Annotated in this window: 50 protein-coding genes and 2 pseudogenes (2 of these 52 cut by a window edge); 25 read left to right on the top strand and 27 right to left on the bottom strand. The window is 62.4% G+C overall.

All coding sequences use genetic code 11. From position 1 onward, the window contains the following. Window positions 1-214, top strand: the 3' end of a protein-coding gene (locus PCO31010_RS17915) for a hypothetical protein (protein WP_150665447.1). The gene continues 377 nt to the left of window position 1, outside the view; 214 of the gene's 591 nt are visible here — the last part of the coding sequence; the start codon falls outside the window, past its left edge; it ends in the stop codon at window positions 212-214. 88 nt (window positions 215-302) lie between these two features. On the opposite strand, the gene PCO31010_RS17910 is transcribed toward PCO31010_RS17915, so the two are convergent. From PCO31010_RS17910 to PCO31010_RS17885, 6 genes are read right to left on the bottom strand one after another with little or no spacing between them, the layout of a single operon-like run. Then, the gene (locus PCO31010_RS17910) at window positions 303-716 is read right to left on the bottom strand and encodes a RidA family protein (RefSeq protein WP_150575514.1); all 414 of its coding nucleotides are present in this window, start codon (window positions 714-716) and stop codon (window positions 303-305) included. Between the two features lie 36 nt (window positions 717-752). Beyond that, window positions 753-1,481, bottom strand: coding sequence for an amino acid ABC transporter ATP-binding protein (locus PCO31010_RS17905; protein ID WP_150575826.1), 729 nt, complete (start codon window positions 1,479-1,481; stop codon window positions 753-755). A gap of 14 nt (window positions 1,482-1,495) precedes the next feature. Continuing rightward, entirely contained in the window at window positions 1,496-2,455 is a 960-nt protein-coding gene (locus PCO31010_RS17900) for an agmatinase (RefSeq protein ID WP_150665446.1), read from the bottom strand. Next, entirely contained in the window at window positions 2,452-3,165 is a 714-nt protein-coding gene (locus PCO31010_RS17895; protein ID WP_150665445.1) for an amino acid ABC transporter permease, read from the bottom strand. Before PCO31010_RS17895 ends, PCO31010_RS17900 begins: the two co-directional genes overlap by 4 nt. After that, entirely contained in the window at window positions 3,155-3,847 is a 693-nt protein-coding gene (locus tag PCO31010_RS17890; RefSeq protein WP_052252487.1) for an amino acid ABC transporter permease, read from the bottom strand. The genes PCO31010_RS17895 and PCO31010_RS17890 overlap by 11 nt, the downstream gene beginning before the upstream one ends. Before the next feature lie 11 nt (window positions 3,848-3,858). Continuing rightward, window positions 3,859-4,719: a transporter substrate-binding domain-containing protein gene (locus tag PCO31010_RS17885; protein ID WP_150665444.1), complete on the bottom strand. Its 861-nt coding sequence runs from the start codon at window positions 4,717-4,719 to the stop codon at window positions 3,859-3,861. 199 nt (window positions 4,720-4,918) lie between these two features. On the opposite strand from PCO31010_RS17885, the gene PCO31010_RS17880 reads away from it, so the two are divergent. Continuing rightward, window positions 4,919-5,791 carry a LysR family transcriptional regulator gene (locus PCO31010_RS17880; RefSeq protein ID WP_150665443.1) on the top strand — a complete coding sequence of 291 codons (873 nt, stop codon included), beginning with the start codon at window positions 4,919-4,921 and terminating at the stop codon, window positions 5,789-5,791. 13 nt (window positions 5,792-5,804) lie between these two features. Here PCO31010_RS17880 and PCO31010_RS17875 read toward each other — a convergent pair whose 3' ends face one another. The 4 genes from PCO31010_RS17875 to PCO31010_RS17860 form a co-directional block, all read right to left on the bottom strand. Then, window positions 5,805-6,230: a hypothetical protein gene (locus PCO31010_RS17875; RefSeq protein WP_150665442.1), complete on the bottom strand. Its 426-nt coding sequence runs from the start codon at window positions 6,228-6,230 to the stop codon at window positions 5,805-5,807. 20 nt (window positions 6,231-6,250) lie between these two features. Then, window positions 6,251-6,691, bottom strand: coding sequence for a hypothetical protein (locus tag PCO31010_RS17870; RefSeq protein WP_150665441.1), 441 nt, complete (start codon window positions 6,689-6,691; stop codon window positions 6,251-6,253). A gap of 1,090 nt (window positions 6,692-7,781) precedes the next feature. Then, window positions 7,782-8,042, bottom strand: a complete 261-nt coding sequence (locus tag PCO31010_RS17865; protein ID WP_150665440.1) for a hypothetical protein — start codon at window positions 8,040-8,042, stop codon at window positions 7,782-7,784. Continuing rightward, complete coding sequence (locus PCO31010_RS17860) at window positions 8,039-16,090, bottom strand: hemagglutinin repeat-containing protein (RefSeq protein WP_150665439.1); 8,052 nt, start codon at window positions 16,088-16,090, stop codon at window positions 8,039-8,041. The genes PCO31010_RS17865 and PCO31010_RS17860 overlap by 4 nt, the downstream gene beginning before the upstream one ends. A gap of 232 nt (window positions 16,091-16,322) precedes the next feature. Between PCO31010_RS17860 and PCO31010_RS17855 the strand changes: the two genes are divergently transcribed. Then, complete coding sequence (locus PCO31010_RS17855) at window positions 16,323-18,116, top strand: ShlB/FhaC/HecB family hemolysin secretion/activation protein (protein ID WP_150665438.1); 1,794 nt, start codon at window positions 16,323-16,325, stop codon at window positions 18,114-18,116. Window positions 18,117-18,133: 17 nt separating this feature from the next. Here the strand turns inward: PCO31010_RS17855 and PCO31010_RS17850 are convergent, their stop codons facing one another. Continuing rightward, on the bottom strand, window positions 18,134-19,042 hold the full coding sequence (locus tag PCO31010_RS17850; protein WP_150665437.1) for a LysR family transcriptional regulator: 909 nt from the start codon (window positions 19,040-19,042) through the stop codon (window positions 18,134-18,136). Between the two features lie 226 nt (window positions 19,043-19,268). Here PCO31010_RS17850 and PCO31010_RS17845 point away from each other — a divergent pair, with 226 nt between their 5' ends. Together PCO31010_RS17845 and PCO31010_RS17840 are read left to right on the top strand one after the other, a co-directional pair. Then, window positions 19,269-19,826, top strand: coding sequence for a GlcG/HbpS family heme-binding protein (locus PCO31010_RS17845; protein WP_246184662.1), 558 nt, complete (start codon window positions 19,269-19,271; stop codon window positions 19,824-19,826). Beyond that, window positions 19,804-21,411 (top strand): MFS transporter, encoded by a 1,608-nt coding sequence (locus tag PCO31010_RS17840; RefSeq protein WP_150665436.1) that lies wholly within the window; start codon window positions 19,804-19,806, stop codon window positions 21,409-21,411. Before PCO31010_RS17845 ends, PCO31010_RS17840 begins: the two co-directional genes overlap by 23 nt. Window positions 21,412-21,422: 11 nt before the next feature. Here PCO31010_RS17840 and PCO31010_RS17835 read toward each other — a convergent pair whose 3' ends face one another. Continuing rightward, on the bottom strand, window positions 21,423-22,301 hold the full coding sequence (locus tag PCO31010_RS17835; RefSeq protein ID WP_150665435.1) for a LysR family transcriptional regulator: 879 nt from the start codon (window positions 22,299-22,301) through the stop codon (window positions 21,423-21,425). A 110-nt stretch (window positions 22,302-22,411) separates the two neighbouring features. Between PCO31010_RS17835 and PCO31010_RS17830 the strand changes: the two genes are divergently transcribed. Both PCO31010_RS17830 and PCO31010_RS17825 read left to right on the top strand, forming a co-directional pair. Further along, window positions 22,412-23,131, top strand: coding sequence for a haloacid dehalogenase type II (locus tag PCO31010_RS17830; protein ID WP_150665434.1), 720 nt, complete (start codon window positions 22,412-22,414; stop codon window positions 23,129-23,131). A gap of 53 nt (window positions 23,132-23,184) precedes the next feature. Next, a complete protein-coding gene (locus PCO31010_RS17825; protein WP_150665433.1) occupies window positions 23,185-23,979 on the top strand; it encodes an aldolase in 795 nt (264 codons plus the stop codon). A 27-nt stretch (window positions 23,980-24,006) separates the two neighbouring features. On the opposite strand, the gene PCO31010_RS17820 is transcribed toward PCO31010_RS17825, so the two are convergent. Then, entirely contained in the window at window positions 24,007-24,441 is a 435-nt protein-coding gene (locus PCO31010_RS17820) for a cupin domain-containing protein (RefSeq protein WP_150665432.1), read from the bottom strand. Window positions 24,442-24,556: 115 nt separating this feature from the next. Here PCO31010_RS17820 and PCO31010_RS17815 point away from each other — a divergent pair, with 115 nt between their 5' ends. The 4 genes from PCO31010_RS17815 (at window position 24,557) to PCO31010_RS17800 (ending at window position 29,469) form a co-directional block, all read left to right on the top strand. Further along, a complete protein-coding gene (locus PCO31010_RS17815; protein WP_174984897.1) occupies window positions 24,557-25,498 on the top strand; it encodes a LysR family transcriptional regulator in 942 nt (313 codons plus the stop codon). 26 nt (window positions 25,499-25,524) lie between these two features. Further along, window positions 25,525-26,385 (top strand): VOC family protein, encoded by an 861-nt coding sequence (locus PCO31010_RS17810; RefSeq protein ID WP_150665430.1) that lies wholly within the window; start codon window positions 25,525-25,527, stop codon window positions 26,383-26,385. A 481-nt stretch (window positions 26,386-26,866) separates the two neighbouring features. Beyond that, a complete protein-coding gene (locus PCO31010_RS17805; RefSeq protein WP_150665429.1) occupies window positions 26,867-28,186 on the top strand; it encodes an MFS family transporter in 1,320 nt (439 codons plus the stop codon). A gap of 218 nt (window positions 28,187-28,404) precedes the next feature. After that, the gene (locus tag PCO31010_RS17800; RefSeq protein WP_150665428.1) at window positions 28,405-29,469 is read left to right on the top strand and encodes a MerR family transcriptional regulator; all 1,065 of its coding nucleotides are present in this window, start codon (window positions 28,405-28,407) and stop codon (window positions 29,467-29,469) included. 9 nt (window positions 29,470-29,478) lie between these two features. On the opposite strand, the gene PCO31010_RS17795 is transcribed toward PCO31010_RS17800, so the two are convergent. Together PCO31010_RS17795 and ruvA are read right to left on the bottom strand one after the other, a co-directional pair. After that, window positions 29,479-30,387 carry a LysR family transcriptional regulator gene (locus tag PCO31010_RS17795; RefSeq protein WP_150575489.1) on the bottom strand — a complete coding sequence of 303 codons (909 nt, stop codon included), beginning with the start codon at window positions 30,385-30,387 and terminating at the stop codon, window positions 29,479-29,481. A gap of 95 nt (window positions 30,388-30,482) precedes the next feature. Then, window positions 30,483-31,064: a Holliday junction branch migration protein RuvA gene (gene ruvA, locus PCO31010_RS17790; RefSeq protein ID WP_150665427.1), complete on the bottom strand. Its 582-nt coding sequence runs from the start codon at window positions 31,062-31,064 to the stop codon at window positions 30,483-30,485. 342 nt (window positions 31,065-31,406) lie between these two features. On the opposite strand from ruvA, the gene PCO31010_RS17785 reads away from it, so the two are divergent. Together PCO31010_RS17785 and PCO31010_RS27210 are read left to right on the top strand one after the other, a co-directional pair. Beyond that, window positions 31,407-32,324 carry a ParA family protein gene (locus PCO31010_RS17785; protein WP_174984893.1) on the top strand — a complete coding sequence of 306 codons (918 nt, stop codon included), beginning with the start codon at window positions 31,407-31,409 and terminating at the stop codon, window positions 32,322-32,324. 225 nt (window positions 32,325-32,549) lie between these two features. Then, window positions 32,550-32,714 (top strand): annotated as a pseudogene (locus tag PCO31010_RS27210) (hypothetical protein); the annotation flags it as partial. Window positions 32,715-32,748: 34 nt separating this feature from the next. Here PCO31010_RS27210 and PCO31010_RS17780 read toward each other — a convergent pair. Beyond that, complete coding sequence (locus PCO31010_RS17780) at window positions 32,749-33,699, bottom strand: LysR family transcriptional regulator (RefSeq protein ID WP_150665425.1); 951 nt, start codon at window positions 33,697-33,699, stop codon at window positions 32,749-32,751. A gap of 205 nt (window positions 33,700-33,904) precedes the next feature. Here PCO31010_RS17780 and gtdA point away from each other — a divergent pair, with 205 nt between their 5' ends. From gtdA to PCO31010_RS17750, 6 genes are all read left to right on the top strand, one after another. Continuing rightward, window positions 33,905-34,942 carry a gentisate 1,2-dioxygenase gene (gene gtdA / locus PCO31010_RS17775; protein WP_039395745.1) on the top strand — a complete coding sequence of 346 codons (1,038 nt, stop codon included), beginning with the start codon at window positions 33,905-33,907 and terminating at the stop codon, window positions 34,940-34,942. Window positions 34,943-34,988: 46 nt separating this feature from the next. Beyond that, complete coding sequence (locus tag PCO31010_RS17770) at window positions 34,989-35,687, top strand: fumarylacetoacetate hydrolase family protein (RefSeq protein WP_150665424.1); 699 nt, start codon at window positions 34,989-34,991, stop codon at window positions 35,685-35,687. Window positions 35,688-35,697: 10 nt separating this feature from the next. Beyond that, window positions 35,698-36,339: a maleylacetoacetate isomerase gene (gene maiA / locus PCO31010_RS17765; protein WP_150665423.1), complete on the top strand. Its 642-nt coding sequence runs from the start codon at window positions 35,698-35,700 to the stop codon at window positions 36,337-36,339. Window positions 36,340-36,433: 94 nt separating this feature from the next. After that, window positions 36,434-37,651 carry a 3-hydroxybenzoate 6-monooxygenase gene (locus PCO31010_RS17760; protein ID WP_150665422.1) on the top strand — a complete coding sequence of 406 codons (1,218 nt, stop codon included), beginning with the start codon at window positions 36,434-36,436 and terminating at the stop codon, window positions 37,649-37,651. A 111-nt stretch (window positions 37,652-37,762) separates the two neighbouring features. Further along, window positions 37,763-39,106: an MFS transporter gene (locus tag PCO31010_RS17755; RefSeq protein ID WP_150665421.1), complete on the top strand. Its 1,344-nt coding sequence runs from the start codon at window positions 37,763-37,765 to the stop codon at window positions 39,104-39,106. Between the two features lie 119 nt (window positions 39,107-39,225). Further along, a complete protein-coding gene (locus PCO31010_RS17750; RefSeq protein WP_150665420.1) occupies window positions 39,226-40,167 on the top strand; it encodes a 2-hydroxyacid dehydrogenase in 942 nt (313 codons plus the stop codon). A gap of 32 nt (window positions 40,168-40,199) precedes the next feature. On the opposite strand, the gene PCO31010_RS17745 is transcribed toward PCO31010_RS17750, so the two are convergent. Continuing rightward, window positions 40,200-40,451 carry an MJ0042-type zinc finger domain-containing protein gene (locus PCO31010_RS17745; RefSeq protein WP_150665419.1) on the bottom strand — a complete coding sequence of 84 codons (252 nt, stop codon included), beginning with the start codon at window positions 40,449-40,451 and terminating at the stop codon, window positions 40,200-40,202. Between the two features lie 40 nt (window positions 40,452-40,491). Then, window positions 40,492-41,169, bottom strand: coding sequence for a hypothetical protein (locus PCO31010_RS17740; RefSeq protein WP_246184661.1), 678 nt, complete (start codon window positions 41,167-41,169; stop codon window positions 40,492-40,494). Between the two features lie 172 nt (window positions 41,170-41,341). Here PCO31010_RS17740 and ku point away from each other — a divergent pair, with 172 nt between their 5' ends. Continuing rightward, a complete protein-coding gene (gene ku / locus PCO31010_RS17735) occupies window positions 41,342-42,307 on the top strand; it encodes a non-homologous end joining protein Ku (RefSeq protein WP_150665418.1) in 966 nt (321 codons plus the stop codon). An 8-nt stretch (window positions 42,308-42,315) separates the two neighbouring features. Further along, window positions 42,316-44,817: a DNA ligase D gene (gene ligD / locus PCO31010_RS17730; protein WP_150665417.1), complete on the top strand. Its 2,502-nt coding sequence runs from the start codon at window positions 42,316-42,318 to the stop codon at window positions 44,815-44,817. On the opposite strand, the pseudogene PCO31010_RS17725 reads toward ligD, so the two are convergent. After that, a pseudogene (locus tag PCO31010_RS17725) lies at window positions 44,772-45,689 on the bottom strand (AraC family transcriptional regulator); the annotation flags it as partial. The gene ligD and the pseudogene PCO31010_RS17725 sit on opposite strands and share 46 nt — an antisense overlap. Window positions 45,690-46,093: 404 nt before the next feature. Between PCO31010_RS17725 and PCO31010_RS17720 the strand changes: the two are divergent. Beyond that, window positions 46,094-47,143: an aldo/keto reductase gene (locus PCO31010_RS17720; RefSeq protein WP_150665416.1), complete on the top strand. Its 1,050-nt coding sequence runs from the start codon at window positions 46,094-46,096 to the stop codon at window positions 47,141-47,143. A gap of 88 nt (window positions 47,144-47,231) precedes the next feature. Here PCO31010_RS17720 and PCO31010_RS17715 read toward each other — a convergent pair whose 3' ends face one another. From PCO31010_RS17715 to PCO31010_RS17690, 6 genes are all read right to left on the bottom strand, one after another. After that, entirely contained in the window at window positions 47,232-48,359 is a 1,128-nt protein-coding gene (locus PCO31010_RS17715) for a porin (RefSeq protein WP_150665590.1), read from the bottom strand. Window positions 48,360-48,527: 168 nt separating this feature from the next. Further along, the gene (locus tag PCO31010_RS17710) at window positions 48,528-49,868 is read right to left on the bottom strand and encodes an MFS transporter (protein WP_150665415.1); all 1,341 of its coding nucleotides are present in this window, start codon (window positions 49,866-49,868) and stop codon (window positions 48,528-48,530) included. 100 nt (window positions 49,869-49,968) lie between these two features. Then, entirely contained in the window at window positions 49,969-50,724 is a 756-nt protein-coding gene (locus tag PCO31010_RS17705; protein ID WP_150665414.1) for a class II aldolase/adducin family protein, read from the bottom strand. 19 nt (window positions 50,725-50,743) lie between these two features. Then, the gene (locus PCO31010_RS17700; RefSeq protein WP_150665413.1) at window positions 50,744-51,607 is read right to left on the bottom strand and encodes a VOC family protein; all 864 of its coding nucleotides are present in this window, start codon (window positions 51,605-51,607) and stop codon (window positions 50,744-50,746) included. A 210-nt stretch (window positions 51,608-51,817) separates the two neighbouring features. Further along, a complete protein-coding gene (locus PCO31010_RS17695; protein ID WP_039395710.1) occupies window positions 51,818-52,738 on the bottom strand; it encodes a LysR family transcriptional regulator in 921 nt (306 codons plus the stop codon). 105 nt (window positions 52,739-52,843) lie between these two features. Next, the gene (locus tag PCO31010_RS17690) at window positions 52,844-53,743 is read right to left on the bottom strand and encodes a LysR substrate-binding domain-containing protein (protein ID WP_150665412.1); all 900 of its coding nucleotides are present in this window, start codon (window positions 53,741-53,743) and stop codon (window positions 52,844-52,846) included. Between the two features lie 192 nt (window positions 53,744-53,935). Here PCO31010_RS17690 and yfcF point away from each other — a divergent pair, with 192 nt between their 5' ends. Next, on the top strand, window positions 53,936-54,607 hold the full coding sequence (yfcF, locus tag PCO31010_RS17685) for a glutathione transferase (protein WP_150665411.1): 672 nt from the start codon (window positions 53,936-53,938) through the stop codon (window positions 54,605-54,607). Window positions 54,608-54,662: 55 nt separating this feature from the next. Here the strand turns inward: yfcF and PCO31010_RS17680 are convergent, their stop codons facing one another. Then, window positions 54,663-55,034 carry a hypothetical protein gene (locus PCO31010_RS17680; protein ID WP_150665410.1) on the bottom strand — a complete coding sequence of 124 codons (372 nt, stop codon included), beginning with the start codon at window positions 55,032-55,034 and terminating at the stop codon, window positions 54,663-54,665. 421 nt (window positions 55,035-55,455) lie between these two features. Here PCO31010_RS17680 and PCO31010_RS17675 point away from each other — a divergent pair, with 421 nt between their 5' ends. After that, window positions 55,456-56,553 carry a branched-chain amino acid aminotransferase gene (locus PCO31010_RS17675; RefSeq protein ID WP_150665409.1) on the top strand — a complete coding sequence of 366 codons (1,098 nt, stop codon included), beginning with the start codon at window positions 55,456-55,458 and terminating at the stop codon, window positions 56,551-56,553. A 139-nt stretch (window positions 56,554-56,692) separates the two neighbouring features. After that, complete coding sequence (locus PCO31010_RS17670) at window positions 56,693-57,340, top strand: YitT family protein (RefSeq protein ID WP_174984890.1); 648 nt, start codon at window positions 56,693-56,695, stop codon at window positions 57,338-57,340. Between the two features lie 19 nt (window positions 57,341-57,359). On the opposite strand, the gene PCO31010_RS17665 is transcribed toward PCO31010_RS17670, so the two are convergent. After that, window positions 57,360-57,671: the end of a LysR family transcriptional regulator gene (locus PCO31010_RS17665; RefSeq protein WP_039395699.1), read on the bottom strand. It continues 612 nt past the right edge of the window; only the last 312 of its 924 coding nucleotides appear in the window; the start codon falls outside the window, past its right edge — the gene reads right to left on this strand; its stop codon occupies window positions 57,360-57,362.

Below are 57,671 nucleotides of genomic sequence, written 5' to 3'. Positions count from 1 at the left end.
AAGAGCGACGCAAAGCTACCTGAGCATCGGGCCGAACCGCTCGCCGCAGCTGTCCCTCGTCCAGTGGAACAATACCGACGACAAGCTGGGCTCAGATCCTAAGCGTGGGCTTTCGCTGAAGACTGAAGACTGGACCGTTTCGGCGAGCGCGAAAATCCCGATTCTCCGTCAGAAAGATCTCGGTGCGACGGTGTACGTCAAGCGCCGCTTCTGACCCGCCAACGGTTTCGTCACGGCCGTTGTATCGAGACCTCGATACAACGGCCGTGACGTTTTGCGTCCCTCGATTCGACTACACGAGGTCAAGCGGTCGACTTCACCGCCGTCACATCGATTTCCACCAACCACTCGGGACGCGCCAGCGCCTGCACCACGATGCCCGTCGACACCGGGAACACGCCCTTGAGCCAGCGCCCCATGACGTTGTAGACAGCCTCGCGATAACGCGGATCGACGATATACACCGTCACCTTGCAGATATCCGCGAGCTGGCTGCCGCATTCGTCCAGCAGCATCTTCACGTTGGCCATGGCGCGTTCGGTCTGTGCCGTCACGTCGCCAATGCCGACGGACTCACGCGTGTCGAGGTCCTGACCGATCTGCCCGCGCAGATAGATCGTGTTCCCCGCGATCACCGCCTGGCACAGATCGTTGTCGAGCTTTTGTTCCGGATAGGTTTCGCGGGTGTTGAACTTGCGGATGCGGGTGTGCGTCATGTTGTCTCGTCTTTCTGTCTGGGGTCGGCGGCGCAATCAGTGCGCCAGTATCTTGGAGAGGAAACGCTTTGCGGCAGGACTGGCCGCTTCGTTGAAGAACACGTCGGTCGGACTGTCTTCGATGATCGCGCCGTCCTCCATGAACACCACGCGATGCGCCACGCGTCGCGCGAAGCCCATCTCGTGCGTGACGACCATCATCGTCATGCCCTCGCGGGCGAGCTCGACCATCACGTCAAGCACTTCGTTGACCATTTCGGGATCGAGCGCCGATGTCGGTTCGTCGAACAGCATGGCCATCGGGTCCATCGACAACGCGCGTGCGATGGCCACGCGTTGTTGCTGACCGCCCGACAATTGCCCCGGATACTTGTGCGCGTGGGCCGACAGCCCCACGCGATCGAGCAACGCGCGCGCCTTGGTGCGTGCCGAATCGGCGTCGCGCCCGAGCACGATCTGTTGCGCGAGCGTGAGATTGCGCGTCAGATCCAGATGCGGGAACAGCTCGAAATGCTGGAAGACCATACCGACCTTGCTGCGCAGTTTCGGCAGATTGGTCGACTTCGCGGTGAGCGACGTGCCCGCGACGACAACGTCGCCCTTCTGGAACGGCTCCAATGCGTTGACGGTCTTGATCAGCGTCGACTTGCCCGAGCCGGACGGCCCGCACACCACCACGATCTCGCCCTTGCCGACATGCGTCGAGCATTGCTTGAGCACGTGGTGCGCGCCGTACCACTTGTCGACGTCGCGAATCTCGATGATGGGTTGTGCGGTGCTCATTTGTCGTAGTGTCCTGCGCGAATCGACGCGCCGATCAGGTTGAGGATCAGACGACCAGCCGTCACACACGAAATCAGGTTCGCGTCATCCTTCTCCGGCTGAATCTCGACGATGTCCATGCCGACCACACGCCCCTTGCGCACCAGACCGTGAATCAGCTTGCGCGCCTGCACGAAGGTCACACCACCCGGGGCCGGACCGGCCACGGCAGGCATGGTCGACGGATCGAGCCCGTCGGCGTCGATGGTGAGGTAGTAGTTGCCGCCGTCGGGAATGCGATCGAGTACGGCGTCCATGCCGATGTCGTGCAGCTCGTACGCCGTCACCAGCTCTGCACCGTACTCGCGTGCCGCAGCCAGATCCGCCGGACGGCCGCTGCCCTGTGCACGCAAGCCGATCTGGATGATGCGATCCACGTGCGCCATTTCCGACGCGCGACGAATCGGGCTCGACAAGCCTTCGCGCACACCGTTGACTTCGTCGCGCCAGTCCAGATGCGCATCGATGTGCACGAGCGTGATCGGTCCCTTCTGATCGAGACCGCGCAGCACGGGCGTGGTGATGCCGTGGTCGCCGCCAAGCACAATCGGCATTGCACCAGCCGCTGCAATGCGGCGCACTGCCGCTTCGGCGCGGGCATAGTGTTCACCCGGCTTCGACAGATCGGGCACGATGTCGCCGCAGTCGACGAAGCGGATGTCCTTGCGCCCTTGCAGCAGCGGGCCGTCGATATCGAAGTCGTAATGCTCGGGACGGCGCACCACACGGTCCGTCGCCTGACGAATCGCGGACGGCGCATTCGTCTGATCGTTGCTGAAGTCGGACGCCGCATACGGTGCGCCGTACGGCATGCCGAGCACGGCGATATCGGCCTTCAGGTTGTCGATGTCGAGATCAAGCTCCGAGTACAGCAGAGTCGGATGGCCTGTGCGCGGGGCAACGGTGTAAGTCGTCATGAGAGTTGTCCTTTTCCTTTGGCGGGGAGTGTCGAGAAAGCGACGGCGTCGGGTGTGCGGGTACGTCGCCCGACCACGGTTTCCAGACGCCGCCCCACACCGGCCAGCAAGACGCTGCTGAGCCAGTAGATCAATGCCGTCGTGCCGAGCACTTCGACGTAAGCGAACGTGTTTGCGGTGAGCAGATTGCTCTGATAGGTCATCTCCGGCAGGCTCATCACCGAGAAGATGGCCGAGTCCTTGAACATCATGATCACAAGGCTTGTCGTCGGCGGAATCAGAAAGCCGAACAACTGCGGCGCGATGATGTGACGCTGCGTCTGCCAGTAAGTCATGCCGAGCGAGAGCGCCGCATGCGTCTGACCGCGCGCCACGCTGCGCAGAGCCGCACGCAGGATTTCGCAGAAGTAGCCACCGGTGTAGAACGCCGTGCATCCGACCGCGACGGTCATGGCCGACGCGCTCACGCCAAGCTTCGGCAAGCCGAAGAACGACAGGTAGACGAGGATCAGATACGGGATGTTGCGCACCAGCTCGACGTAACCAAGCGCAATCGGACGCAGCAACGTGCGCGACTGCGCGGCGTAGGCGGCGGCGATGCCGATCACGATGCCGATGGGGATACCGGCGAGGCTCACGAGTGCAGTAACGCGCAGGCCTTCGAGCAGGACGGGAATCGCTTCGCGGACGATGGAGAAATCAATGGCCATGGGGCAACATCCTCGATACGCGGCGCTCGCACACACGCGACGCGGCCGAAATGCAGAACAGCAACACGAAGTACACCGCGGCCGTAATGGCGAAGACCTGCAACGGCAGATCCGTCTGCAAAGTGGCGTTGCGTGCGACCGTCGCAAGCTCCGGCACTGCGATGATCGACATCAGCGACGACGCCTTGAGCAGAATCGTGAACTCGCTGGTCAGCGGCGGAATGGAGCGGTAGATGACCTGCGGCAGCAGCACGTGTCGCCACACCTGCGTCGCGCGCATGCCCATCGCGTAACCGGCGGCGCGTTGTCCGTGAGAGATCGTGCCGAGTGCGCCGCGCAGAATCTCGACGATGTAAGCGCTCGTGTTGCAGGCGAGTGCGGCCACACCGGCGGTGACAGGCGAGATCGAGAGATCGAACATCGCGGGCACCATGTAGTACGCAATCAGCATGTGGATCAGTGCCGGTGTGCCGCGAATCAGACTCACCCACAGCACCACCAGCGAGCGCAACGGCGCGAACGGCGAGATGCGCATGAGCAGCAGCACGATCCCGAGCGCCAGTCCGATCACGAAGGCACCGGCCGACGCAGCCAGCGTGATCGCCGTTCCCGAAACCACGCCTTCGAGAAACGGTTGGATCACTCCGGCCATGCCGCCCATGCTGCCGAGGCCGTCGACCATGGCTGCGGAGGTCAAATCGCCCCCTGCGGCAGGTAGTTCTCGCGCGGCGTGTCCATCGGGCCACCGAACCACTTCTTCTGGAGCGCGGCGAGCTTGCCGTTGGCTCGGAATTCGTCGAGCGAGTCGTTGATGAACTTGCGGATCTCGAGATCGTTCGGGTTCGCCACCCATGCCAGCAGCTTCGGCTGACCGATGGTGCCCGCGATGCGGAACACGTTCGGTTGCTTGCGCATCTGCACGGCGGCGATGTTGGACGGCATCAGCGCCACATCGATGGTCTTGTTGGCGAGCGCATTGGAGACGTCCGGATACGCCTGGAACAGACGCGTGCCCGCGTAGCCCTTGCCCGTTTTGTCCTTGAGTTCCTTCTCGAACTCGTCCGCTACCGGTTGGGACGACGAGCCCATCTGCGTGCCGATGGTCTTGCCCGCGATGTCCATGCCGCTCTTGATGGCGGTCTCGTCGACACGCACCATCAGCACCGAGCGCACGACACCGACCGGCTGGCTGAACGCGAAGCGCTTGGCGCGCTCCGGCGTGATGCCGACGCTCGTCGCCACAAAGTCGAACTTGTGCGACATCAGGCCCGGCAGCAAGCCCTGGAACGGCAGATTCATCTGTTCGAGCTTGACGCCGAGTTTCGCTGCCATCAGTTCGAGGACATCGTGCCCATACCCGACCACCTGTCCGTTTTCGACATATTCGAATGGCTCGTAGGCCGCTTCGGTGCCGACCGTCAGCTTGCCGCGCTTCTTGATGTCGGCGAGCGTGCCGCCTTCGGCGAACGCCAGCGTCGGCACGACTGGGAGCGCCAATGCGGCGCTCGATGCAAGCGTCGCCTTTACAAAGGATCGTCTGGACCAGGTCTTCATAGCTTGCCTCGCGTCATGTGGGTTGGGTCTTGATCCGGCGCGTCCGGTCTGTCGGTGTGGTTGCGTCTGTGTCCGGGGGAATTCGCGCCTCTGCAATTCAATGTATGCGGGCAAAAAGATCATGAAAAATGATTTTTTTATTGGTATGGTTTCAGAAAATGAAACCTTTTGAGGGCGTTGCGCCCTTCAGGTACAGGCGATGGCAAATCGGGAATTCAGCGAGCGTGATCTGCGCTCGTTACGCATCTTCTGCGCGGTGGCGCAGGCAAGCGGCTTTGCTGCGGCCGAGAAGCAGTTGAATATGTCGAAGGCGTCGATCAGTCGACATATTCGCGAAGTCGAGGAGACGTTGGGCACGCGGTTGTGCGAGCGCGGACCGTCGGGCTTTGTGCTGACGCATGCGGGCAAGGTGGCGCTGGAGTTAGCGCGTGATGCGCTGAAGTCGCTAGAGCGCATCCGTCCCGAAATCGACGCCGTGCGCGGCGTGCTCTCTGGGACGCTCTCTATCGGGATGGTCGAGCACATTCTGTCGGACGTCGGCTGTCACATTCCCGAGGCGCTCGATGCGCTCAAGACGCAAGCGCCCGACGTCAAGGTCGAATTGACGGTGATGACATTCAACGAGTTGGATCTGGCGTTACGCGAGCGTCGCGTGCAGATCGCGATACGGGGGATGTACCGGCGTGAAGCGGGGTTTCATTACCAGCCGCTGTTTATCGAACGTCATCAGTTGTATGTGGCGCGGCATCGGATGAAGGACGCGTCGACATTACCGCTGGTGTATCGAACGCAACCGTTCGTGCATGAAGCGCTGAACTCACTGGGCTTGACGCGTGGACCGACGGCATCCGGACTGGAAGCCGTGGCGATGCTGGTGCTCTCGGGACACTACGTGGGGCTGTTGCCGCAGTATTACGCGGCGTCGTTTGCGAAGCGTCACGCACTGGTAAGAGTGCCGTCCGGCCCCGAGTACGAAAACTCCATTAGCGCGATCACGGAAGCCTCACGCCCGAGGACTCGGGCGCTGGATCTGTTTTTGGAGTTGTTGGCGAGGTTTCATCCCGGCACCTAAGGAGAGTGGGATATCAGCCGTGCAAGACGCCCGAAGTATTGCTCTTCGACCTCCCGAAAACCGCGTTTCGCTCATACAGCAATGATGCGATACCGGCAACCGAAACGATAGTGCTCAAGATCGGCATGATGGTTAGTTGCGCAAGCATCGCCAGCACATTGACGATCACAGCCACGATGAGGACGAATAACGCTATCCGCCAGACGACTTTCGTACACCGCTCCAGGCTCATAGCCATGACTACAAACCCGAGCGTCATCAGGAACACGTTAGCGATGGTGTTCGCCAAAACCGATATTTTTTGGAGCAACGATGCGCCGTTCAACGAATAGTCCGTTCCGATCAAGGCCATTACAAGAATAAATGCGTTGAGTACTGCAAAATAACAAAACGCAACTTGCGCAATCAGAAAATTGTCTTTGGGGGATTTCTTTTCCATCGAACATTCACTCGCATCAATCAAACTCCGGGCCTCACTGCGGCAACATTCCGGTCATGCATCGACTTCCGCCCCCGAACGACCGAAATTATCCCTCCCAAGGAGAGGATGCCCAGCAGCATCGGAAGCGGCCCGGGTTTGAAAGTCATTAACTGCGCATTCCAGATCAGATTTAGCAAGAAGACGCCTAGCGTCACTCGCCAAAGCAACATGGTGCAGGTGGAGAGGCGCCTTGCTATGGCGTAGTAACAGGCGGCCGAAGAAATTTGGAAAATCAAGATGATCGCGAGGATAAACGACCGTTGCCCGGAAGGGAATCGATCGTCCAGAGCGTGCGGACTGACACCTGCCAACAAGATGAGCACGTCCAAAATACTCAGCATCGCCAGCAAGTAACACGCTACCTCCGCAAACGCGAAACTATCGTCGCCCACAAAATTATCAAAATTCTTGTCAAGCATCACTTCTTTGCGAACTGCAATGAGAGGCCTTTTTTCGATTCATGTACCACAACATGAATTTCGCCTCAGGGTTGGAAAAGCGGCGCCAGACAGATCACGGCCTCCCCGATGAGCGGAGAGAAAATATACAGAAACCATTTGTTCAATTGACAACAACCATCTGCACGCTCCACCGACATTCAAATTCGACATCAAACATCTAGACAAATCAACTCACACCCGGATTGTGAGCAGCAGATCTCACATCAAAACCTCCGAAACCCATCAATACCTCCAATCAAACTTGGAAAGCCTTTCCCCATGCAACCACTGTCAAAACCGAAGAAGTCAGAAAGGTTAATTTCAAAACATAGATCACGTCATCCCATTGGGGAGAATATTGCTTCCCATACAAAAATTCGTACCCATAGGTTGCGATGATCCATGAAATGAGAAATGCAACAAACGAAATAAATGAAACACACACGAAGCACAGAATCAATTTTCCAATCAAATTTCACTCCGCAACTTTATCTATTTTTTGATACCCCCCGACACAACAATATCTCGCCCAATTGTTTTTAATTATCAATTACTGTCCACACGTAATTTCAAATACGCGAAATTTTCCTCAATTTCTGCGCTTCCACCTGGTTTAGCGTTCGTTGCGAATCCGCTCACACTCATCCCCATCTCGACATCGCTTTTGCAGACGATATCGGACCTTTAAATATTGAAGCTGTATCACGACCCAGAAGAACAGAGCCAGAATCGAACCACGAATTACCACAAACCGCGTGTCCTCCACGCTCCATTGATACGCCCCTCCATAAATTGCGACTGCCAGCAGGATGGCCATAACTTTGATCATGGCAAAGCTCAGCAGTGAAAGCACATATGCCAACAAGAGCAAACACACAAGGCGCATCACTTTTCCCCACCTTCATTTGAGCTCTGAGCGCTCTTACCGCTGCAGTGGTAACTTCGAAGCTTAAAAATCCACCACCGATGCCAAAGCTGTTCGCGCTGTATTCCGAGTGATTATCGATGTCGGAGGACGTCAGCGTGCCCGCCCTAGTTTACGAAGCCCTCACAAGTCTGTTCCTTAGGACTAGTGCTCTTCCCGCTGCGTATCGTAGGTTTTTTTAGCTTTCTTGTATTCGTTATCAAAAGGACGAATACCTAACAAGCCGGCGCGACTACAAGTGCCGGCGATAGCCATCAAAGCAAACCCCAGAAGCAACAAAAAAAGACTTCCAAATGAATTGGAAACATACTCCAAGGCAACATAAAACATCACCATCCCAACCGCAATTAAAACGGTACAAACCCAACCGGAAAGATTTCCATTTTCAATAAATCTCAATTTCATTTTTTCACCGCCATATTTTCAACATCACCCCACACACGATTTATCTTGTCCTCCACGGGCTTAAAGAAACCTTGTGAATTTAAGTAATTCGATGTCTCATTAAATATAGGACTCGCCACTGGGAGTTTCCACGAAAGCCGATCGACAACTATCGAAGCAGTCCCGCTCACCAAATACTGCCCGACGTCTGGCCTTGCAAATTGCACCATCGCGTTTGCAGCAAGTTCCGTCCCAGTCGCCACGTAAGCAACTAAGGCAAATGGACGTGTGATCGGCGAGGGGAACGTCGCTATGGCCGTGGCAAGCGCAGCCGTTCGCCCCGCATTGGTGGCAATGCCATCTCCAACATAGGCAACGCCTCCGCGAAGGTCCATCTTTACAGGCGTTGGCTCATAGTCAAAACTGCTCGGCACCTGGCCCGGCAGCGCTGTTCCGTAATTCGCCATGATGTATGCCTGAAGCGCGTAATTTGGCTGCGGAAGTGATTGAACGACGAGCTCGGTTCCGTTTTCGTTCATGATCCCGGTGTTGGTCCACCTCGCCCCCGGGTCTCTTGGTCTGCGTCCGTTCAGCTCTTCAGCTAGGCCAACTGGCACATATCCCTCACCGTCCTTGGAAACGCCCATCAGCCGCAGCTGATCCTCGACTTCCGACTGCGTGTAACGGCCGTTACTTTTTTCCGCAAGGTGCTTGGCCAGAACTCGCTCATCGGCACCGTATTCCGTGTACAACTGCCGATTAAACCGATCCGTATTAAACCCAGTAAACGCCCCCGAGCTTCCACCCACCGCTGCGCCCACTGCCGTTCCAATACCTGTCGCGACAATCTGCGCCAGTGCTTCATCGACATCTGCGTTGCCCGTCGGGCGTGAGTTCTGGATTTCCGCGCTCAGCTTGTTCAGCGTATCGCCAAGCTTCGACGTCGCGCCTGCGCCGAGCGCACCACCCAAGGCATTGCCTCCGCCCAAGCCCGCTACGATTGCGCCACCGGCTGCATGCATCAGCGCCCGGTAGTCGCCGCCCTCCTTCCAGTTCTCCGCTTCTTGCTCGTATTGCGCTTTCAGTTCCGGATCGGTGGTCTTTTCCGCTAGCTTCCGTGCCTCATCCTCTTTCTTCGACGCATACGTCCCGATATCCCTCGCAACCGCTTCCCCCGCCGCCGTCGCGGCCGACATCAGGCGCGATTGGTCGTTCAGCAACTCCTGCAAATCCGGTGTGCGGCTGACAGTGCCGTTCAGATCCGTCGTGTCGCGCTTAAGGCTCGCCAGATCCTGCTTCTGGTTCGCTCCGTCCGTCAGCGTGATCGTGCCTTCGCTCACGCCGCTGTAAGTCGTCGCACGTTCATTGCCGCTCTCAGACTGCGGCAGCATCGGAGAAATGCCGCCCTTGTTCGTGCCCGACTTCGGGCCTGTCTTCTTTGTCTCCGTGCCGCCGTTCGCGATGGAAAATCCACCGCCGAAGCCAAAGCTGTTCGCGCTGTACTCCGAGTGATTCTCGATGTCGGAGAACGTCAGCGTGCCCGTCGTCAACTGGTTCTTCGACGCCTCCGCCGTACTCGCGATGTACGCCCCCTTCAGGTCGGTGTTGCCCGCCACATCGACGTCAAACCCGCCAGCCCCCGCCTGAATGCCCGACTGCTCCACCACACCCGCATAGTTTGCGCTGGCATTACCCCGCGAGTAACTGAAGCTCCCAGACGCACCGCCCTGACTCAGGTTCAAGCCGCCGCTCATGCTCTGTTGATGCGCTGAACTCTCACTCGCGTCCTGCACGCTCGCGATGTTCAGATCACCACCTACACGCGCAATCACCTTATCGGCGTTCACGTTCGCGCCGACGACGTTCGTGTCGCCACCACTCACAATCACCGCCGTATGACTCGCGTTGATGTGCGTGTTGTTCTGGAAGATTGAATCCGAGTTCGCATCGCCGTTTCCTCGCGACGCCGAGGCCGATACCCCCACACCGCCCGTACCGACCGACACACCCACGCTCCCGCTCTTCGATTCGTTCTCGCTACGCGTCGATTCCGTATCGGTGCTGTGACGCAGGTTCACCTGATTCGTCGCTTGCAGCAGTACGTCCTTCGCATCGATGGTCGAGCCAATGACGTTGACGTTGCCCTTGCCGCTCGCGGCGTCGCCCGTCGCAATGAACGCCGCCGTGCCGCCCGCTTTGATCTGACTCGCCACGTTCTGCGTGCTGTCGAGCGACGACGTCGACTTGCTGCTCGACGATCCCCAGCTAAGCTCCACCTTCGCTTCTGGCGTCTTGCCTGCATCAAGTGTGTCTAGCAACTTACCGGCCTCACCCACCGCACCATAGGCGCCGCTCGCAGCCGCATAACCCCGCAACGCCGACACGCGCGCGTCGCCACCGGAATCCACCGCTGCATTCACCTGACTAGTCACGTTCTGCACCGCATCGATGACCGGCGACTTCAGCGCCAGCGTGAAGCCCGAACTCTTGTACTCGTGCGCCTCGTCGTGATGCACGCGATTGACGACCGATTCGATGGAGACGTTTTGCCCGATACCGGTCACGTCACCCCCCGCCATCACATCGCTACCGCGCACCGACAGATCCCTGCCCGCCACCAGACTGACGTTGCCGTCCAGACTTCCGACAAGACTGCCCGTGTGCGTCACGCTGCTGTCGTTGGTTCGGTGTTGCTGCTCATTCTTGCCATAGGAAATCCCGACGCCGCCTGAAGACCCGAGGCCCGAGTGCTTCTTCTCGTGGAACGAACTGCTTTCGCTCACGTTCTCGGCCGTCTCAATTCGCAGATCCCGCCCGGCCTGCAACGCGACGTCTTGCGTGCCGACCATGGTGGAGCCGATCACGCTCAGGTCCCGGCCCGCCGTCGCGCCTACCGTATCCGCAGAAACGGTCGAGCCCACGGCAACGGTCTGATGCGAGCGCATTTCGGACGTTTCCTCCGACTTCGACAGGAACCCCGAACTGCTGTTGTGTTGCCAGCGATAGCTATCGTGCGTTTCCGACACCGCTCCGATCGTGACGTCGCCCGTCGCCGCCAGCGCCGCCGTGCCCGCGCCATGCGAAGCTACGGTCGAGCCCAGAATCGTCAGGTTGCCCGTGCCGGATGTCTGTGCGACCGGCGTCACCGCGTGAGCGCCGAGAAGCTCCCCGGCGACCGCCGTCTGCCCTGCGCCGACGATCACGTTGTTACCTGCAACGACTTGCGTGCCGCGCACGGACTCGTCGAGCGTGGAATCGACGAACTTCAACGTCCCGCCATGCGACCGCGCGTCGTGCGTGTAAACATCTTTCACGGCATTCACCGACACATCGTTGCCCGCGATCACCGTCACGTTCTCGCCCGCGCTGAGCGTGGCGGCATTTAGCGTGGTATCGCGTCCCGACACGGTCGTGAGATTGCCGCCTGACGAAATCGCACTCCCCACGTGCTGCGTGACGACATCACTGCCGCCATTCTTGCCGTCGCGAGTGCCGACGGTTTGCGACTGCCCCACCGCGAGCGTATTCAACTGGATGTCGCGCCCGGCGGCCACTGTCACCGAGCCATCGCTCGCGATCGCACCGGCATTGAGCGTCACGTCGCGATTCGCGACGAGCGTCGCACTGTTCGATGCCGAAATGAGCCCGACCGATCCGATCGATGTCGCCGAAGCGCGCGACGCGAACCCGTCGGCATCCGTCCCCGCCGTTTGTGTGAGCGTGGTCGATTCGTTGATGAGATCGCGCCCCGCGCGCACCACGACGTCCTGGCCGTCGATGCGACCGCCGGTGTTGCGAATGTCGCCCAGCGACGTCAGCGCCGTCGTGCCACGGCTGCCGAGAGAACCGAAGTTGACGATGGCGTCGCCCAGCACGGTCGTCGCGGTATCGCTCACGATGCGCCCGCTGTTCTGGACGTCACCCGTAGCGGCAAGCTTCACGCTTCCCCCACCCACCAACGCGCCGGTACTCGCCAGATCGACGGTGTTCGCCTGCGCCAGATAAACCTTCGGCACCAGAACCGACTGCACCGAGCCGTCCGGCAGCGTGATGTCCTGCGAGACAAGCCAGACGAGATCGGTCGTCAACTGCTGCATCTGCACGTCGGACAACCCAATCCCCACGCTCAGATCGAACTGCTTGCCATACGCCACGCCGTTACCCAGCAGCGCCGTGTACTGCGCGAGATAGTCCGCGTTGCCGCCAAGCAGCGTCCTGCCAGTGAGCGCCGTGATCTGATCGCGCACGAGTTGCGTTTCGTAGAAACCGTCGCCAAGACGTTTCTGCGTTTTCTGCGGGTCCAGCCCGAGCGCGTCGAGCATGTAATCGCTGGAGATGAATTTTCCGTACTGCGTGAAGCGCGGATCGGTTGCAACGAGATAGGTTTGCTCCGGCGCCGGACGCAATTGATACAAAGGACTGCCCGGCAACGTCAGCCCCGGAATGCCGCCCGGCAGCGTGATAAGTGCCGACCCGCTGCCGTTGCCGCCCGTCACGCCAGTGTCGCCGACGGTGTTGCCGTTCCGGTCGACGCTCGATACCGTGATCGTCTGGCCGCTGGTCTCCACGGTCTGATTGCCCACAGCAATCGCCGGGAGTGAGGCCACCGTGGTCGGCGGCAGTGGCATCACCGGATACGCGACGTCGAGCTGCTCGGAATCGCCGCCGGACTTCTGATGCCAGTAGAAGGTCGAGACCTGCGACTGCTCGACACGCTCCTGCAAGGCGATGCCCTCATCACGCACCGCGCCGCCTTGCGCACGACGAATCAGGTCGCCGCCCGCCGTCATCAATGACGACCGATTGCGGATCTCGCCACCATCGGCATTGATGCGAATCGTCCCCTGCGCCTGAAGCTTGCCCTCCGCCGACGCGCTCACCAGTTCGTCACGTGTACGTGTCGTCGTTACCACACGCTTCAGTTCGTTGTAGTCGCGCTGGTCGATGCCGAGATCGCCACGGGAGATGGCCTCGTCGGGGCGAATCATCGTGCTCGGATTCCAGTCCGGCCAGAACGTGATGCGATAGGTCGAACCAGTGTCGACGATGCCGTTGAAGTACTGCACGGCCTGCGTCGCCACCTCACGCGTCTTGATGCCATCGGCGCAGTTCCCGTGATCGTCGCATGGCCCCTGCCCTTGCGTCGTGGCATCCGAATAGGTTTCGATGATGGGACGCGTCAGGCTGAAGGTCTTCGCCGCCATGTCGAGATTGGTCACCTCCGATTTCGGCAGTTCGACCGTCACAGGAAGTGCCAGGCGTTCGAGCAACATCGACGAGATGGGCGCGTGCCCCGCGTTCCATTTCCACTCGGGGAACGTCTTGCTGTCATGCCACAGCGTTTCGTCACCGCCGATCAGACCGGCCGTCCACAAGCCGAAGGTCTTCGTCTCGCTCTGCGGCGTACCCGCTTGCGTCACGATGCTGGTGCGCTTGTTGTCCACCACGCGCGCAGCGATATCCAGATGGCCATCGGCGACAATGCTCGCCGAACTGTTCGTCAGTTGCGACGACTGATTGGCGAGCATCCCGGTAGCGTCACGCACGCCGTCCCGCGCGATTTCGATATCGCCCATGCTGTACAGCAGCGCGCCGTCGCGGTTCACTACAGCGTTGGACGCATACACGGCCAGCCGACGCGTCGCGCCCACGATGGCGGACGGCCCGGCATTGTCGACATCGGCGGCATCGACCTGAACATCGTTGCCCAGCACACCGTAGACATTGTTGAAGGTGTTCGCCTTCAGACGAACCGTATCGCCGCCGATATTGCCTTCGTTCGAAAGCCGATCGTCGGCGCTCAACTGCGTCGTTGCCGCATTGATCAGACCGCCCGCATTGTTGACGATCTGCACGGCGCGCACGTTGAGGGTGCCCGGCGCTTCAAGTGCGCCATCGTTGACGAAGCGTCCCGTAGACGTCACCGTCAGCGCTCCGTCAGCGCGCAACCGGTTCATCGACGCATTCACGTAATCGCCGCTCGCCGCAACCGTCAGGTCGCGACCGGCGGTCATCTGCCCGGCACCGGTCATCGCACCGCCAACACTGACGTCCCGATTCGAGCGCACGATACCGCGCGTGTTATCGAGCGACGCCAGTTGCATGGCCACGTCGCCACGGCTTTCCATGACGCCATCCGTATTCGTCACGCGTGCACCGCCCTGCGTCATCGTCAGCGAAGCGCCGCCGAAGACCTGACCGCCGGTGTTATCGAGCGCATCGCGAATGCCTAGCGCCAGATCGCCCCCGCCAACCACTTTGCCGCCCGCCACGTTGGCGACGGATGCCGCATCGATACTCAACCGACCGTTGCCGCCCAGCGTGCCACCCGTGTTGTCGATAGTCGTTGTGGCGACGACTTCGGTATCCCCATCCCCCGCGTTGGCTATCTGGCCCGACGCGTTGTCGATGGTCTGCGCGGATACCGTCAGCCGGTCGTGCGCACCGTTCGCGCTGACGCGCCCGCCCGAGTTGGTCAGTGCACCGCTGGCGCTCACGCGCACGTCGCCGGTCGATTGCATCGAACCGCTCGTATTGTCGATGTCACCGCCCGCCGACACAGTGAGACCCTTAGCCCCGAAGACGACACCCCCCTCGCGGTTGACGAGACCCCCCGCCGTCGACACCTGCACCGAATCGGCCGCGCTGAGTTCGCCGCCAGTGTTGTTAAGCCACGCCGCCGTTGTCCGAAGCACACCGAGCGTCCCCACCAGTCCGTTGCGGTTCGAAATGACGCCGGACGACGTCAACGCAAACTGCCCATCGCCGAGATGACTCACCGTCCCGCTATCGTTCGTCATCTGCCCCACGTCGAGTGCGAGCGATCCAGCGTTCGTCGCCATCGTCCCGCCGGTGTTATCGAGCGCACCACCCACCTTGATCGTCTGATCCGATGCACCGAACTGCTTGATTTCGCCTGAACGATTGGATGCGTCGCCCGACACCGTCAGCGACAACGCATCGGCGTGCAAACGGCCGTGATCGTTATCCAGTGCAGCGGCGGTGATCGTCGACGCCGCCGCAGAGATCGATCCCTGACGATTGACGAGTGCGCCGTCGAGCGTCACATCGAGGCGCTCAGCGACCAACGTTCCGCCCGTGTTATCGAGCGCTCGCGCGGCCATCGTCATGGCGCCGCTGGCGAGCGTTTGCCCGGTGTTGACGAGCTTGCCCTCGGTCGTGAGCGTCAGATCGCCCGCCTGTGCGGCGATCACACCGCGATTCGAAACGCCCACGCCGTTCTCGGTGCCTTGCAGGAAGATGCGCTGCGCATACATGCCCCCAAGTTGCCCCACGTCCAGCGCCACATCCGGCGCATCCGCATCGGCGGCCGTCTTTTGCACGGACAGCCGCTCGTGATCGACGCGATTCGTCCCCGTCACTACGTTGAGTTGTTTGGCGTGCAGCGCGGCGTTGACCTGCACCGCACGGGAGATGAGATCGACCTGATCGACGTTCTGTGCGTTCAGCCCGTCGCCCTGAATCACGAGCCGTCCGCCGTTGACCTGATATCCCGTGAGGCTACCGTCCGACCCCATGATGGGCGTGCCCGTGGTGAGCACACCGCGCGTCGTGTTGATAAAACCGCCGCCGTCGACCAGTATCCCGGCGCTGTTCGCCACCACCACCTGCGCCGCTTTGCCAGCGACTTCCAGATACCCGCGCAATTGACTCGGGGACTGACTGTTGACCTGATTCAGAATGACGCGCGCCGCCTGATCGCGAGCGAGGTTCGGGTTGCCGTTCACGTACCCGGCCTGCTGCGTGTTCACGAGGGTCGACGAGTTGTTCAGGATCACGCCCTGACGCGGCACGTCGAACTGTGAGTACACATTCTTGGACACACCGGCAGCCGTGGGCGCCGTGATGTTCACCTGCTGCAAACCATTCGCGGTCTGAACCACACCCGGCCCATTGGCCCCGGGCACGGCCACCACCTGTGCACGCGCTGCCACCGGCGCAATGACCTGAGCCAGCACCAGCGCGCGAACCATCGCGCGCTGCAAACCACCTTCCCCACGACTGCCCCGAACCCCATTGCGGCCTTGCCCGTTCACGTGTGCGTTCATCTGATCTTCTTGATTTTTAAGACGATTGCGAGCGGGTCCTAACCCCGTGCCTTACGTCTTGGATACCAACTTTCGCTGGCGGGAATTTTCTGAAGATCGGAGTATCTGTTTGGTCTGGGGACGTTCCTTCAGAAAGCAGAACAAATTGGGTTGCATCCCAAAAAATTCTCACAACCGGAACGAACGCGAGGGGCGTCGATTAGATTTCGACGCCTAACTTACGCGCTTCATCATGAAAATCGCTCCGCGTCGTTCCCCCACGACGATCCGTCGCCTGCTATGCGCAATGGCGCTGTCGTCCCCTCCCTTGCTGCCGTTCGCCACTGCGCAAACGCCGCCGCCCGCTGCGACGCCCGTCATTGACGCCGCAGCAGGCAACGCCCGCCAGCAGCAGCTTCTGGAACAACAGCGGCAGGCGCAGGAACGCGCGGCGGCCATCGACTCCCCAGGGGTACGTTCCGAACTGCCCGACGCGCAGGGATTTCCAGCGATCCCTGAGGAAATTCCCTGTTTTCGCGTCGAGCGACTGGTGCTGGAAGTGCCAAGCACACTTTCCGAAGCTGCGCGGGCGGCAGGAGCCTCGTCGCTTGAACTCGATCCGTTTGCTTTCGCACAGCGCTGGCTCGATCACTATCGCGGTCGCTGCATCGGCAGCCGGGGCGTGTCCGTCATCACCACGGGGTTGACGCAGGCCATTCTGGCGAAGGGCTACGTTACGACCCGCGTCCTTGTTCCGGAGCAGGACCTCTCGTCCGGCACGCTTACGCTCTCGCTCGTTCCCGGCCTGATTCGGGAGATTCGCTTCTCCGACCCGTCGCAATACGGCACCTGGCGCTCGGCATTTCCCACGGGGGCAGGCAAGTTGCTGGAACTGCGCGATCTCGAACAAGGGCTTGAGCAGATGAAGCGTCTGGCGAGTCAGGACGTGACGATGCAGATCGTGCCGACCGACGTGCCGGGCGAGAGCGATGTTCTGATCGAAGTCGACCGTGCAAAGCGCTGGACTGTCGTCACGTCCGTCGACAACGGCGGCTCACGCGCCACCGGGAAACTGATAGGCAACGTGACGCTCGGCATCGACAATCCGCTAGGACTGAACGACATCCTGAACGTGGGCGCCACGCGCGATCTGGCATTCGCCGACAAACGTTTCGGATCAAGTGGATGGAACGCCTTTTACTCGATACCGTGGGGCTATTGGACGGCGAGCTTCTCCGCCTACACGAACCGATACAACCAGCAGATTGCCGGGATTAACGAGACCTTCACGACGAGTGGGGAGTCGCAGAATCTGGACGTCAAACTCTCGCGCGTGCTTCATCGCAGTCAACAAAGCGTGTTCAGCGCGCACGTAAGACTGAGCAAACGCTTCGGGCGAAGCTTTATCGAAGACACCGAAATCGATCAGCAGTACCGCAACCATACGTTCATCGAATTCGGGCTCTCGAATCGACGCTACATCGGCGCAGGACAGTTCGACGGCAGCCTCACTTATCGGCGAGGCATTCCGGGATTCGGCGCAGCCGCAGACAATTCATTCCCCGGCGGCCCCACCTACCGCTTCGGCGTGACCGTCCTCGACGCAAGTTTCCTGGTGCCGCTCGGACAATTGCCACTTCGGTACGTGACGACGTTTCGCGGCCAGTTCACCCGCGACACGCTGCATTACATCGATAGTCTGTCTATCGGAAGCCGCTACACCGTGCGAGGTTTCGACGGAGAATCGTCGCTCGCCGCCGAGAAGGGGTTTTACTGGCGCAACGAATTGCAGTGGACGGTGAAGCGCGGCGGCGCGTTCGATGTTTCGCTGTTCGCGGGCGCAGATTACGGGCGCGTAAGTGGCCCGAATGCACAGTATCTCGCTGGAACGCAATTGGCAGGTGCGGTCGTCGGCGTGCGGACGAACACACGTCTGCCGTTCGGCTTCGTGGCCAGCGAACTCTTCGCCGGAAGGCCGATCGTTAAACCCTCGTCGTTTCAAACGGCTCGCACGACAGTCGGCTTCTCGCTCACGGCACAGTACTAGCGCCGCGTGTGCACGGCTCAGTTCGCCGTATCGAACAGCGCGTACGAGGTCACCGCAGCCGTCCGTGTCAGCTGCGCGATCAGCTTCGACACGGCCAGCGAGGGTTCGAAGCTGCGAAACACGGCCGAGATTTCCGAGTGGATCGGCGGCCCTGCCAGCGGCTTGAAGACGACCCCGGGAATCGCCGTCGCACCCACAAGGACATCCGGCACGATAGCCACGCCCTCACCCAGCGCCACCGCCGTCAGAACAGCAATCAGCGAGCCCGGCGCAGAACCGATTACCGGCGTGAAGCCCCCGCGACGCGCCACCTCGAACGTTCCCAGCGTCTGCTCCGGATTGATGAAGCGCTCGCCGTCGAGCGACTCGGCATCGATTGCGCCCGACTGCTTCGCCAACGGATTTACCGCTGGCAACGCCACACAGAAACTGTCACGAAATAACACGTGCGCGCGATGCCGGTTGTGAAGATTGATCGGCATCCGCACCAGTGCGATATCGATGCGATTGTCCACGAGCATAGCGGGCGACTCGTGTTGCGACACCTCGCGTGCGGTGACGATCACGCCCGGCCACGCCTGACGAAACGCCGCCAGTTGCGATTGCAGAACGCCCGAGTACACCGCCGAGCCGACGTAGCTGATTTCGACCCGCCCCGTCTCGCCACGTCCGGCCCGCTGCCCCGCCAGCACGGCGCGTTCGGCTTGCGCAAGCACCTGCTTCGCTTCGAGCAGGAACATCTCCCCGGCGGGTGTCAGACGCACATCGCGACGACTGCGCGCGAATAGCTGCACACCCAGCATGCGTTCGACGTCCTGAATCTGCACCGTGAGCGTGGGGGCCGCGATATCCAGCGCTTGCGCGGCACGTCCGAAGTGCAGCGTCTGCGCCAACGTCACAAAGTAGCGAAAGTGCCGAAGTTCCACGAAGTCCTCTCGGTTTGTTATGCGTGCCCAGCCATGCTACCGCGCGGCAAAGCGGGCGTCATTGTCGATTTCATTAGGTTTTACCTAATAACTTCGCCGACGCCCGGCAATGACTCGTCAGCCCCCTGCGTGGTCGAATACTCCCACTCGAATCGCTGTCATCCGACGTGAAATTTCGACGGAATTTCCGGCAGCGGCCCTTCACTCAGTACGGGAGTTTTTGACGATGAATAACCGCGTTTTCGATGCCCTGCGCCGTTCCCCTCGACGCGTCGCCCAGCTCTGCACCATGACGGTCGCCCTATGCGCTGGCGCGACGCCGCTGCTGTCGCATGCCGCCGAGTTGCCCACGCGCCCCATCCTCACGCTGGACGCAGCGCAAAACGTCATTCGCGCCGCACAGACGAAAGCCGCCTCGGAAGGCTGGCCGTGCGTGATCTCGGTCGTCGACGCCGCCGGTCTGCCCATCGCGCTGGTCCGTATGGACAACGCTGCCGTCCCCGCTGGCGTGGACCTCGCGCCGGGCAAGGCGCGTACTGCTGCGCTGTTCCGTCGCCCAAGCGGCGTGCTGGAAGACGCGGTGAACGGCGGACGTCGTGCTGTCGGCACTGCGCAGGGCTACGTCCTCATGCGCGGTGGCCTGCCGCTCATCGTGAACGGCACGGTGGTCGGTGCCATCGGCGTGTCGGCCGATACCCCGCAACATGACGAGGAAATCGCCAAGGCCGGGCTCGACGGCCTGATCCAAGCGGACATCCAACATGGCAACGCAAAACCCCAATAACGCATCGAACACGAGCGCCGCCTCGTCATCGACGGGTAGCCTCGCGCTACTGCTCACCGCATCCACGGGCTGCGCGATGACGGTGCTCGACACCAACGTCGTCGGTGTAGTGCTGCCGACCATTTCGGCGCAATTGCATGCGAGCTTCGCCCAAGTGCAGTGGGTGATCGGGGCTTACGTGCTGTGCTTCGCGGCGCTGTTGCTGCCTGCCGGGTCCATCGCCGACCGATTCGGGCGTCGTCGCGTATTCCTCTGCGGCATCACCGGCTTCGCAGCGGCATCGCTCGCGTGCGGTCTGTCGCCCACGGCACAGTGGCTCTACATCGCGCGGGCGGCGCAGGGTGTCGGCGCCGCGTTTTTGCTGGCTCCCGCGCTCGCCATCATCGGCCACGGCTTCCACGAAAAAGAAGCGCGCGCCCGAGCTTGGGGACTGTGGGGCATGGTGATGGGCCTGACGATGGTGCTCTCACCGCTCATCGGCGGCGTGATCGGCGACACGCTCGGCTGGCGCTGGGCGTTCCACGTCAATGTGCCTATCTGCGCTGCGCTTGCACTCGCCGTGGTACGTATCGTTCCCGAGTCGAAAGCGCAGGGCCAGCACGGTGTCGACATCCCCGGCATCGCGCTGTTCGCGAGCGCCATGTTCTGCGTGACGTGGGCATTGATCGCAGCGCCTGCCGCCGGATGGACCAGCCCAGGCATTCTGACGCGCTTCGCCGCCGGTGCCGTCCTCTTCGCGATCTTCGCGGGCGTGGAGCGTTCGCGGGCGCAGCCGATGCTCGATCTGTCGCTGTTCCGCTCATGGCCGTTCGCAGGCGCGACGCTCGCCATGTTCTCCTACGCCGCCTGTGCGCAGGTAATGGCCTCGCTGCTGCCGCAGTTCCTCCAGAACGCGCGGGGGGAATCGGTCCTCGGTGCAGGCATCGCCATGCTGCCGTTCGCGATTGCGATGCTGTTGCTTCCGCAGATCGGAAAGCGGTTATCGGCGCATCTGCCGTCGCACCGGATTCTCGTGCTGGGACTCGCCCTGACGGGACTGGGCAACGCCGCCATGGCGTTCGTGTCGACGCAGGGACTCGCCCATTCGGCGCTGTCGCTGACCGTTGCAATGTTCGTGCTCGGCAGCGGCGGCGGGTTGCTCAATGGCGAGACACAGAAGGCCATCATGGGGACGATTGCCCGGGATCGTGCGGGGATGGCGTCGGGCATCAGCACGACGTTCCGCTTCTCCGGCATTTTGCTCGGCTATACGGCGCTCGGTGCAGTGCTGAGTGCCGGGGTGCATCGCAGCGTCGCAGCCCACGTCCCTGCGGTGGTCGGCAGCGCGCAAAGCGATCTGGCCACACGGCTCGACTTCGCGGATGCGATCTCCGCCGGAGACTTCTCGCAGGCGTTGCATCTCTATCCCGACTCGCTCGGCCATGCGCTGCTGGACGCAGGTCGCAGCGCGTACGCCAGCGGCTTTAGCGGCGCGTTCCTCGCCGCCGGGGTATTCGCCGTGCTGTGCGCGTTGGCGGTGCATCTGAGCATGGGCCGTGCGGAGGTCGAGGAAGCCAGCGTTGCACCGGCGTCCCGCGCGTCGTAAGTCCCGGCGTACTACGCCGTCGCGACACCCAGCGTCTCGCCGACCGTCGCCGCGAGAAAGTCGGCCAGCGCACGACGCGATGCCGACGCCGGGCCACCGCCATCCATCAACGCAATCTCCGAAGGTGGCGGTGGCGGCAAGGTGTCACAGACGGCGTGATCGGGTAACAGCACCGTCTCCGGCAGGACCGACACGCCAAGCCCTGACGACACCGCCGCCTGAATACCCGTCAGGCTGTGGCTACCGAACGCCATGCGCCACGGACGTTGCGCTGCGTCGAGGCTGCGAATCGCGCGCTGACGGTAAATGCACCCCTGCGGGAACAGCGCCAGCGGCACGGGTGCGTGGGCCAGGCAGTCGGCCGCTCGCGCCGCCGAGCGCGCCGCCATCGCCCACACCAGCGTCTCGGGCCACGCCATCAGACAATCGCCCTGCCCCGGTTCGCGTTTGACGAGCGCCAGTTCCAAATCGCCCGCACTCAACCGTTCCCGCAAGTCGGCACTCATGCCCGCCACGATCTCCAGACGGATATCGCCGTGCGCCTGCACGAAGCGCGAGAGCATATCCGCCATGCGGCGTGCGTCGATGTCCTCGGGCAGTCCCACGCGTACCGTCGAGACACGGCTGTCGTTTTCCATCGCGTCGACGGCTTCCATCGACAGCGCGAGCAACTTGCGTGCGTACTGCGCGAGAAGTTCGCCATGAAGCGTGGGCGTGACGTTCACCCCGGAGCGGTCACGCATGAGCAATTGCCGCCCAAGCTCGTCTTCCAGACGCCGGATCTGCTGACTCACCGTCGACTGCGTGCGATGCACCCGCTCCGCCGCACGCGTGAAGCTGCCTTCGTCGACGACCGCAACGAGTGTCTTAAGTAAGCCGAGATCCAGCATGGCGGCACCATATTTACGAATTCGATAAGTATTGAATTTTAATTTAATTTCAGAATATGAAGTGAAACGACTACGCTGACGTCATCCCGTTATCGACATGGAGTCTCGTCATGCCCCAACCGTCCACTTCGCTGCAACACAGCCCGCGTCCGCAATGGCTCACCTTCGATTGCTACGGCACGCTCATTCAATGGGACGAAGGGCTGCGCGACGCGGTCACACGCATTCTGCAAAGCAAGCCCGGTCACAACATCGGCACGTCCGATCTGATCGCCACGTTCGACCATCACGAGCACGCGCTGGAGCAAACGCCACCGCACCGTGCGTTTCGTGAGGTCGCAGGCGAGGGACTTCGTCTTGCGTTGCAGGATCTTGGCTTGCAAGCGTCGCCGCAGGACATCGGCGTGCTGACGGACAACATCTCGGCCATGCCGCCGTTCCCGGAAGTCGTGCCGACGCTGGCCGCACTTAAGGCGCGCGGCTACCGGCTGTGCATCGTCTCCAACACGGACGACGACATCATCGCGGGCAATGTCGCGCAACTCGGCGGCCATATCGATCGCGTGATCACCGCGCAGCAAGCCGGGGCGTACAAGCCGAATCGCCGTCTGTTCGATTACGCGCACCAACAACTCGGCGTGACGAAGGACGACGTCGTCCACATCTGCGCCAGCCCGCATCTGGACCACGCGGCAGCGCGCGATATCGGCTTCCGGTGCGTATGGGTGGATCGCGGCACCGGACGTCGGCCGCTGCCCGATTACACGCCGGACGTGACCATTGCCACGCTCGACACCGTGGTACCGTTGCTTGACGGATTCGGCTGGTAAGCGCTCGACGTCACCAGACGCTGCCTAATGCTACCGATCACGAGGAGACCGACATGGCGCACACCCTCTCGCTGAACGCCGACGACGCGTCGCTGTGCGTCGATGACGTGGATCTCGACACGCCCGACGTACGCACCGCGCGCGAAGAGCTCGCGGCCTGCTTCCGGCTAGCCGCGATGCATGGCTTCGAGGAAGGCATCTGCAATCACTTCTCGGCGATGTTGCCCGGCAGCGACCGATGGTTTCTCGTGAACCCGTTCGGGCTGGCCTTCGAGGAGATCACGGCGTCGAGCCTGCTCGTCTGCGATCTCGACGGTCATGTCGTGGCGGGCGACGGGGTGCCCGAAGCCACCGCGTTCTACATCCACGCGCGCCTGCACAAGGCGAACCCGCGCGTGCGGGCGGCCTTCCACACGCACATGCCCTGGGCGACGGCGCTGGCGATGAGCGAAGGCGAGCCACTCGTCTGGGCGGGACAAACGGCGCTCAAGTTCTACGGACGAACGGTGCTCGACACCAACTACAACGGTCTCGCGCTCGGCAACGAGGAAGGTGACCGCATCGCCGCGGCGATGGGCGACGCCGACATCGTCTTCATGAAGCATCACGGCGTGATGGTCGCGGGACCGAACATCGCCGAAGCGTGGGACGACCTCTACTATCTGGAGCGCGCCTGCGAAGTGCAGTGCAAGGCGATGAGCACGGGGCGGGAGCTTCGTCCGGTCCCCGAGGCCATCGCACGACGCACCGCCGCCGAGATGCGCGCGGGTGACCCGCAAAGTGCGCGCGCGCATCTGGACAGCGCCATGCGACGTCTGCGTGCCGCCGGGGTGCCGTTCGACCGGTAAGGCGTCATTGCGCCAACCGCCCTGCGCTCAGAGGCCAACGATTTCCTGACGGAACGTCTCACACACCTCGCGCACCGCCTGCGGGTCGTGCGGCACAGGCAGCGCCGCCATGGCACGGAAGAACGCATCGTGACGCGCCGGGGTGGACACCAGCAACATGCGCGCCAACATGTCTTGCTCGTTGACGAAGCCGTGCACGTCGCCCTTTGCCACATTCACGGTATCGCCCGCAACGACGTCGCGCGTCGTGGCGCCTACGGTGAAACGCAACCGCCCATGTGTCATCACAAACGTCTTCTCTTCGTCGAGCGAACGATGCATCGGCGCGCCGCCTTGCGGGTTCACGGTCATGTCCATGAGCGTGAGATCCCGCTCATCGTGATCGTGCACCCCGGCAATGAGCCGCACATCCATGTTGGCAAACGACACGACATCGGCGGACGGGTTGAATTCAGACTTCATGGAACGTGACACTCCTTCGTGTGATTGAGATCGGGGGGAATGTCGTCATTCTGGCTGCCGATCACCTGAGAGAAAAGACGTCTAAAATTGGCAAGACTTGCCAATGGAATGGACAATGGATCTCAATGGAACGCTGGCGTTCGTCACCGTCGTCGAGTGCGGTTCGTTCTCGGCCGCAGCGCGCACGCTGGAAATTCCGCGCTCGACGCTCAGTGCGCGCGTCGCATCGCTCGAAGCGCATCTGGGCGTGATATTGCTTCGACGCACCACGCGACGTATCGCGCTCACGGACGACGGCCGCGACTACTTCGAGCGTGCGGCACGCGCGATCAGGACGCTTCGCGAGGCCGAACAATTCGGTGAAGCCGATGCCTCCGGGCGCCGCCCCCTGAGCGGTTCGATACGCCTCGGTGTGCCGTTCGACTTTCCGTTCGACGCACTCAGTCAGGCCATCGCGACATTCCGCGAAGCGCATCCGCGCGTTCGCTTCGACGTGCTGGTGGACGACAGCGTGAGCGATTTCGTCGACGACAATCTGGACATGGCGATTCGCGGCGGCCAGCCCGGCGGCGATCACATCGTTGCGCGTCGCATCGCCACGTTCGGCTTCGCGCGCTTTGCAAGTCCGGTGTTCGAGAGGGCGATGCGAAAGCGCGGCTCAAGCCGTGGGCGCAGCGATTCGCATGACATCCCGCGACTGGTTTTCAAGCCGCGTTCCGCGTCGGCATCGACGCCCCGATCCCCGGCACTCGTCCCGCCGCAGCAGGACCATGCGGTCGCCACCAACAGCTTCGCGCTGCTAAAACAACTGGCCTTGCACGGTGCGGGGATGGCAGTGCTGCCCGCGCATACTTGCGACGCCGAAGTCGCGAGCGGCCAACTGCTCAGCATGCCGGTCGATGGCGGCGACGCACAGGCCGGGCTCTATCTTGTCTACCCGTCGCGGCGAGCGCTGACGGCGAAAGTCAAAGCGTTCTCCGATCATCTTGTCGCCCATTTGGAAACCGGTGGAACAGCGCGCAAGCGATCGGTGCGAGAATCGACGACTTCCCGCTAATTTGTCGAAAGCACCGAAGGTCAAACATGAACTCGCTCCCTCTCCCGGTTCTCGATCACGTCGTGGTCAACGTCAAAGGCGATCTCGAAGTGTCCGTCGAGACGTACCGTCGTCTGGGATTCGCACTGACCGAGCGCGGCCATCACTCGCTCGGCTCCAGCAACCACCTCGCGATCTTCGGCGAGAACTATCTTGAGCTACTTGGCTACGAGGCGGGCAAATCCACGGTCCGCCCGGACGTGATGCAAGCGCCACTCGGCCTCACCGGCCTTTGCTTCAAAACACAGGATGTCCACGGCGTTTTCGCCGCATTGCAAGCGCGCGACATCGGCGTGGAAACGCCTGCCGAGTTCTTCCGCCCCGTTCATCTGCCGGATGGCACGACGCAAGACGCACGCTTTCGCACCGTCCGCGTGGCAAGCGATCTCGTGCGTAACGGTCGTGTGTTCTTCTGCCATCACCTGACGCCCGAACATGTGTGGCGCGACGAATGGCGCGAACATCCGAACGGTGTGACCGACATCGTCGGCTATGTGATCAGTTCGCCGAATCCGGCGCAGACGGCCGCACTCTACGACCGTGCCTTCGGTCCTGGCGTGCTTTCCGAGATCGATGGAAACGGTTACGCGTTCACCGCCGGTCGCGCTCGGGTGCAGATCGTCAGCCCGCTCGACGCCGCACGTCGTTTCGGTGACGTCGAGACGACGAACGACGGCAGTGAACGCGGCGTAGCGCTGGTGCTTCGCACGCGCGCGCTCTCGCAAACGGAAGCGACACTGCGCCAGCACGGCGTGCCGTGGAAGACGCTCGACGACGGCTCGATCCTTGTCGCGGCGAAAGACGCCTTCCACGTCGCGCTTCAATTCATCGAAGGCCCGATGGTGTGAGCGTTCGCTGATCGCGTCGTGCGCCGGGTATTGGTCACCCCGCCGACGCCGGATCAATATCCTCGTGTCGCGTCATAGACAAACGGCAACGGTGCGCCGCGCAGCATACGTCCCCCGGGCGAGATCTCGCCAGATGAGAAGCGCCGATGCCTCGGATCACTTCCATTGCAGAAAAATATTTTGTGGTTTTTCAGGGCATCGTCCCGTCTGTCGAAACGCCCGACGCGCGGCGCAAACGTCCGCCCGGTGGGCGTCATCATCATGCTGCGACGCAACAATTCACCCGATTGTTTCTATATTCACAATAATCAATCCGGCGTCCGGGCATTGTCTGTTCCCGCTGTCACCCGCTATAGTTGGCCCGCCCCCGCGACGCGATAAGCTTATTCCTTCGTATATGAAGTGTTATCGAGGCGAACGAGCGGATCTGCGTCATGTTGTAAACGTAGTTATCAATGCGATGCCCCCATCGTCAGTAGAAATGAGAGACACAGCTACATCCAACGCCGGAATCGACAACAAGCCGCCCACCCCCGAAGAAGTCCGCAAACGCGTGTTCGCAATTGTCGCGGCGTCCTCCGGGAATCTGGTCGAGTGGTTCGACTTTTACATCTATGCCTTCTGCGCGATCTACTTCGCGCCTGCGTTCTTCCCCAGTTCGGACCCGACCGCCCAGTTGCTCAACACGGCTGGCGTGTTCGCGGCCGGCTTCCTGATGCGCCCCATCGGCGGCTGGATCTTCGGCCGTATTGCCGACCGTAATGGCCGGAAGAACTCCATGGTCATCTCCGTGATGATGATGTGCCTCGGCTCGCTGCTGATCGCTGCGCTGCCGACGTACGCCAGCATCGGCAACTGGGCGCCCGCGCTGCTGCTGTTCGCGCGTTTGCTGCAAGGTCTGTCGGTCGGTGGCGAATACGGCACGACGGCAACGTACATGAGTGAAGTGGCGCTCAAGGGCCGTCGCGGCTTCTTCTCGTCGTTCCAGTACGTGACGCTCATCGGCGGGCAGTTGCTCGCAGTGCTCGTGGTCGTGATTCTTCAGCAGTTGCTCAGCGAAGCCGAACTCAAAGCGTGGGGCTGGCGTATTCCGTTCGTGGTCGGCGCGATCACGGCAGTGGTGGCACTGATGCTGCGTCGTACGCTGCACGAGACGTCGACGAGCGCGAGCCGTAACAACCGCGATGCAGGGTCGATCGCCGGTCTGTTCCGCCATCACAAGGCTGCGTTCTTCACGGTGCTGGGTTACACGGCTGGCGGTTCGCTGATCTTCTACACGTTCACCACTTACATGCAAAAGTATCTGGTGAACACGGCGGGCATGCCGATCAAGACGGCGAGCTACATCATGACCGTCTGCCTGTTCGTCTACATGTGCATGCAGCCGATCTTCGGCATGCTCTCGGACAAGATTGGCCGCCGCAACAACATGCTGCTGTTCGGTGCACTCGGTGCGATTGCCACGGTGCCGATCCTGACGGCGCTCAAGACGGTGCAAAGCCCGATCGCTGCGGGCGTGCTGATCTGTCTGGCGCTCGCCATTGTGAGCTTCTATACGTCGATCAGCGGCATCGTGAAGGCCGAGATGTTCCCGATCGAAGTGCGCGCGCTGGGTGTGGGTCTGGCCTACGCGGTCGCCAACGCCATCTTCGGCGGCTCGGCAGAGTATGTCGCGCTGGGTCTGAAGAAGGCTGGCATGGAGCCCACGTTCTACTGGTACGTCACCGGCATGATGGTGCTGGCATTCGTTGTGAGCTTGCGCCTGCCGCGTCAGGCGAAGTATCTGCATCACGAGCATTGATCGCGTGCTGATACAGCGGTAATAGCGGTACTACGAAGGAGGCGCAATATTGCGCCTCCTTTGCTTTCAGGCCAGCGCTTTGCGGAAGACGCGCAACGTCTCGAACTCCCCTACCTCCGGCGAAAGCCATACATCCCTCATCCCGCTTAAAATCGCTTGACCCTCACGTTGCGTGAGGCTTCAGCCTTGTCACACGCCAGAAGATCACGGGAGTTTCCATGCGGCTCAAAGTCGGTGAATTAGCCAAACGTAGCGGCCTGACGGTGCGCGCGCTTCACCACTACGACACGCTCGGCCTGCTCTCGCCTTCGGCGCGCTCCGATGCCGGTTATCGACTCTATGACCTGAGCGACATCGCCCGTCTGCATGAGATTCAGGCGCTGCGTCGCTTCGGCATGTCGCTCGCCGACATCGGCCAATGGCTGGCAAACCGGGATGCATCGAACGGCAGCAACGACAGGCAAAGCGCTTACGACGGGCTTGATGCGCTCATCGCGCGGCAGATCGACATGCTCACGCATCAGATCGACGATGCGAGCCGCCTGCGCGAACGCCTCCTCCGACTGCAAACGCAGTTGGGATCGGGCGAAGCCCCGGAACTTGCCGAATGGTTGTCGACGCTGGAGCTGATGAACATGTACGACAAATACTTCTCGCAAGACGAACTCGCCCGCTTCCCGCTGTACCAGAACAAGCAGGCGCACGAATCGGACTGGCCAGCGATTGTGGCCGAGGTGAGGGATCTGATAGCCCGTGGGGAGCCATCGACGGGTGAGACGGCGCAGGCGGTCGCTCGTCGCTGGATGGCGATGATCAAGCGCGATACGGGCGGAGATGCACGTCTGCTCGCCAAGCTCAATCTGATGCACCTCAGCGAGCCGTCGATGCAATCGCAAACGGGGATTACCGACGATGTGATGCAGTACATCAAGGAAGCTTTCGGGCAGACCAAGCTACGCATCTACCGAAAGTATCTCGATGACGCGGAATACCGCTTCCTCGCGGCCAATTACCTCAACCACACCAACGAATGGCCGGTCCTCATCGGGGCGTTGCGCGACCAAATGGAAGCTGGCTCGCCGCCCGAAGCGCCGCAAGTGCAGGCGCTCATCCGTCAATGGCTGACGTACTTCCGCGCCTATGCCGGTGACAATCCCGCCACGCATATGAAGATCCGCGAAGCGCATCGTCTCGAACCCGAACTGATGGAAGGATCCTTCATCGACACGCCCCTGCTGGAGTTTGTGAAGCAGGGTGTCGCGGTGGCGATGGGTGCGAGGTAAACCTTGCGCTCAGGCGTCTTCGCCAGCAGCAAGGCGCGCGCTCTGCCAGATGGCGTCGAGCACATGATGCGGTTGATGCCGACGCCGGTAGAGCGCGATGTCGAAGCCGATCTGCCAGTCCTTCCCGCCGACGATGGCGAGCGTGCCCCGTGCGACGTCGTCGGCCACCAGACGCTGCGGCAGCCAGGCGATGCCCGCACCGCGCCGCGCCATGGCGAGAATCGCTTCGTATGAATCGGCCTGATAAACCGGCTTGAGCGTCGGACGGTTCGGCATCTCCGCGAGATGTCGAGCCAGCACGGCACGCAGCGTCAGCGTGCGCGTGAATGCCAGCCAAGGAATGGGCGACGGCCCGGCCGCGAGCCGATACTTCGCCCGTCCCTTCGCATCGAGCGCACTGACCGGCACCAGCACCTCACGCGCCACGCTCAGCCAGTCGAAACGGTCCTGATCGATAAGCAGCCGCGTGTGTGCACTGGAATAGACGATCAGCAGATCGACCTCGCCCGCAGCCAGCCGCAGGATGGCCTCCTCTGCCCCGCCAGTGGACAGTGTCGCGGTGAAGAAGCCGATGCGCGAGACGGTTTCGTCGTACCAGTCCGGGAAGAACGTCGCGGCCAGCGTGCGGCCAGTGGCGATCTTCAGGTTGTTTTCAAGCGTGGGGGCGGCGTCCTGCAACTGCGTGCGGGCGCTGTGAAGAATGTCGAGCGCATTGGTGGCTGCGTCGAGAAATACGGTACCGGCGGCCGTGAGTTCGAGCGGTTTGCTCCGCTCGACCAGACGCGTGCCCACCCATTCTTCGAGCGCGCGAATGCGTCGACCGAATGCCGGATGCGTGACGAATCGGTTCTCCGCCGCTCGCGTGAAGCTGCGCGTGCGTGCCAGTTCGACGAAGTCTTCAAGCCATCGCAGTTGCATGCCGCCTCCTCACTCTGCGTTCACTCCCTTGCCACTCCCGTGCTTGCGCCAGATGAATCGCGTCCGGCCGGTGCGCGCCCGCGCGGGCGAATCGATCAAGCCTTCGACAGCGACTTGAGCGCGTGTTTGATGCCATCCGACACGCTCGTGCCGTCGGGCACGGTCTTGACCGCCGCAAGCGCTTCCTTGTCGGAATAGCCCAGCGCGAGCAGCGCATTGACGACATCGCTCTTGTGATCGTGCGGTGCGGCGACCCCGGCGATGGTGCCGAGTTGCGCGCCGAGCTTGCCCTTGAGTTCGAGCAGCAGACGCTCGGCGGTCTTCTTGCCGATGCCCGGGATCTTGGTCAGACGTCCGGACTCCTGCAACGTGACGGCCTGCGCGATGTCGGCCACGCTCATGCCCGAGAGGATCGCCAGCGCGGTGCGCGCACCGACGCCCGAAATCTTGAGCAATTCACGGAACGTGTTGCGCTCGTCCGGCGAACCGAAACCGAAGAGCAGTTGCGCGTCTTCGCGCACGATGAACTGCGTGAGCAACGTCACGCGCTCACCGACGTTCGGCAGGTTGAAGAAAGTGCTCATCGGCACCGAGATTTCATAACCCACACCCTGGCAATCGACCAGGATGTGCGGCGGATTCTTTTCCAGCAGCGTGCCGGAGATGCGGCCAATCATTGACGCCCCGAGAGAGTGACTTCGACAGGCGGCAAGTTTAGCAAACCGCTCGGGCCGCTTTGGGGTTTGGGGTGCAGGTTTTCTACCGGGGCGCGGCGGGTATGGGGAAGTTCGGATAAGTGCCCGTTCGGGGTCGGCGCTAAGCCTTTGATCGCAATGAGGTTTCGATTCAGCGGCTTCTTCCCGAGTATCAGCGGGGTACGGGAATCCTTGTAAGACTTTTGGTCCTGTTAGCAAACGTCGGCACTCGCAATGATGATTCCCCAAGCTCAACCGTTGCCTTTCAATCATGTGCAGGCAAAGTCCGCATGGCACACCTTTCCCTTCCCAAGGAGGCGCGATATGGCAAAACGCCTGGTCCTGTTCAACCATACCGGTAGCATTAGCAATACGCCATCCATTTACAACTTGGGACGCACACTGGCGGAGAACTATCGCGTGTTGATGGTAGACGCCGACCCGCAGTGCAGCCTAACGCGACTGACGCTGGGCGAGGGTTTCGATCGTTACTATCTGAACGAGCACACACGCCTGCACAACTTGAAAGACGGCGTGCAAAACGTGTTTCACTGGCACCCTGACCCCATCAGGGCAATTGCCTGTCCAAAAGTTGCGCACGCCCAAGATTTTCGTTTGCTGCCGGGCCACCCAAACTTATCGGAATACGACTTCCTTCTGGGATATGCGCACGATGCACGAGACACCTTCACGACACTCGGATGCATACCCGGCGCATTTAACGAACTGATGTCACTGGTCGAAACCAAATACGACATCGATTTCACGTTAATCAACCTGGCGCCGGGACTCAGTCCCACGAACCAAAATCTCTTTCTCCACAGCGACGTCTTCGCCATACCAGCATGCCACGACCCGTTCTTCGCCATGGCGTTGCGAACAATGACAGCTGTGCTGCCTCGATGGAGTCGCTGGAAGTCCGGCTCGATGGAAAGGTTGAGCGACTCGTCGTACCCATTACGCCCTGGCATACCGAAGTTTGGAGGAACGTTAGTTCCGCAATGCGGCGATTCGCAGGCAACTCATGTTGCATACGCAGCAGAAATTAATGCAGCGCTCGCGAAAGAACTCATCCCACTGCTAGCAACAGCTGGAATGACCTTCTCAAACGACATCTACGCGGCCGTGTTGAATCGGCAGGATTTCCGCTTGGGGGAATTGCCGCAGTCGCAAGATGCGCGGCTCACGTGTCCCTTGACGGATGTTGCTAACAAACTTGTTACGTTGATGGAAAATGCTTAAGTCGCTGTCCGCCTTTGAATCCAATATGAACGACGTGGATGCGCTTACCGACATCTACGATAGGTTGATTGAGAACGCTCGCGCTACATCGAGCTACGACGACTTGCTGAGGTCGAAAATTGTCAGTTCGGTGAGCGCTTTCGATAAGCTGCTACACGATCTCATTCGGATTGGGATGGTAGAAATCTACCGAGGAAGCCGGCCGACAACGCCGAAAAGGTCGTTCGAAGTACGTTGAGGGAAATCGTTCGACGGAGGAATGCCATCGTGCACGAGGCCGATATTGAAGCCGACGCGGAGGCAAAGTCTGCAATTGACAGACAATCGACACGCGATGTTTCACGCTTCCTTAGAAAATTAGGGGAGACGATCCACGATCTTGTTTGCTAGTCGGCTAGCTTCCGGGTGAGGCGGTATTCGCGCTTCACCCCTCTCCCCCCACCCCTTCCACCAAATCCCCCGTCGAACGTTTGGCTGCCGAGCGTAGGCACTCTAGCGCTTCGACCACTGCGGCGCGGTTCGCACCATCATCCCGCCAGTACATCGAGACACCACCGAACCCTGCCAGACGCAGCGGCACGATGCGCAACGCCCCAAGCGCCTGCAGGCGGCTTGCCGTGCGGTGCGACGCCAGACCGATCATGTCGCTGTTGTTGAGCAATGTGAGATTGAGAATCGTCGAGTTCGATTCGACGGTGTCGTTCGGCAGCGGATACCCCGCTTCGGCCAGTGCCGACTCCAGCGCATTGCGAATCGGCGTGCCTCGCGGCCAGACGACCCAGCGGTAGCGCTGAATATTCGCCCAATCCACCGTCGGTAACGAAAACACCGGATGCCGCGTGCGTGCGACGAAGTGCAGCGGCTCCAGATACAGCGCCTCCGTGCGCACGTTTCGGTCCTGCAACTCGGGGGCGGAGCGTCCGACGACGATGTCGATCTCGCTATGCGCCAACTGATTCATCAGTCGGTCCATCGTATTTTCGACAACGCGCGCCTGCACGCGGGGCATGCGTTGCAGGAGCAGCAGTACCGCGAGCGGCACCGTATCCGCCGACGACGCGCCCGACGTCCCAATCGCCACCAGCCCACTCCCGCCTTCGCGCATGGCGTCGAGATCGTCGCGTGCCGTGTCGAGCTGCGCTTCGATGCGTCGCGCGTGCTGAATCAGCGCTTCGCCGTATGACGTCGGCCGCAGTCCGCGCGCCTGACGCTCAAACAGCGGCAGACCGATGTCGTCCTCCAGATCCTTGAGCCACTTGGACAAACCGGGCTGCGTCGTGTTGAGCAACGCGGCGGACTGGCTCATGTTGCCCGTCTCCGCGAGGGTCAGCAGCATCTGCAAGTTGCGCAGACGTAGTCGTTGCGTCCAATCCATGGGCTGTCTCCGGGCACCTCGGGTGGGTACCGCTCAAATCCCTCGATCCATACGTTTTTTCGTATGGATCCGATGATTTTTTCATTTCAAAGAATATGTCTCGCCGAGTATAACGCTATTCATAGACCCGAAAAGCACCACGCAACGCCGTCTGCGACAGTCGCCAGACGAGCCAACCGGGCCCCCTTCCAACATGGAGACAAGCATGTCCGACCGCGCCCCCAGCGCCGAACGCGCTGCCTATTACGAACACATCGGTCACAACCACATGGCCCCGCTGTGGGAATCGCTGCACAGCCTGGTGCCGCCGCAGCCACGCCCGCGCGTCGTGCCCGCCATCTGGAAATACAACGAAGTGCGCCCGCTCGTGATGGAAGCGGGCCGCGTCATCAGTGCCGAAGAAGCCGTGCGGCGCGTGTTGATTCTGCAAAACCCCGGCACGCCGGGGTCGTCGAGCATCACCGGTTCGCTCTACGCCGGACTGCAACTGATCCTGCCGGGCGAAATCGCCCCGAGCCATCGCCACACGCAGTCCGCGCTGCGCTTCATCGTGGAAGGCAGCGGCGCATGGACGGCCGTCAACGGCGAGCGCACCACGATGCACCCCGGCGACTTCATCATCACGCCGTCGTGGACGTGGCACGACCACGGCAATCCGTCCGACGGCGAGCCGGTCGTCTGGCTCGACGGCCTGGACATCCCGCTCGTGCAGTACTTCGATGCCGGTTTCGCCGAGAACTACCCCGAATCGCAGCAACCCGTGCAGCGCCCCGAAGGCGATAGCTTCGCGCGCTATGGCTTCAACATGCTGCCAGTGCATCACAAGGTCAGCGATCCGACGTCGCCGATCTTCAGCTACCCGTACGCCCGCTCGCGCGAAGCGCTCGACACGCTGTATCGCAACGGTGAACTCGATCCGTGGGACGGCATCAAGCTGCGCTACGTCAATCCGGCGACGGGTGGCTGGCCGATGCCGACGATGGCGACGTTCATGCAATACCTCCCGGCGGGCTTCCAGGGCAAGACCTATCGCAGCACCGATGCGACGGTGTTCTCGGTCGTCGAAGGCCGCGGCACGGTGCGCATCGGCGACGACGTGTTCCAGTTCGAACCGCGCGATCACTTCGTGGTGCCGTCATGGGCACCAGTGCAACTCGCTGCACTCGACGACGCCGTGCTGTTCAGCTACTCCGACCGCCCGGTGCTCGCCGCGCTGAACCTGCTGCGCGAGTCCCGTACCTGAGCCACCCGATCACCCTTCCTTCACCTTATTCGCTGAGTCCATCACCATGTCCTACGTCTTCACTCCGCCCGCCATCGTCGGCATTCCCGTTGTCGGCAGCAACGACCAGTTCGCCGTGCGTCGCGTGTACTGCGTCGGCCGCAACTACGCCGCCCATGCCCGCGAAATGGGCTTCGATCCGGACCGCGAACCGCCGTTCTTCTTCTGCAAGCCCGCCGACGCCGTGCTGCCGGTTGCATACGGCGACACGCTGGAACTGAAGTACCCGGCGCAGACGAGCAACTACCACTACGAAGCCGAACTGGTCGCCGTAATCGGTAAGGCCGGTTCGGACATTCCGCTCGATCAGGCACTGGAACACGTTTGGGGTTACGCCGTCGGTCTGGATATGACGCGTCGCGATCTGCAAATGAAGATGCGCGAGATGGGCCGTCCGTGGGAAATCGGCAAGGCCTTCGATGCGTCGGCACCGATTGGCCCGATCCATCCGGTCTCCAGCGTCGGTCATGTCGAAAAGGCCGCGATCTCGCTGACCGTGGACGGCGTTCAGAAGCAAAAGAGCGACGTCACGCATCTGATCTGGTCGGTGGCTGAGACGGTTTCGTACCTGTCGCAATTCTTCCGTCTTGAACCGGGCGACCTGATCTACACGGGCACCCCGGAAGGTGTTGGCCCGGTCAAGGCAGGCGAGACGATGGTCACGGCCGTCGAAGGTCTCGGCGAGATCACGGTGCGCGTGGTCTGAGGCAACGGTCATGCAGCTCTACAGCTTTTTCAACAGTTCGACGTCGTACCGCGTGCGCATCGCCCTCGCGCTCAAGGGACTCGCGTTCGACACGATTCCGGTGAACATCCGTGTCGGTGAGCATCGCGCGCAGCCGTATGTCGACGAAGTGAACGCCTCGGCTGTCGTACCCGCGCTGGTCGATGGCGACGTCTCGCTCGGTCAGTCGCTCGCCATCATCGACTATCTCGACGCGAAGTATCCGCAAGCGCGTCTGGTGCCGCAGGACATAGAAGCGCGCGCCCGCGTGCTCGAACTGTCGATGCTCATCAGTTGCGACATCCACCCGGTGAACAACCTGCGCATCCTGAAGTATCTGCAAGGGCCGCTCGGGTTGTCGGCCGAGCAGAAGGACGCGTGGTATCGCCACTGGGTCGCCGAGGGCATGGCGGGTGTCGAGCGTCTGCTGGTGAGGTACGGGCACGGCGCATGGTGCTTCGGCGACACGCCCACGTTGGCCGACGTCTGCCTGATCCCGCAGATCGCCAACGCACAGCGCATGGGTTGCGACCTGTCGGCTTATCCGCGCGCGATGGCGGTGTTCGCGCTGGCGGAAACGCATCCGGCGTTTCTTGCGGCGGCCCCCAGCCGTCAACCGGATTACTCGGCGTGAATGAAGTAACGCCGGCGTCCTCACACGACGCTGGCAGCTTGCGCCGGAAGTGAATGAAAAAGCAGGAGGGCAGACACTGCCCGAGGAGACAAGCATGACGCAACCCCATCAACCCAAAGCGCTGGTCGTCGGCGGCGGCATCGGCGGACTCGCCGCCGCGCTCGCGCTCGCCAATCAGGGCGTGCAGATCGAACTGCTGGAGCAGGCCGAGACCATCGGCGAAATCGGTGCGGGCATCCAGCTGGCAGCCAACGCCTTCGCCGCACTCGATGCGCTCGGCGTCGGCGAAGCCGCCCGCGGACGCTCGGTCTTCACCGACCACATCACGCTGCGCGACGCCATCGACCGCAGCATCATCGCGGAAGTCGACGTTGGCGCGCCTTATCGCGAACGCTTCGGCAATCCGTACGCCGTGATCCATCGCGCGGACATTCATCTGTCGATCCTCGAAGCCGTACAACGCAATCCGCGAATCCAGTTCCGCACGGCCACCCGCGTCGTGTCGCTGGAACAGGATGCGCATGGCGTCACCGTCATCGACCAGCATGGCGAGCGTCACACCGCTGACGCCGTGATCGGCTGCGATGGCGTGAAATCCGCCGTGCGCGCCGCACTGATCGGCGACGAGCCGCGCGTGACGGGCCACGTGGTCTACCGTGCAGTGGTCGACGTAGAGAACATGCCGACGGACTTGCAGGTCAACGCGCCGGTCGTGTGGGCCGGTCCGAACTGCCACCTCGTGCATTACCCGCTGCGCGGCGGAAAGCAATACAACCTCGTCGTGACCTTCCATAGCCGCGAGCAGGAAGTGGGGGGGGTGCGCGACGGCAGCAAGGAAGAAGTGCTGTCGTACTTCGAAGGCATCGACGCATTGCCGCACCAGATGCTCGACCGTCCGACGTCGTGGCGTCGCTGGGCCACCGCCGACCGTGACCCGGTCGAGCAATGGAGCTTTGGCCGCGCGACGATCCTCGGCGACGCTGCGCACCCGATGACGCAGTACATCGCGCAAGGCGCGTGTCAGGCCCTCGAAGACGCGGTCACGCTCGGTGCCGCCTACACGGCCGCGAACGGTGACTTCACCGAAGCCTTCCGTCGCTACGAACACGCCCGCATTCCGCGCACCGCGCGTGTGCTTTACGGCGCACGCGACATGGGTCGCGTCTATCACGCCAAGGGCGTGGATCGCTGGGTGCGCAACTCGCTCTGGAAGGGCCGCACGCAGACGCAGTTCTACGACGCCCTGCAATGGCTGCACGGCTGGCGCGCTGAGAACTGCCTGTCGCAAACCCCGTGGCTGGCCGACGCATGAACAAGTAACCGCAATACCCCACGCGGAACAAAAAAATTCTACCGCGTGGGCCCGTCGCGCGACCGCTTGTCTGCTGTCGCGCGGCTTCTGGCACCTTAGAGGAGACACCCCATGCCAGCGAATCCCATCAACGTGACGGCGTTCATCGATCGGCATCGCATCTCGCCGTTCCAGATGATGATCGTCGTTCTGTGCTTTCTGATCGTCGCCATCGACGGTTTCGATACCGCCGCCATCGGCTTCATCGCCCCCGCGATTCGTGCCGAATGGTCGCTCACGCCCGCGCATCTCGCCCCGCTGTTCGGTGCAGGACTTGCCGGTCTGATGGCCGGTGCGTTCCTGTTCGGCCCGCTCGCCGACAAGCTCGGACGCAAGACCATCCTCATCTTCTCGGTGCTTTTTTTCGGCGTCGCGAGCCTCGCGTCGGCCTGGTCGATGGATCTGTGGCACCTCATCGCGCTGCGCTTCCTGACGGGTCTCGGTCTCGGCGGTGCGATGCCGAACGCGATCACGCTGACGTCGGAATACTGCCCCGACTCGCGCCGTTCGTTCCTTGTGACGACGATGTTCTGCGGTTTCACGCTCGGCTCCGCCTTGGGGGGCCTCGCTTCGGCAGGCCTGATCGAAGCGTTCGGCTGGCGCTCGGTGCTGATCGTCGGTGGCGTGATGCCCATCGTGCTCGGCGTGATCCTGATCCGCGCGTTACCTGAATCCGTGCGTTATCTGGTGATGGCAGGCAAGTCGCCGGAGCGCGTAGCGGCGTCGCTGCAACGCATCGCACCGCATGAGGATCTGCGCGGTGCAACGTTCAATGTGGCGATGAAGCCGTCGACCACGTCGCCGGTGCGCCATCTCTTCAAGCCGGAATTGCTGCGTGGCACGTTGCTTTTCTGGGCGACGTTCTTCATGAGCCTGCTGGTGATCTACCTGCTCTCGAGCTGGTTGCCCACGTTGCTTCGCACGAACGGTCTGACGCTGCGTAACGCGGCCATCGTCACAGCGATGTTCCAGGTCGGCGGCACCCTCGGGGCCATCGTGCTCGGCTGGCTGATGGACCGTTTCAATCCGCATTACGTGCTCGCTGCCGCCTACGTACTGGCAGGCGTGTGCGTGGCCGCTGTCGGCCCGTTGGCCAGTTCGCCGGTGCTCGCTTCGGTCGCCGTGTTCTGGGCCGGGTTCTGCGTCTCGGGCGGTCAGGTCGGCGCGAACGCCCTCTCCGCCGAGTTCTATCCGACGGATTGCCGCGCGACCGGCGTGAGCTGGGCAAACGGTGTCGGGCGCATGGGTTCGGTGGTCGGGTCGGTCGGCGGCGCATCGATGCTCGCCATGGGCTGGTCGATGCCCGCGTTGTTCGCCGCCATCGGCGTACCTGCGGTGCTGGCCGGTTTCACGATGCTCACGCTCGGTCGCATTCGCCACCGACAAGCCGTGCTCGCCGTCGAAGCAGCGGCCTGATCCGGCATTGATGCACCGCGCAATCCGTCGCGGATAGGGATAGAGTGTGGACTGACGGCGAATCGAGGTGTCTGAACACCTGCCGCCGTCGGTCCAAATTCCTCTGACGGAGATTGAAGGTGTCGCTGCCCCCCTTGCTGGTCATCATCCCGATGCATCCCGAGCAGTTGTCCGAACTGCAAACCCGTTTCGAAGTGATCTACCGCCCGAGCCACCATCCGACGCCGGAAGGCTGGGGACCGGAGGGTGAGCGCGTGCGTTTTGTGCTCACCAACGGTTCGCGCGGCATGAATGCCGCCGAGCTGACGCATCTGCCGAACGTCGAGCTGGTCAGCGCACTCGGTGCCGGTTACGAGAATCTGGACATTCCGGCGATGCACGCACGTAACATCGTGGTGGTGCATGGCGCAGGCGCCAATGCCCCGACCGTGGCGGATCAGGGCTTCGCCCTGCTGCTCGCCGCAATTCGGCGCATTCCGGAATATGACGCGGCGTGCCGCAAGGGCATCTGGCGCGACGCGCTGCCGATGCAGCCCGGTGTGGCCGGGAAGAAACTCGGGATCGTCGGCCTTGGCGCAGTCGGTCGTCAGTTCGCCAAACGCGGCGAAGGCTTCGATATGCAGATTGGCTACCGAAACCGGAACCGTCGCGACGACCTCCCGTCGCACTATCAATACTTCGACAGCGTGACGGCGCTGGCCGAATGGGCCGACATTCTGGTGGTCACGGCACCGGGTGGAGCGGAGTCCCATCACATGATCAATGCCGACGTGCTGCGTGCGCTGGGCAAAGACGGCTTTCTCGTCAATCTGGGACGCGGCAGCGTCGTCGACACCGCAGCGCTTGCCGATGCATTGCGCAACGGCGTGATCGCTGGCGCGGGGCTGGACGTCTACGAAGGCGAGCCGTCGCCGCCTGCGGCACTCATCGACTTGCAGAACATCGTACTGAGTCCGCACGTCGCTGGCCGCTCGCCGGAAGCGGAAGCCGCCACGCTCTCAATGTTCATGGAGAATACCCGCCGCTATCAGACGGGCGAGCCGGTGATGACGCCGCTGTGAGCCGCTGCCCCTCGCGACGCTCACGCAAAGATTCAGTGATTGTCGAGCCCGTCAATGCTCCGCTCGGGAGACGGCGATAGCGTTTCGCCGTCGTTGACGGGCTCGAACTCGATGCTGCTCTTCGCGCTACCTGTCGTGAAGATCGTATCGCACGTCGGGCACTTCACTTCGGCATCCGAATGGAGATAGTCGTGGAGCGCCTGCACGGTCGGCTCACTGGCCGCCACGGCGAATCGGGACTTGCAGGTCGGGCAAACGACGAAACCGGTATGGATCGACAGCATTGTCAGCCTCCTGAACGGTCATCAAGGGACGCAGTCGATTCTACAACCAGTCGGTACGCCGGGGCTTTGCACGGGTCGCATCGCGACCTTCGCGCGTACTGCGCTCATTGGCCGCCACGCCAATGGTCGGCTCGGCATGGGGTTCAGCGTCGCGCGCCGACGCCACATCCTGTGCATGATGAGCGTGCTGCACCGGGTCGAAGTCGCGCCATTCTCCCGCTTCCCATACACCATTCGCCTGCTCGATTTCCGCCGCGCCTGCATCGCGCAACACGGCAATCGCCGTGTCCGCCGTCGATTCGCTGACGTGCGTGGCGAGCATCACCCCGGCGTCTCGCATACCCGCCTGCTTTGCCGACACGCGCTCGCGGCTTTGCATGCGTCGCAAAGCACCGAGAAACGCGCCGAGATAGGCCCCTGCCATCATGCCGACGACAGGGACGAGCCAGAAGCGCCAGATCGCGACGTATAGCAATGCCCCCAGCGCAAGCCCGAAGGCACCGCCTGCGATGATGCCCTGCGCCGCACCCCGGCTCGCCGGACGCGCCGCAGCATCGGCATCCACGTCGCCGCCCATCGGAAACCTAGCGTGCTGGCCGGTGGGATTCAGAAAGAACACCGACACGTCGGACGGTCGAAACGAACGGTCGTACAACCGGCTCGCCACCAGATTCGCCTGATCGAACGTCGTGAATCGCCCTGCCACGATCATCGCCATTGCCTATCTCCCTTTGCTGATGTCATGCATCGATTCCAGTGGGATAAGCGTCCGGCGGCTTTGTTTCATCAAGGAATCCTTATGGCACAGTCATCGGCATTGAGAAAATCAATGCATGGGAACCTGACCTATCCTGCAAGAATCGCAACATTAGCCCTCATTGGGAGCATCTATGGCTCGCGCAATCTGGAAGGGTGCCATCAGCTTCGGACTGGTCAACGTACCCGTCACCCTGTTTCCCGCCTCGACGACGCACAAACTCGATCTCGACTGGCTCGACAAGCGCACCATGTCGCCGGTCGGCTACAAGCGTGTGAACAAGGAAAACGGCAAGGAAGTGCCGCGCGACCAGATCGTGCACGGCTACGAGTATGAGAAAGGCAACTACGTCGTGCTCAGCGACGACGAGATCCGCTCGGCCAATCCGACGGCGACGCAGACCGTCGACATTCTGGCGTTCGTCGATGCCACGGACGTTTCCTTCATGTATCTCGACACGCCTTACTACCTCGTGCCCGAGCGTGGCGGCGCAAAGGCCTACGCGCTGCTGCACGCGGCGCTCATCAAGGCGGGCAAGCTCGGCATCGCGCGCGTGGTGATGCACACGCGCGCGCATCTCGCCGTGCTCGCGCCAGCGGGCGACGCGCTCGTACTCGACACGCTGAGATGGCAGGACGAGATGCGCGATCCGGCCGAGGTCGGGCTGACGAAGGAGAAGCTGCAGAAGCTCGCCGCGCCCGGCGAGCGCGAGCTGGATATGGCGATCCGGTTGATCGACGAGATGTCCGGACCGTGGCGTCCCGGCGATTATCACGACACCTTTCAGGACGACCTCAAGGCGCTCATCGACCGCAAGATCGCGTCCGGTCAGACACGCGAGATCGCACAGATCGAAGCGAGCGCGCCGAAGCTGGCAAACAGTGCAAACGTCACCGATCTGATGGCGCTGCTCAAGCAGAGCCTGGGGACGAAGGGCAAGCGCGACGCAGTAACCGTGGATGCGCAGGATGTCGAGGAGAAGCCTGCCAAGGCGCGTAAGTCGGCAAAGGCGTCGGATGGCAAGACGGTTAAGAAGACGGCGGCAAAGAAGGCAACGGCCAAGCGCACCAAGTCGACCAAATCCGGTAAGGCCAAGTGAGCGCGACGATGCCGAGACGCGCCTCAACTAAGCCGACCAACGCGACGAGCGCGAAGCCGGATCGCCGTCGCAAATCCGGCGATCCGCTCGCGGCGTACGACGCAAAACGCGACTTCTCCGCCACACCCGAGCCGCGCGGTAAGCGTTCAGCCCGCAAGCATGCGTTGCGGTATGTCGTCCAACGGCATGACGCCAGCCACCTCCACTACGACTTCCGTCTGGAACTCGACGGCACCCTGCGTTCATGGGCTCTGCCGAAGCAACCGAGTCCGGATGTCAGCCGTCCGCGACTGGCCGTTCAGGTCGAAGACCATCCGCTCGCTTACGCCGACTTCGAAGGCGACATTCCCGCTGGCAACTACGGTGCGGGGCACGTCGACATCTGGGATCGAGGCACCTGGATACCTGACGGCAATGCATCGCGCGATTATGCTCACGGTAAGTTGTCGTTCACATTACAAGGCGAAAGACTCAGCGGTCACTGGACGTTGGTGCGTACCGATAAGCCCGCGCGTCAGCCGCAATGGCTATTGATTCACCGGCATGACGACGGGCATGCATCGGCGCATGCCAAACCGCCGACGTCGAAGCCTGCGACATCACGCAGATCCTCGATCAAGCCGCCCGACGAGGTGCGTCCGATGCTGGCGACGCTAGTCGATCAGGCGCCTTCATCCGAGGGATGGCACGCCGAGTTGAAGCTCGACGGATATCGCGTCCTGATCCGCATCGCGGGCAGCGACATTCGCGTCTTCACGCGCTCGGGTCAGGATTGGACGCACCGATTCCAACCCGCAGTGGCCGCCTTACGCGAACGCGGCCTCCCGAACGCGTGGCTCGATGGCGAGGCCGTCGTCACAAACGAGCGCGGGTTGCCGGACTTTCAGGCGTTGCAACGAGCGTTCGACGAAGACGCCCAGAGCGCCATCGTCATCTACGTCTTCGATCTGCCGTGGTGTAACGGGAAGGATCTGCGCGATGCGCCATTGCATGAGCGTCAGGCGCGACTCGCGAGTATGTTTGAAGGCAAAGAGACGGATGCCGTGCGGGTCCTTCGACCTATCGCGGGCGATCTCGGATCGCTCTGGCACGGCGCATGTGAAGCGGGCCTCGAAGGCATCATGGTCAAGCGCGACGACTCGACCTACGTCGACGGCCGCAGCGACGCATGGCGCAAGCTCAAGTGCTCGCAGCGTCAGGAGTTCGTCGTAGTGGGGTTCACGGAACCCTCCGGCTCTCGACAGGGATTCGGTGCGCTACTGCTCGGCTATTACGACGATGACGGCAAGACGCTGCGCTACGCGGGCAAGGTCGGCACCGGCTTCGATACCGAGGCGCTGCTGCGCATGCGCAAGCAACTCGACGCGATTGAAACGCCGCGCCCTTCGTTGTCCCCTGCACCGCGTCCGGGAGGCCGGGCGCGTGTGCACTGGTTGCGTCCAACGCTGGTCGCCGAAGTACGCTTCGCCGAGTGGACGCGCGACGGTCATGTGCGTCAGGCGTCGTTCCACGCTATGCGTACCGACAAACCGGCGAAGGAGATTCGCCGCGAGACGCGCCGCAGCGGTGCCGTCGACTCATCGAAGGAGATGCCGTCCATGCCGAAATCGTCCGCACTTCCGGTGAAGATCACACACGGCGAACGCGTGATGGACACGCACTCGGGCGTGACGAAAGTCGAGCTAGCCGAGTATTACGCCGCCGTCAGCCAATGGATGCTCCCGCACCTTGCCGACCGGCCGGTCGCTGTGCTGCGCGCGCCGGAAGGTATCGGCGGTGAGATGTTCTTCCAGAAGCATGCGGCGAAGACGATCACCGGCGTGCATGTGCTCGATCCGTCGCTCGATCCGGACCACGAACCGCTGATGCAGATCATTGATACGCGGGGACTCGTCGGGGCCGTGCAGATGGGGTCGGTGGAGTTCCACACGTGGAATGCCCGCAGCGATCTGATCGAGCGTCCCGATCGCGTGATCTTCGATCTGGACCCCGGTAAGGGGGTGACGTTTGCGCAGATCGTGGAAGGCGCGCAACTCATTCGTGGACTGCTGGACGAACTGGGGCTGAAAGCCTTCGTGAAGACGAGCGGCGGCAAAGGGCTGCACGTGGTGACACCATTAGCGAGACGTCACGAATGGGACTTCGCGAAGGGGTTCGCGGAAGCTGTCGCGAAGCATATGGCGCACGTGTTTCCCGACCGGTTCACGGCGACGATGGGACCGAAGCATCGCGTGGGGAAGTGCTTCATCGACTATCTGCGCAACTACCGAGGGGCGACTACCGTGTGCGCATACTCGGCCCGGGCGCGAGAAGGCATGGCGGTATCGATGCCTGTCCATTGGGAGGAATTGTCCGAATTGCCCGGCGCCGACGCCTGGACCGTGCGCAACGCCCTCGATCGCCTCACCGCGTTGAAACAAGACCCGTGGGCGGAGTATGAGAAGGCATCGCAGCAGCGGGTGACGAAGACGCGGGCGTATTCCCGGCTGAACTGCGATGCGCTTTCGTAACCCACCGCCTGCGCAGCCGACGACACGGCAACGTCCGCCACGAAGATCAAACGACGCGCTTCCTGCAAGCGCAATTGCTTCTGGTACTGCAACGGGCTCATCGCCGTCACCAGCTTGAAGTGGTGATGCAGCGACGACACGCTCATATGCACCTCCTGCGCCAGCGATTCCACGCGCAACGGCTCTGCATAATGGTCGCGCAACCACCGCACCGCGTTCGCGATCCGGTTCATCTGGCTGTCCTGCATCACCATCTGACGCAACAACACCCCCTGCCCATTCATCAACAACCGGTAGATGATCTCGCGCTTGATCATCGGCGCAAGAATCGGAATATCGCGCGGGGCGTCGAGTAGACGCAGCAGACGCAACACCGCGTCCAGCAACGCAGCATCAAGCCGATTGACGTACAACCCGCGCCCGCAGGGCGACGGCGCTGGTGGCGGCAGATGCTCGTCGCCGATCAGCGAGGTGACGTCTTCCGCCACCAGATTCAGCCGCATGCCCAGATAAGGCGACTGCTCGCTCGCGCCGGACACCTGCGCCACCACCGGCAAATGCACCGACGACACCATGTAATGCATCGGGTCATACGCGTAATGCGCTTCACCGATCTGCAAACGCTTCTCCCCCTGGGCGATCACAGCGAAGGCCGGTTGTTGCAACGCAGGCTTTGGCCCGCCCGGATGCAAGATGCGATGCACCATCAAACCGTCCACCGCCGTGGGTGCTGTGCCTTCCAACCCATGCGTCGCGCGTTCGAGCAGATGCACCAGCTCCGTGCGAGCGGCGTGCGACGGATCGTTGGCGTGACCTTCCTGCAATGGCGCGTCTTGATGCGACGCAGGTGGCGATGTTTTGACGAGATGCATGGCAAGTCCTCGAATCAGGCTGGCCGTCTTCGACATCCCCGGCCGCAATGAATCGAAGCATACGCCTGTCATAAAAAATTGCCTGATCCTCTGGAAGCACATCCACACGATCAGGCATGAATTCCGGAGAATCCGGCAAGATTCGATCTGTACCGGCGATCATCCGACGACAAACCAAGACAGTACCCTGTCACCTTACTGCCATGTTCAACAACGCTTTGCCGCCAAATGACGCGCCGAACGGCTCCCACCATCGCACTCGATTGCAGAATCAGGCAGGAAATGTGCAGGAACAGGTACTGCTTGCCTGATGCCCCGCGACGCATAATGCATCCCATCCCGTGCACACCGTCCCCCTCACCGACGGCCACCTGCGACGGGCAGCTACTCAACGGAGCGATGCAATGCGACAACGGAAACTCGGCAACACCGGCCTCTTCGTCTCGGAACTGTGCCTCGGCACGATGACCTTCGGCGGACAGGGCGACCTGTGGAGCAAGATCGGCCAATTGCAGCAGAACGATGTCGACGCGCTCGTCGGTCGCGCGCTCGATGCGGGCATCAACTTCATCGACACCGCCGACGTCTATTCGGAAGGCCAGTCGGAGATGCTCACCGGACAAGCCCTGCGCAACCTCAACGTGCCGCGTGACAGCGTGGTCGTCGCCACGAAGGTCTTCGGGGTCACCGGCGCACAGGGCAGTAACTCGCGCGGCCTGTCGCGCTATCACATCATGGACGGCGTCAAGGCCAGCCTCAAGCGCATGCAACTCGATCACATCGATCTGTATCAGGTGCACGGCTTCGACCCGGTCACGCCCATCGAAGAGACGCTCAGCGCGCTCGACACGCTGGTGCGTCAGGGCCACGTGCGCTACATCGGTGTTTCGAACTGGGCCGCGTGGCAAATCGCTAAGGCGCAAGGCATCTCGGCACGCCTGAATCTCGCGAGCTTCGCGTCACTTCAGGCGTATTACACCGTCGCCGGGCGCGATCTGGAACGCGACATCGTCCCGATGCTGCGCAGCGAGAACGTCGGTCTGATGGTGTGGAGCCCGCTGGCAGGCGGCTTGCTCTCAGGCAAATACACGCGTGACGGCCAGACGGAAGACGGCGCACGCCGCCAGAGCTTCGACTTCCCGCCGGTGAATGTCGAGCGTGCTTACGACGTGATCGACGTGATGCGCGGCATCGCCACTGAAAAGGGCGTGTCGGTCGCGCAGATCGCACTCGCCTGGTTGCTCGCGCAGCCGGTCGTCTCGACGGTCATCATCGGGGCCAAGCGCGCGGATCAGCTCGACGACAACATCGCCGCCACGCGCGTCACGCTGAACGAACGCGAACTGTCGGCGATCAACGCCGCGAGCGCGCTGCCCAGCGAGTACCCGGGCTGGATGCTCTCGCGTCAGGGCGACCCACGTCGCGCGCAACTCGCCGAGGCTGGCTTGCTGTAATCGATCGACACCGAACGTCTACCGCGTTCGGAATGAGAAACGGCGCCCTGCGAACACAGTCCGCCGTTTTTTTCATGCGATCAGAAGATCAGAACGTATGCCGCATGCCGACGTTCACGCCCAACTGGCTCGCGCCCGCTGCGGGCGATCCCCCTGCTCCGCCCGAACTGACCGAGTAAGCCGCATGTTCGCTGTTGCCAAGCCAGGCGACTTGTGTGTACACCGCCGTGCGCTTCGACAGGAAATACGTACCGCGCAACGTGGCCATCGTCGCCCGCGCGTTCTGACGGGCGTTCAACATGCGGAAGACTTCGCCGTCGACGGCAAATGCCGGGGAGAACTGATACAGCGCCCCGATGTAGAACATGTCGGAATTCACGTCGGCGACGGCGGCCGACGCGGTCTGCACGCGACGTCCCAGCCACCCCGCGCCCGCCTTCCAGTTGCCGCCTTTCACATAGCCGTTCAATTGCCAACGGGTGTCCTTGTCCGACGAACTGGTCAGCGGCACCGCCGCCGCGCCGTTGAAGAAGCTCGCAGCTGCGCCCGCACCGCCGCGTTGCTCGTCCCATGCCCCGGCCACCCCAAACCACGCCGTGTCGTACTTCAGCATCGCGGAGACCTGACGGCAAGCCGTCATCTGTCCCGGCGTCTGACCGGCACAGGTGCCTTGTCCGGGCGAGTTGCCGGTGCCGCCGCTGTCGCGTCCGAACGAGTAGGTCGCACCGACGGTAAGCCCACTGAACACCCCCTTGTAGGCGACGGTGTTGTCGCTGCGCGCATTGGGGATGTAGTTGTCGAGCGAGCCGCTGCCGTACAGGTCCGGGCCGAGAATGTCGGCATCGTTCATCACCCAGAACGTCATCGAATACTGACGCCCAAACGACAGCGTGCCGTATTGATTCGACAACCCGACCCACGCCTGACGCCCGAACAACCGTCCGCCCTGATTCAGATCGCCCGCGCGCACGTTGAAGCCGTTCTCCAGCATGAACAGCGCGTGCAGACCGCCGCCAAGGTCTTCGTCCCCGCGCAGGCCCCAACGCGACGGCAACGAACCCGTGTTGGCTGGCATGCGTACGAGCGAACTGTTGTTGGGCCCGGCGTGCGAGATGTATTCGATGCCGGTGTCGAGAATGCCGTAGAGCGTCACGCTCTGGGCCGAAGCGGAAGTGGTGGCCAATGCGAGGCCGGCAGCCAGCGCGAGCGCAGGCAGTCCCTTGTGGATCACGGTGATGTCTCCATGGATACGTGTGGTGGCCTGACCTGTGCCGGTCAGTTGCAGCGCCGCCGCATCGCCGTCGGGGGACGTGCGCTGGCGGCGGGTACTTCGCAGACGCACGCCGGAGGTTCGGCGTGCATCCGTTGAGTGCTCAGGCGAGGATCAGACGGTGCCCGGTGCAGGCTGCGTCGCCGATGCAGCGAGCGAACCGCCACGCCCCACGCGACGACGCATTACCAGCATGAGCGCCGCCGCAAGAAACGCCGGAATCGCGACGATCTGGAACGCCTGCGCCGTGCTCGACGCCGAGGCGATCAGCAGACCGCCCAGGCTCGAACCGAGGATCGAGCCGAGACGGCCGACACCGAGCGCCCAAGCCACGCCCGTCGCACGGGAAGCAGTCGGGTAGTACGCCGCCGTCAGGGCGTTCGCGCCGGTCTGCGATCCCGCAATGCCGAAGCCCGCGAGGAACACGACGAACATCAGCCAGCCCGACTGGTGCGTCACCGCACCCAGCACGCACAGCGCGATACCGGCCATCACATACGAAGCCGCCAACACACGATACGGACTCGTGCGGTCCATCGCGAAGCCGATCATCACTGCGCCGACGGTGCCGCCGAGCGGCAACATTGCACCGATGCGCGCCGCTTCCGCGAGCGTGTAACCGGAATCCTTCACGACCAACGGCAGCCAGCTCGTGAGCAGATAGAACGCACACAGCGTGCAGAAGTACGTCGCCCAGAGCAGCAGCGTGCCCATGATGTAACGACGCGTGAACAGGCCGCCCACCGCCGAATTCGTCTGCCCGGCAGGCGTCACTTCCGGGTCGATGCGCGTGACTTGCGGGTCGATGTGACGGGCGATTTCCAGCAGCTGATCGGCACGGTCGCCGCGCGCCGCGAGGTAGCGCATCGACTCCGGCAACCAGCGCATGAGCACCGGCACGAAGGCGATCGGCACCACGCCGCCCGCGATCAACACGCCGCGCCAGCCGATGTGCGGCAGCGTCTGTGCGACGATTTCACCGCCGATGGCGAAGCCCAGCGTGAAGCCGCAGAAGGTGGCCGTCACGAGCAGCGAGCGCATGCGCTCGGCGCAATACTCGGAACTGAGCGTGATGGCGTTGGGCATCGCGCCGCCCAGACCAATGCCGGTGATGAAGCGCAGCACAGCCAGCTCCGTCGGGCTATGCACGTAAGCCGAGGCGATGCTGCCGAGCGAGAACATAATGACGGAGAGGATCAGCACGCGCTTGCGGCCGATGCGGTCGGCGAGCGGCCCGAACACGAAGCAGCCGAGCATCAGGCCACCGAGGCCCGCGCCGAACACAGCGCCGAGGCTGGTCGTCGCCATCGCCCATTCGCTGCGGATGGCCGGTGCGAGGTAGCCGATGGCCGCCGTGTCGAAGCCGTCCAGTGTGACGATCAGAAAGCATAGGGCAATCACGCGCCATTGAAATGGCGTGATGCCTCTACGGTTCATCAAAGCGGATATTTCCATGTCTGTCTCCTGTGCGGTAACTACCGCGAGAGCTGCGGGCCGTGGCGTCTGTCGACGACGCTCTGTGCAGGGGGCTCGCAGCCGGTTGGGGGCGATTACATCAAGAACGGTGGTGTGAAGAAGATGAAGACGGGCGCGCGAGAGCGTCGGGCAACTCCGGGTCGCCCGCCGACAGGTACTCCCACATGCGCTCGATGATCCGGCCCGAGCGCGTGGCGCGCGCACGGCATTCGTCGTCGTTCAGCACGGCTGCGGGCAGCGACGCTTCGAGCGCGAGCACGTCGAGATCCACGCGCGCGGCGTCTTCGAGGTACCACGTGAGCGCGACCATCGCTTCGAGCGAGTCGGCGGCAACGACAGCGCCGTTGCCGCGCATGACGACGGCAGCATTCGTGCCCATCGTGGCGATCACGGCGGCAGCCTGTTCGTCGGAGCGAATCAGTTGCGGGTCGTCCCAAAGCGGCACGCCGGGTGCGAAGTAAGTGCCCGGCCCGTGCAGCGCGCGCGGCGTGCGGCGAAGCGTTGAGAGCGACATGGTCCTGGGCGGCATGGTGCGCGCAACTGCACCGATGTCAGGACGCGAGCGATAGATCTTTTGATGCAGACGGACTTCGCCGAGCACGCCGTCTGGCAGCGGACCGTCGATCGGCACCACGGTGCCCGGCTCGCCGATGCCGATGAGTCCCATCGGACGTGCGGCGCAGACGACGAAGCAATCCGCATCGATACGCGCACTGCAATGCCCGTACGCATGCGCCAGCCCGGCGCGTGCCAGCGTGCGGGCCGCCACGCGCACCGCGCGGTCGAGGTCGGCAATGCCACCGTGACGGGCGGCATCGAACGTAACTTGTGTCATGGGGATACCCGCCAGCAGGTCAGGACGAAAACTCGGGGATCTCGGGCTTCGCGCCCCACATGCAGAACCCGGTCGGATCGAACGGGAACTGACGCGGCACGTATGTGGCTTCGTCCTCCGGCGCGATCTTGCGCACGCCCGTGGAGTACTCGTAGACCATGCCGTCCGGCCCCGCGAAGTACAGGAACATCGCGTGCGACGTCGGGTGTCGCCCCGGACCGAAGCGAATCGGCACGCCCTGCTCGCGCAGGAAGTACCACGAGCGCATCAGGTCGTCGATGCCGTTCACCTGAAAGTTCACATGCTGAATGCCCGCACGCCTGGCCGGGAACAGCGCGATCTTGTGATGGACGTCGTCGATGCGAAGCAGCGGCGCGTCGCCGATACGGTCCGACACACGGGCGTTGCACACGCTGGTCCAGAAGGCTTCGTCGCGACGTGCGTCCGTCGTGCACAAACCCACGTGGCTGAACGAATCGATGCCCGCGTCGCGCTCGCCGTGATAACCCCGTCCGGTCTGCGCCGCGCGCAGCACCAGTTCGATCTGGTTGCCGGTGGGATCGCGGAACGTGAGGAAATCGGCCACGCGGCGCAGGTCGGCCTCGTCGCGCGTCCCGCGTCGAAACTCGATGTGCATGGCGTCGAGTTGTGCTGCTGCGGCGTCGAAATGCGCATCGCTCGCGACGTCGAACGCCACCGTATGGTCGGCAGGGTCGCCCTCGAAGTAGCACACCGAATGATCGCGGCTGTCGCTGCGAAGGAATACGAAACCGGCTTCCCGACGCACTTCCTGCAACCCGAGAATGGTGCGCGCATAGCGTGTCGCACCTTCGAGGTCGCGCGTCCCCAGCCGCACGTAACGAATGTCGTGCAGATTGATCACCGCTTGTCTCCTGCGGATATTGTTCGTGTCCCGGACCTGCGTCCGGTGACTTCAATGTCGTGAGGGATACGATAAGGACCGGCGTCGCATGACGCCAACAAATTGCGTAAATGCGCGGTATTTACGTCGTGAATTGGGGGTGCAGCATGCGGGCGCGACGCTGCCTCGCATGCATGCGCAGCGAGTGTGTGTCGTCAGACGGGGGACGGATCAGTCTTCGCCGTGGAACAGGCGGAAGATCGTGCTGCGCAGCCAGCGATGGCCAGCGTCGGTGTGAAAACGCTCGTGCCAGAGTTGCGAGATGTCGAACTCGGGACCGTCGAACGGCAGCGCGTAAGTGCGCAGGTCGGCGGCCGCCTTGAGGGCGCGCCCCAGACGCGTCGGCACGCACACCACCAGATCGCTCGCAGCGATCAACGCCGAGAGTCCCATCGAGTGCGCCATGCGCAGCGCCACGTGACGCTGCTGCCCCGACTGCGCAAACCAATGCTCGACGGCGGTCTCGAACACGTCGTGATGACCGGCCGTCGGGCGGTAGACGGCGTGCGCCGCGTGAAGGAACGTCTCGGCCGTGAGCTCGCCGCGAATGGTCGGATGCCCTTCGCGCACGAGGGCCACATAGTGCTCGCGAAACAGGCGCTGCTGATGGAAGCCGGACGAGAAACGTGTGAACAGGCCGAGCGTGAGATCGATGTCGCCCATCGCCATCGCGTTCTGCGCTTCGCGCGGGGTCGTGTCGACCGTGACGATGCGAACGCCGGGCGCTTCGACGGCGAGCGTAGCCATGAGCTTCGGCATGAAGATCAGTTGGCCGATGTCGCTGAGGTAAAGACGGAACGTGCGCTGCGCATTTGCCGGGACGAAGTCCTGCGGCGCTTCGACGGCACCACGAATCAGGCCGAGTCCCTCAGTGACCGGTGGCGCCAGCGATGCGGCGAGATCGGTCGGCAGCATGCCTTGCGGTGTTTTGACGAACAACGGGTCGCCGAAGGCGAGCCGCAGACGCTTGAGCGCATTGCTCACCGCCGATTGCGTGAGGTTCAGTTCCTCGGCCGTGACCGTCGTGCTGCGCGTGCGCAGCAGCGACTCGAACACGAGCAACAGATTCAGATCGAGCGAGCGTAAGTTCATCTCTGCCAGGCAGTCCTGCAAGAAGCGTCCCGCATTTTAGGCAACCCGCAGCAGCGCGCGCAGTGCGGGAAACCCCTGCGCCGCGCACGGCCGCGTTCATGGTATTTACGTGCGCGCATCCTCGCGCGCCAGCGCGTGCAGACGCGCGATCACTTCCAGCACTTCCGGACGCTTCTCGCGCTTGGCCGTCACCACGTGGTATTGCAACGGACAGACGACTTCGGCGTCCGACAGTCGCACGAGACGGCTGCGCGCCATCCACTCGCTGGCCAAAGGCGCACGGGCAAGCGCAATACCCAGCCCCGCTTCAGCCGCCGCAAGCACCACCGTGTAATCCTCGAATCGGCGATCACGCGCACGCGGTCGCAGCGACACGCCGTGCGCACCACACCACGCGCGCCAGCCCGTGAGATCGGAGTCGTGCAGCAAGGGCATCGCCAACATCTCGGACACACTCGCGCCCTTCAGACGCTGCACCATCTCGGGCGAGGCCACCGGGTACAGCGTCTCACCCATTAACGGTTCCGAATCGACGCTCGCCCACCCGCCACGACCGTAACGCAAGGCGATGTCCACTTCGCCCGCGCCCACGTCGGCGTTGCGATGCTCGGTCGTCACATGAATGTCGATGAACGGCTTGCCCGCTTCGAGCGATTGCAGGCGCTCAAGCAGCCACAGCTTGGCGAACGACGGCACCACGCTCAGGCGCACTGCCGGGGCCTTGCGCGCCTGATGCCACTGATCGGCAGCCGCGTCGATCACGTCGAAGGCATGTTCGATGCGGCCCAGAAAGCGCTGACCGTCGCACGTCAGGCTCACCCCTCGCCCGTGACGCTCGAACAACGCACAGCCGAGCCAGTTTTCAACGGCCCCCACCCGGCGGCTGATGGCCCCGTGCGTGAGGCCGCTCGCTTCGGCGGCCGCCGTGAACGAGCCGTGACGGGCGACGAGACAGACGGTTTCCAGATTCGCCAGCGGCGGACGGGCGCGAGGTTCGGCGTTCATGGTTCGGGGGATATCGAGTTGGCGTGCGGGTGAATATTGGGGACAGATAAGTGCGCGAAAGTGCGCGGCAAGCTGTGAGTCTGGCTCACAGCTTGCCAGCGATTTGTGCAGTAGCTTATCACCACGAACGTACGGCAACATAAGCGTCTGCGGGCAATTTCGCCCCGCGCACATTCCCTTCAGGAGCCCATCGTGTCAGCCGCAGCCCCCGCCTCTTTCACGCTATACGTCGACGCCCAGTTCACCAGCCCTTACGCGCTGTCGGTTTTCGTCACGCTGCGCGAGAAAGGTATTCCGTTCGATCTGCGCACCGTCGATCTCGATCAGGGCGCGCATCACGAAAGCGGCTTTGCCGACCTGTCGATCACGCGTCGCGTGCCGACGCTCGTGCATGGCGATTTCACGTTGTCCGAATCGTCCGCCATCGTGGAATATCTGGAAACGATCTCCCCCGACGTGCCGGTGTATCCGGCCGACGTTCGCGACCGTGCGCGTGCCCGGCAGGTACAGGCATGGCTGCGTAGCGATCTCGGTGCGCTGCGCGAGGATCGTTCGACGCAGGTGATTTTCTACGGCCCGTCCGATGCGCCGCTGACCGACGCGGGCTACGCCGCGGCAAGCAAGCTGATCGCCATCGCCGAGAGCCTGCTGCCCGACGCACGCATGTCGCTGTTCGACAAGTGGTGCATTGCCGACGTCGACCTCGCGGTCATGCTCAATCGTCTGGTCTATAACGACGACGTTGTGCCGCCCGCATTGGCCGAATTCGCGCGCCGTCAGTTCCTGCGCCCGGCGGTGCAGGAGTGGATTGCGATGACGCGTCCGCCGCGCCAATGCGATCTGGTGGACGGGAAGGCTGCCTGATCGGTACTGATGCGGGTACTGATGCGCCTTGACGGTTGAGGCATCCGCTTCGCCGTCAGGCGGCAACCATCGCCAGTTGCTGGCGGTGGATGCGGATATGCAGCAGCACGAGCAGACGGTGCGGGCAGTCGTCGCGCAAGGCGACGCTGTCTGTGCCGCGCGGACCCTCAGCACGTTCAACGCCATCGAACCTGACATGCCGACTGGCGAGCGCCGCCTGAAACGCGGCCGACGCCAGCGAGCGCGACGCCAGTAACAGCAGCAATAAAGACGCCGCCATCGCAATACGAAAATCTGCCGAGGTGAAGATACGCTCGGGCACATCGAAGACGAGCATGGCAATGACCACGCAGACGTCGATGCACACAGCGCCCAGCGAGGCCACGATCAGATACGCGCGCAACATTCGAATCGTTGTCGACTTCATCTGTCTCCTCTCCCTGTTTGATCTACGGGCGGAACGTCTGCGAATGCTGCAGCCCCGCTGTTGAACAGTGCGCGCTTCGCTTGTGGGGACGTTCCCGACATCATGCGCCTTCGATATTAAATGTCGAGTGTCAGCCGCCCTGTGACCTGAAATGTTTTTTTACACACTGTTACCCCGCGACGCAGTGGTTTCGTGGCAGACGTGCGCCCACGCAACTTTCGGCAAATCACGCATTTTTCTTGCGAAAATCGTCCAAATTCCGATATTTTTCGGCGCAATATTGCCCAGAACCCCGTCGTGACGGGAGAAGCGGTGAATTCAGTCGACAGGCGGGCCCCGAAAGGAGGAAAATACTCACCTTGCCGTTTACGTTAACGGCACTGTCGACTAAAGCCACCTCTGCCGAGACATTTGAAGAAACATGAGCGCCGATAACCAACTGCGTTTTGTCGTGGAGCCGCACGCCAACCCCACCCCCGCCGACCAGATCACCGCCGCGCTGGCGAACCCGGTATTCGGCCGCGTATTCACGGATCACATGGTCACGATCCGCTGGACCGAAGGTAAGGGCTGGCATGACGCGAAGGTGGAAGCCCGCCGCCCGTTCCAGATCGATCCGGCGTGCGCCGTGCTGCACTATGCACAGGAAATCTTCGAAGGCATGAAGGCCTATCGCGGTGAAGACGGCAAGATCTCGCTGTTCCGCCCCCAAGCCAACGCCAAGCGTTTCCGCGAGTCGGCCCAGCGCATGTCGATGGCCGATCTGCCGGAAGCCGTCTTCCTCGAAGCCGTGGAAAAGCTGGTCGACATCGACCGTGCATGGATCCCGGGCTCGGAAGGCAGCAGCCTCTACATCCGTCCGTTCATGTTCGCCTCGGAAAGCTTCCTGGGCGTGCGCGCCGCGCATGAATACATCTTCTGCGTGATCGCCTGCCCGGTCGGCCCGTACTTCAAGCCCGGCAAATCGGCCGTGACGGTGTGGGTCTCGGACCAGTACACCCGTGCAGCTCCCGGGGGTACGGGTGCTGCGAAGTGCGGCGGCAACTACGCCGCCAGCCTGATTGCGCAAACGGAAGCGAGCGCCAAGGGCTGCGATCAGGTCGTGTTCCTCGACGCCGCACAACATCGCTGGATCGAAGAACTCGGCGGTATGAACGTCTTCTTCGTGATGGACGACGGCTCGCTCCAGACGCCGCCGCTCTCGGGCACGATCCTGCCGGGCATTACCCGCGCGTCGATCATCGAACTGGCACGCCGCGAAGGCATGACGGTCAATGAGACGCCGTACGAATTCGCACAGTGGCAGGCCGATGCGGCCAGCGGTCGTGTGAAGGAAACGTTTGCGTGCGGTACGGCTGCGGTCGTGACGGCCATCGGTCAGGTGCGCCACGCCAACGGCGAATTCAACATCGCCGACGGCGGCGAAGGCCCGGTCACCAAGCGTATTCGCGATCAGCTCACGGGTATTCAGCGTGGCAAGGTCGCCGATCCGTTCAAATGGGTCCACCACGTCGCGTAATCGCGCGTTAATACCGTATCTACATAACAAGCTGTGAAGCTGCGCGTCGCCCGAGACAGCGACGCGGGAAATCTTCGGCGGCGCGTTCCGGCATCAGGAGAGCCGGGCGCGCCGTCTTGTCGTTCCTGAATTACTGATCATGAAACACGATACGGGCGCTGTATCCGGCGCTATTGCGGCAACCGACACAATCGGTGTGCCGCACTCCGTGCTCGAAGACATCTATGCGATGGTCATCGGCATGGCATTTGTGGTGGTCGGTCTGGTGCTGCTCAAGGCTGCCGGGTTGGTTACCGGTGGCGTGGCTGGCATCGCACTGCTCGCCTCTTACGTCTTTCCGCTACCGGTGGGCACCATCTTTACGCTGGTGAACATTCCGTTCTTCCTGTTCGCGTACTTCACGATGGGCGCGCGCTTCGCGCTCAAATCCACGGTCGCGAGCTTCGGCATTACCTTCGCCCTCGCGGCCATGCCGCAGACGTTCGACATCGCCTTCGTCAATCCGCTGTTCGCCGCGTTCGTCGGCGGCACGCTGTGCGGCATGGGCATTCTGGCGTTGGCGCGTCACGGGGCGGGCGTCGGTGGCACCGGCATCGTCACGCTGTGGCTGCAACGCAAGCGCGGCATCAATGCCGGTATCACGCAGGTGTGCATCGACACGACAATACTGATCGCGTCGCTCGCCACAATTCCGGCAGGACGCGTCGCCTGGTCCGCTATCTCGGCTATCGCCATGAGTGCGATGGTCGTTGCGTGGCACAAGCCGGGACGTTACACGGGACGCTGATCGATCGCGTCGTCCACCATCAGGCGGGGCGATAGTCCGGACGGTACGTCGGTCGATATGCTTTCGCCTGATCGAGCAGCCACTCGCGGAAAACGCTGAGCGGCTGCCCGTGCGTCAGCTCCGTCGGGTAGACGAGGTAGTAGGCCGACTCGGCCACGCTCTTCACGTCGAACGGAATCGTGAGGCCGAGCGTCGCCAACTGTCCTTCGACGAAGAACTTCGGCACCAGCGCAATCCCCAACCCCGCCGCCGCGCCCGCAATGAGCATGGTGTGAAGCTCGTAGCGCACGCCCTGCAACGCCCGGTGGTCCTCGACGCGCTGCTCTGCAAA

The sequence above is a fragment of the Pandoraea commovens genome, assembly GCF_902459615.1.
In the GTDB taxonomy this organism is placed as follows: Bacteria; Pseudomonadota; Gammaproteobacteria; order Burkholderiales; family Burkholderiaceae; genus Pandoraea; species Pandoraea commovens.
Note: the sequence above shows the minus strand (reverse complement) of the source record. Positions and strands in the feature narration are given on the sequence as shown.

Coding starts and splice junctions, on each gene's coding strand:
- PCO31010_RS17900 (WP_150665446.1), bottom strand. CDS start 2,455: ATGACGACTTACACCGTTGCCCCGCGCACAGGCCATCCGACTCTGCTG.
- gtdA (WP_039395745.1), top strand. CDS start 33,905: ATGTCCGACCGCGCCCCCAGCGCCGAACGCGCTGCCTATTACGAACAC.
- PCO31010_RS17780 (WP_150665425.1), bottom strand. CDS start 33,699: ATGGATTGGACGCAACGACTACGTCTGCGCAACTTGCAGATGCTGCTG.
- PCO31010_RS17710 (WP_150665415.1), bottom strand. CDS start 49,868: ATGGAAATATCCGCTTTGATGAACCGTAGAGGCATCACGCCATTTCAA.
- PCO31010_RS17785 (WP_174984893.1), top strand. CDS start 31,407: ATGGCAAAACGCCTGGTCCTGTTCAACCATACCGGTAGCATTAGCAAT.
- PCO31010_RS17865 (WP_150665440.1), bottom strand. CDS start 8,042: ATGAAATTGAGATTTATTGAAAATGGAAATCTTTCCGGTTGGGTTTGT.
- PCO31010_RS17690 (WP_150665412.1), bottom strand. CDS start 53,743: ATGAACGCCGAACCTCGCGCCCGTCCGCCGCTGGCGAATCTGGAAACC.
- ruvA (WP_150665427.1), bottom strand. CDS start 31,064: ATGATTGGCCGCATCTCCGGCACGCTGCTGGAAAAGAATCCGCCGCAC.
- PCO31010_RS17705 (WP_150665414.1), bottom strand. CDS start 50,724: ATGACACAAGTTACGTTCGATGCCGCCCGTCACGGTGGCATTGCCGAC.
- PCO31010_RS17720 (WP_150665416.1), top strand. CDS start 46,094: ATGCGACAACGGAAACTCGGCAACACCGGCCTCTTCGTCTCGGAACTG.
- maiA (WP_150665423.1), top strand. CDS start 35,698: ATGCAGCTCTACAGCTTTTTCAACAGTTCGACGTCGTACCGCGTGCGC.
- PCO31010_RS17670 (WP_174984890.1), top strand. CDS start 56,693: ATGAAACACGATACGGGCGCTGTATCCGGCGCTATTGCGGCAACCGAC.
- PCO31010_RS17805 (WP_150665429.1), top strand. CDS start 26,867: ATGAGAGACACAGCTACATCCAACGCCGGAATCGACAACAAGCCGCCC.
- PCO31010_RS17895 (WP_150665445.1), bottom strand. CDS start 3,165: ATGGCCATTGATTTCTCCATCGTCCGCGAAGCGATTCCCGTCCTGCTC.
- PCO31010_RS17825 (WP_150665433.1), top strand. CDS start 23,185: ATGGCGCACACCCTCTCGCTGAACGCCGACGACGCGTCGCTGTGCGTC.
- PCO31010_RS17830 (WP_150665434.1), top strand. CDS start 22,412: ATGCCCCAACCGTCCACTTCGCTGCAACACAGCCCGCGTCCGCAATGG.
- PCO31010_RS17755 (WP_150665421.1), top strand. CDS start 37,763: ATGCCAGCGAATCCCATCAACGTGACGGCGTTCATCGATCGGCATCGC.
- PCO31010_RS17875 (WP_150665442.1), bottom strand. CDS start 6,230: ATGGAAAAGAAATCCCCCAAAGACAATTTTCTGATTGCGCAAGTTGCG.
- PCO31010_RS17800 (WP_150665428.1), top strand. CDS start 28,405: ATGCGGCTCAAAGTCGGTGAATTAGCCAAACGTAGCGGCCTGACGGTG.
- PCO31010_RS17840 (WP_150665436.1), top strand. CDS start 19,804: ATGGCAACGCAAAACCCCAATAACGCATCGAACACGAGCGCCGCCTCG.
- PCO31010_RS17740 (WP_246184661.1), bottom strand. CDS start 41,169: ATGGCGATGATCGTGGCAGGGCGATTCACGACGTTCGATCAGGCGAAT.
- PCO31010_RS17870 (WP_150665441.1), bottom strand. CDS start 6,691: ATGCTTGACAAGAATTTTGATAATTTTGTGGGCGACGATAGTTTCGCG.
- PCO31010_RS17695 (WP_039395710.1), bottom strand. CDS start 52,738: ATGAACTTACGCTCGCTCGATCTGAATCTGTTGCTCGTGTTCGAGTCG.
- PCO31010_RS17835 (WP_150665435.1), bottom strand. CDS start 22,301: ATGCTGGATCTCGGCTTACTTAAGACACTCGTTGCGGTCGTCGACGAA.
- ligD (WP_150665417.1), top strand. CDS start 42,316: ATGCCGAGACGCGCCTCAACTAAGCCGACCAACGCGACGAGCGCGAAG.
- PCO31010_RS17845 (WP_246184662.1), top strand. CDS start 19,269: ATGAATAACCGCGTTTTCGATGCCCTGCGCCGTTCCCCTCGACGCGTC.
- PCO31010_RS17820 (WP_150665432.1), bottom strand. CDS start 24,441: ATGAAGTCTGAATTCAACCCGTCCGCCGATGTCGTGTCGTTTGCCAAC.
- PCO31010_RS17810 (WP_150665430.1), top strand. CDS start 25,525: ATGAACTCGCTCCCTCTCCCGGTTCTCGATCACGTCGTGGTCAACGTC.
- PCO31010_RS17885 (WP_150665444.1), bottom strand. CDS start 4,719: ATGAAGACCTGGTCCAGACGATCCTTTGTAAAGGCGACGCTTGCATCG.
- PCO31010_RS17760 (WP_150665422.1), top strand. CDS start 36,434: ATGACGCAACCCCATCAACCCAAAGCGCTGGTCGTCGGCGGCGGCATC.
- PCO31010_RS17855 (WP_150665438.1), top strand. CDS start 16,323: ATGAAAATCGCTCCGCGTCGTTCCCCCACGACGATCCGTCGCCTGCTA.
- PCO31010_RS17680 (WP_150665410.1), bottom strand. CDS start 55,034: ATGAAGTCGACAACGATTCGAATGTTGCGCGCGTATCTGATCGTGGCC.
- ku (WP_150665418.1), top strand. CDS start 41,342: ATGGCTCGCGCAATCTGGAAGGGTGCCATCAGCTTCGGACTGGTCAAC.
- PCO31010_RS17880 (WP_150665443.1), top strand. CDS start 4,919: ATGGCAAATCGGGAATTCAGCGAGCGTGATCTGCGCTCGTTACGCATC.
- PCO31010_RS17795 (WP_150575489.1), bottom strand. CDS start 30,387: ATGCAACTGCGATGGCTTGAAGACTTCGTCGAACTGGCACGCACGCGC.
- PCO31010_RS17770 (WP_150665424.1), top strand. CDS start 34,989: ATGTCCTACGTCTTCACTCCGCCCGCCATCGTCGGCATTCCCGTTGTC.
- PCO31010_RS17910 (WP_150575514.1), bottom strand. CDS start 716: ATGACGCACACCCGCATCCGCAAGTTCAACACCCGCGAAACCTATCCG.
- PCO31010_RS17860 (WP_150665439.1), bottom strand. CDS start 16,090: ATGAACGCACACGTGAACGGGCAAGGCCGCAATGGGGTTCGGGGCAGT.
- PCO31010_RS17675 (WP_150665409.1), top strand. CDS start 55,456: ATGAGCGCCGATAACCAACTGCGTTTTGTCGTGGAGCCGCACGCCAAC.
- PCO31010_RS17745 (WP_150665419.1), bottom strand. CDS start 40,451: ATGCTGTCGATCCATACCGGTTTCGTCGTTTGCCCGACCTGCAAGTCC.
- PCO31010_RS17815 (WP_174984897.1), top strand. CDS start 24,557: ATGGATCTCAATGGAACGCTGGCGTTCGTCACCGTCGTCGAGTGCGGT.
- PCO31010_RS17890 (WP_052252487.1), bottom strand. CDS start 3,847: ATGGTCGACGGCCTCGGCAGCATGGGCGGCATGGCCGGAGTGATCCAA.